Consider the following 57,671-nt stretch of genomic DNA (forward strand, 5'->3'; position numbering starts at 1 on the left):
GCGGGCGGCCGGTCTCCGGCCACGGCCGGGCGGTGGACAGCAGCGACACGGCGCCCGCCGACCAGTCGACCTCGGGCGTCGGCTCGTCGGCGTGCAGCGTCGCGGGCAGCACGCCGGCGCGCAGCGCGAGCACCGACTTGATGACGCCGCCGACGCCGGCCGCGGCCTGCGCGTGCCCGATGTTGGACTTGAGCGAGCCGATCCACAGCGGCTCGTCGCCGTCCCGGCTCCGCCCGTACGTCGCGAGCAGGGCCTGCGCCTCGATCGGGTCGCCGAGCGTGGTGCCGGTGCCGTGCGTCTCGACGGCGTCGACGTGCGCGGCCGAGAGCCGGGCGTCGGCCAGGGCCGCCTCGATGACCCGCTGCTGGGAGGGGCCGCTGGGGGCGGTGAGGCCGTTGCTGGCCCCGTCCTGGTTCACGGCGGAGCCCCGTACCACCGCGAGGACCTGGTGTCCGTTGCGCACGGCGTCCGACAGGCGCTCCACGAGCAGCAGGCCGACGCCCTCGCCGAGGCCCATGCCGTCGGCGCCGGCGCCGAACGCCTTGCACCGGCCGTCGGCGGCCAGGCCGCGCTGCCGGCTGAAGCCGACGAACTCGGCGGGCGTGGACATCACCGCGACGCCGCCGGCGACGGCCAGTTCGCACTCCTCGTCACGCAGCGCCCGCACCGCCAGGTGCAGCGCGACAAGGGACGAGGAGCAGGCGGTGTCCAGGGTGATGGCGGGGCCCTCGAAGCCGAAGCTGTAGGCGACGCGGCCGGAGACGACGCTGGCGGCGGCGCCGGTCAGCAGGTGGCCCTCGAAGCCGTCGGGGACCTGCTCGATGCCGGAGCGGTAGTCGAGCGGGTTGGCGCCGATGAAGGTGCCCACGCCCGCGCCGCGCAGCGACAGCGGGTCGATCCCGGCCCGCTCCAGCGTCTCCCAGGTCAGTTCGAGCACCAGCCGCTGCTGCGGGTCCATGGCCAACGCCTCGCGGGGCGAGATGCCGAAGAGGCCGGCGTCGAACCGGTCGGCATCCTCCAGGAACCCGCCCTCGGTGACGTAGCTGGTGCCCTCCCGGTCCGGGTCGGCGTCGTAGAGGGTGGCCAGGTCCCACCCACGGTTGGTGGGCAGGCCGGAGATGGCGTCGCCGCCGTCGGTGAGCAACTGCCACAGCTCCTCCGGGGAGCGCACCCCGCCGGGGAAGCGGCAGGCCATCGAGACGATGGCGATCGGCTCCTGGCTACGCGACTCGACGCTGCGCAGCCGGCTCTGGGTCTGCTGGAGTTCGGTGGTGACGCGCTTGAGGTAGTCGAGGAGCTTCTGTTCGGTGTCGCCGCCGGGCGCGGCCGATCGGGGCGCGCCGCCCGGCGCGGGCGCGGCCTGTGGGGCGTCGGCGGCGGGCTGGGCGTCGGCGGCCGGCTGGGGCGGGGTGGGTGTGGGTTCCTGGCTGGGCATGGTGGGTTTCTCCCGGGGAGGTCGATGTCGGGCCTGACGGTGGGGACGTTCCGGAATCCGGCGTTTCGGAATCAGGTCGTACCGAGCTCCCGGTCGATCAGGGCGAACATCTCGTCGGCGGTGGCCGACGCGACGTGCGTGGCCTCGTGGTCGGGGACGGCCGCCGGTGCCGGCCGCGCGGTGGCGCCGGGCGCGGCCTCGGTCCACTTCCACAGCAGGTCCTGGAGCCGCTTGGCGATCGTGTCGTGGGTGGCGCCGTCGGCGGCGAGACCGGCCAGGGTCTCCTCAAGCCGGTCCAGCTCACCGAGGACGGGGCGCGCGGCCCCGTCGCCGTCCGCGTCCTCCGGCAGCAGCTCGGCGCGCAGCCTGCGGGCCAGCGCGAGCGGCGTGGGGAAGTCGAAGACGAGCGTGGCGGGCAGCTTCAACCCGGTGGCCGCGCCGAGCCGGTTGCGCAGCTCGACGGCGGTGAGCGAGTCGAAGCCCAGCTCGCGGAAGGCACGGTGGGCGTCGATGGCCGCACCGCCGTCCGCGTGCCCGAGCACGGCGGCGGCCTGGGTGCGCACCAACTCCTGGAGCGCGTGGTCCTGTTCGCCGCGGCTCCTGCCGGCCAGGCCGGCGAGCAGCGGCGTCGCGTCGGCGTCGGCCGCGTCGTCGGCGCCGTCCGCCGACTCCGCTGCGGCCAGCACCCGGCGCGCCTCGGGCACCTCGTCGATGAGGCGGCTGGGCCTGGCCATGGTGAACAGCGGCACGAACCGGTCCCACTCCACGTCGGCGACGGCCACGAACGTCTCGTCGTGGTCGAGCACCTGTCGCAGCGCGGTGAACGCCAGGTCCTTGTCGAGCAGCGGCAGGCCGTGCCGGCTGGAGCGCTCGTTCTTCAGGGTGCGCAGCTCCGTGTTGCGCTCGTCCCAGTCGTTGGCCGCGTCCCAGATGCCCCAGGAGACGGCCGTGCCGGGCAGGCCGCGTGCCCTGCGGTCCTCGGCGAGCGCGTCGAGGTGGGCGTTGGCCGCCGCGTACGCGCCGTGCTCGCCGCTGCCCCAGAACCCGGCGATCGAGGAGAACAGCACGAACGCGTCCAGCGTGTCCGTGGCGAACAGGGCGTCCAGGTGGTCGGCGCCGAGCGTCTTGGCCCGGCACACCTCCGCGTACCGCTCGGCGGTCGTCTCGGCGATGGTGCCCAGCTCGATGTGGGCCGCGGTGTGCACGACGGCGCGTACGGGGCTGCCGTCGCGTGCCAGCCCGTCCACGAGGGCGGCCAGCGCGTCCCGGTCGGACACGTCGCAGGCGGCGATGGTCACCCGCGCGCCGCGCCCCCGCAGGTCGGCCTCCAACTCGGCGGCGCCCACCGCGTCCCGGCCCTTGCGGCTGGTCAGCACCAGGTGCTCGGCGCCACGGTCGGCCAGCCAGCGCGCCAGGTGGCCGCCGATGCCACCGGTGCCGCCGGTGACGAGCACGGTGCCGCGCGGCTGCCAGGCGCGCGGGGCGCTCCGGTCGGCCAGCGGCGCGCGCACCATGCGCCGCGCGAGCGGGCCGGCGGCGCGCAGCGCGAGCTGGTCCTCGCCGGCACCGTCGCCGGCCAGCACCGCGCACAGCAGCCGCAGGGTCTTCTCGTCCCGTACGGCGGTGTCCGTCGCTACGCCCTCGTCGGCCGCGGGCAGGTCGATGAGCCCGCCCCACAGCCGGGGCTGCTCCAGCGCGGCGACCCGACCGAGGCCCCACACCTGCGCCTGGAGCGCGCTCACGGAGCGGTCGGTCGCGGTCGCGGCGACCGCGCCCCGGGTCACGCACCACAGCCGCGCGCCGGCCCCGAGCCCACCGGCCCGGCCGGCCCCGTCCGCCGCGCCGCCGCCGGCACCGTCAACCGCTCCGTCGGTGGCGCCGTCGACCGCTCCGTTGGTGGCTCCGTTGGTGGCTCCGCGCCCCGTGGTCAGGTCGCCCAGCGCCTGGAGCAGGGCGAGCGTGCCGACGGCGCCCGCCGAGGTGCCCGCGTGCTCCGGGTGCGGGGCCTCGTCCAGCGCCCACAGGGAGACCACGCCGGCCAGTTCGGCGGCGTCCCCGGCGGCCTCGGCGATCCGCGCGGCGAGCTTCTCGCGCTGCGCGTCGGCGGCGTCCACCACCAGCCGCAGCGGCTCGGCCCCGCGCTCGCCCATGGCGCGCAGCACCCCGGCCGCCAGCGGATCGGCGGCGTACGGGGCGGGCAGCACCACCAGCCAGGTGCCCGTCAGCGCGGCCGGGAGCTTCGCCAGTTCGGTCTGCTGCCGCCAGGCGGCCCGGTAGCGCCAGGAGTCGATGACGGAGCGCTCACGGCGCTGCCGCCGCCAGGCGGCGAGGGCCGGCAGCACCGCGCCCAACTCCTCCTGGCCCCCGTCCGCGCCCAGCGTCGCCGTCAGCTCCGCCAGGTCCTCGCGCTCGACGGCGGCCCAGAACCGCTCCTCCACCGCGTCCTGCGGCGCACCGGTCGCCGCCCCGTCCGCGACCTGGCTCTCCAGCCAGTAGTGACGGCGCTGGAAGGCGTACGTCGGCAACTCCACCGACCGCGCCCCGGCCAGCAGCGGCGTCCAGTCCACCCGTACGCCCGCCACATGCGCCTCGGCCAGTGAGGCCACGTACCGATCCAGCCCACCGTCATCACGCCGCAACGACCCGACGGTGGTCACCGACGCGTCCGAACCGGCCGTCTCCTGGACGCTCATCGACAGCACCGGATGCGCCGCGCACTCCACGAACACCCCGAAGCCATCCGCGATCAACCGCTCAACCGCCGGCCCGAACCGCACCTCCTGCCGCAGGTTGCGCACCCAGTACGCGGCGTCGAGCCCCGCCGTGTCCACCGGCTCCGCCTCGACCGTGGAGTACAGCGGGATGTCGGCGGTACGCGGCGCCACGCCATCCAAGACGCGCAACAGCTCGTCCCGGATCGACTCCACCTGCGGCGTATGCGAGGCATAGTCCACGGGGATGCGCTTGGCCCGCACCTCATCGGCCTCGCAGCCGGCGATCAACTCGTCAAGGGCGGCGGGCTCACCGGCAACCACCGTGGACGCCGCACCGTTGACGGCGGCGACCGCGATGCGCGCACCGTACGGGGCGATCCGCTCCTCCGCCTCCGCACGCGGCAGGCCGAGCGAGACCATCCCGCCCTTGCCGGCGAGCCGTTCGCCGATCACCTTGGAACGGAGCGCCACCACGCGCGCCCCGTCATCCAGCGACAACGCCCCGGCGACCACCGCCGCGGCGATCTCACCCTGCGAGTGACCCACCACGGCCGCCGGCTCAACCCCGTACGAACGCCACAGCTCCGCGAGGGAAACCATCACCGCCCACGAAACGGGCTGCACCACATCGACCCGCTCCAGCGAACCATCCACCTCAGCCGCGAAGTCCCAGTCAACGAACGGGGCCAACGCCTCACCACACCGCGCCATCGACTCCGCGAACACCGGAGCCGACGCCATCAACTCCCGCGCCATACCCACCCACTGCGCACCCTGCCCCGGGAAGACGAAGGTGGTCTTGCCGTGGGCGGTGGCCTGGCCCTGTACGAGGTGGGGGGCGGGTTGTTGGTGGGCGAGGGCGGTCAGGGCGGCGGTGAGGGTGGCCCGGTCGGTGCCGATGACGGCGGCGCGGTGCGGGAAGTGGGCCCGCTCCGTGGCGAGCGAGTGGGCCACGTCGGCGGCGGCCAGGTCGGGGCGGGACGCCAGCGCCTCAAGCAGTCGCTCCGCCTGGCCGCGCAGGGCGGCGGGGCTCTTGGCGGACAGCAACCAGGGCAGCGGCGCCTCCTCGGACGGCAGCGCCGGCGTCAGCGCCGGGGCGGGCGCGGCGGGCGCGTCCGGGGCCTGCTCCAGTACGACGTGGGCGTTGGTGCCGCTCAGGCCGAAGGAGGAGACGGCGGCGCGGCGCGGGCGGTCGGTGGCCGGCCAGTCGGTGTGGTCGGTGAGCAGGGCGACGGCGCCGGTGGACCAGTCCACCTCGGGCGTCGCCTGTGCGACGTGCAGCGTCTTGGGCAGCAGCCCGTGCCGCAGCGCCTGCACCATCTTGATCACTCCGGCGGCTCCGGCGGCGGCCTGCGCGTGCCCGATGTTGGACTTCACCGAGCCGAGCCACAGCGGCTGGTCCGCCTCCCGGCCGCGCCCGTACGTCGCGAGCAGGGCCTGGGCCTCGATCGGGTCGCCGAGCGTGGTGCCGGTGCCGTGGGCCTCCACCGCGTCCACCTCGTGGGCGTCCAGGCCCGCGTTGGCCAACGCCTGGCGGATGACGCGCTGTTGCGAGGGGCCGTTGGGGGCGGTGAGGCCGTTGCTGGCGCCGTCCTGGTTGATGGCCGAGCCGCGCACCACCGCGAGTACCCGGTGGCCGTTGCGGCGGGCGTCCGAGAGCCGCTCGACGAGGAGCACGCCCACGCCCTCGGCGAGCCCGAAGCCGTCCGCGTCGGCGGCGAACGCCCGGCAGCGGCCGTCGGCCGACAGCCCGCGCTGCCGGCTGAACTCGGTGAACGCCGCGGGCGTCGACATGACCGTGACGCCGCCGGCCAGCGCGAGAGCGCACTCGCCGTTGCGCAGCGCCTGCGCGGCCAGGTGCAGCGCCACCAGGGACGACGAGCAGGCCGTGTCCAGGGTGACGGCGGGGCCTTCGAGGCCGAGGGTGTAGGCGATGCGGCCGGAGGCGACGCTGGCGGTGTTGCCGGTCATCCGGTAGCCCTCGGCGCCGTCGCCCGCTCCGTCGCCGTACGCGTAGTGGGTCAGGCCGGTGAACACCCCGGTGTGGGTGCCGCGCAGGGTGCCGGGGTCGATGCCCGCGCGCTCCAGTGCCTCCCAGGACGTCTCCAGGAGCAGCCGCTGCTGCGGGTCCATGGCCAGCGCCTCGCGGGGCGAGATGCCGAAGAACTCCGCGTCGAACTCGGCGGCCTCGTGCAGGAACCCGCCCTCGCGCACGTACGTCCTGCCGGGCGCGTCCGGGTTCGGGTCGTACAGGCCCTCCACGTCCCAGCCGCGCCCGCCGGGCAGCGGCGAGATGGCGTCGCCGCCGGCGGTGACCAGGTCCCACAGGTCGTCGGGCGAGCTGATGCCGCCGGGGAAGCGGCAGGCCATGCCGACGATGGCGATCGGATCGTCATCGGAGCCGGAGCCGGAGCCGGTGCGAGCGCCGGGGGCCGGGAGCGCGCCGGTGGCCTGCTCGCCGGCGAGTTCGGCGGCCAGGTGCGCGGCGAGCGCGGCCGGGTTCGGGTAGTCGAAGACCAGCGTGGCGGGCAGTTTGAGGCCGGTGCGGGTGATCAGCCGGTTGCGCAGTTCGACGGCGGTCAGCGAGTCGAAGCCGATCTGCCGGAAGGCGCGGCCCGGGTCGACGGCGGCGGGCGTGCCGTGGCCGAGTACGGCGGCGGCGTCGGCCCGGACCAGGTCGGTCAGCTCGCGCTCGGCGTCGGCCCGGGGCAGGGCGGCGATGCGCGCTGCGAGCCCGCCGGGCGCCCCGTCGGCCTCGGCCGCCGGGGCGGTGGCCGCCGACGCGAGGGCGGCGAGCGCGGCGCGGGCCTCCGGCACGCCCTCCAGGAGGCGGCTGGGCCGCTCCGTGGTGAAGACGACGGCGAACCGGTCCCAGCGCATGTCGATGACGACGGCGTTGGTCTCGCCACCGTCCAGGGTTCCCTGGAGCGCGGTGGTGGCCGCCTCCGGGTCCATGGCGAACACGCCGTGCCGGCGCGCCCGCTCCCCCACCTCGCCCTCGGCCATGCCGGAGCCGGCCCAGGTGCCCCAGGCGACGGCGGTCGCGGGCAGGCCCTGGGCGCGGCGCACCTCGGCGAGCGCGTCCAGGTGGGCGTTGCCCGGGGCGTAGTTGCCCAGGCCGGGGGTGCCGAGGACGGCGGTGAAGGACGAGAAGAGGACGAACGCCGACAGGTCGAGGTCGCGGGTCAGCTCGTGCAGGTTCTCCGCGCCGCGCGCCTTGACCCGCAGCACGCGCTCCACGCGCGCGTCGGTGAGCCCGTCGACCATGCCGTCGTCCAGGACCGCGGCGGTGTGTACGACGGAGGTCAGCGGGTGCTCGGCGGGCACGGTGGCCAGCAGCGCGGCCAACTCGTCCCGCTCGGCGATGTCGCAGGCCGCGAGGGTGACGCGGGCGCCGAGTTCGGTCAGCTCGCGCTCCAGCTCGGCCGCGCCGGGCGCGTCGGCGCCCCGGCGGCTGACGAGGAGCAGGTGCTCGGCCCCGTTGCGGGCGAGCCAGCGGGCGACGTGCGCGCCGAGCGCGCCGGTGCCGCCGGTCACGAGGGTGGTGCCGCGCGGGGCCCAGCCCCCGTCGGTGCGCTCCGGGGCGGACGCGGCGGCGCGCACGAGTCGGCGCGCCCGCACGCCGCCCGGGCGGACGGCGAGTTGGTCCTCGCCGTCGATGCCGGTCAGGCAGGCGGCCAGCGCGGTCTGGGCGCGCTCGTCCACGGCGGCGGGCAGGTCGACGAGGCCGCCCCAGGTACGGGACTGCTCCAGGGCGACCACCCGGCCGAGTCCCCAGACCTGGGCCTGGGCCGCGCCCCGTACGCGCTCCCGCTCGTCGGTGGCCATCGCGGACTCGGTGGCGCACCACAACGGCGCGTCGAACCCGCCGTCGCCGAGGGCCTGTACGAGGCGCAGGGTGGCGGCGTGGCCTCGGGTGAGGGCGGTGTGACCGGGCAGCGGGCGTTCGTCCACGGCGGTCAGCGCGAGCACCCCGACCAGGTCGGTGACGTCCGCGCAGGCGGCCCGGAGGGCGTCGGCGAGCGCGGCGCGGTCGGTGGTCGCCGGGTCGACGGTCAGCGCGACGACGCGCGCCCCGGCCCGCTCCAGGGCGTGCGCGGCGCCGGTGGCCCAGCCGCCGCGCGACCCCTCGGGCCAGGCGTACGCGGCGTCGGCCGCCCCCGGCGCGGGCTCGGCCTGCGCGTCGGCGGTGCCGGCGGCCGGGAGCACCAGCAGCCAGGTGCCGGACAGGACGGGCGTGTCCGGGGTGGCGAGGGGCTGCCAGGTGACGCGGTAGCGCCAGGAGTCGATGACGGAGCGCTCACGGTGCTGCCGCCGCCAGGTGGCGAGGGCCGGCAGTACCGAGCCGAGCCCGTCGGGCCCGCTCTCGACGCCCAGCGTCGCCGCCAACTCCTCCAGGTCCTCGCGCTCGACGGCCGCCCAGAACCGCTCCTCCACCTCGTCCCGGGGCAGCGCCGTCGCGTTCGCCGTGGCCTCGGCGTCGGTCGCGTCGAGCCAGTACCGTTCGCGCTGGAAGGCGTACGTCGGCAACTCTACGGCGCGGGCCCCGGCCAGCAGCGGCGTCCAGTCCACCCGTACGCCCGCCACATGCGCCTCGGCGAGCGAGGCCACGTACCGCTCCAGCCCACCGTCATCACGCCGCAACGACCCCACGGTGGTCACCGACGCGTCCGCACCGGCCGTCTCCTGGACGCTCATCGACAACACCGGATGCGCCGCACACTCCACGAACACCCCGAAGCCATCCGCGATCAACCGCTCAACCGCCGGCCCGAACCGCACCTCCTGCCGCAGGTTGCGCACCCAGTACGCGGCGTCCAACCCCGCCGTGTCCACGGGCTCGGCCTCCACCGTGGAGTAGAACGGCACCTCGGCCGAGCGCGGCGCCACCTCGGCCAGGACGCGCAACAGCTCGTCCCGGATCGACTCCACCTGCGGGGTATGCGAGGCATAGTCCACGGGGATGCGCTTGGCCCGCACCTCACCGGCCTCACAGCCGGCGATCAATTCATCGAGGGCGGCAGGCTCACCGGCAACCACCGTAGAAGCCGCACCGTTCACAGCCGCGACCGCGATGCGCGCGCCGTACGGAGCGATCCGCTCCTCCGCCTCGGAGCGGGACAGGCCGAGCGAGACCATCCCGCCCTTACCGGCAAGACGCTCGCCGATCACCTTGGAACGGAGCGCCACCACGCGCGCCCCGTCCTCCAGCGACAACGCCCCGGCGACCACCGCCGCGGCGATCTCACCCTGCGAGTGACCCACCACGGCCGCCGGCTCAACCCCGTACGAACGCCACAGCTCAGCCAGCGACACCATCACCGCCCACGAGACGGGCTGCACCACATCCACCCGCTCCAGCGAACCATCCACCTCGGCCGCGAAGTCCCAGTCAACGAACGGGGCCAACGCCTCACCACACCGCGCCATCGACTCCGCGAACACCGGAGCCGACGCCATCAACTCCCTTGCCATGCCGACCCACTGGGCGCCCTGCCCCGGGAAGACGAAGACCTGGTTGCGGGCGCCGCCGGTGGTCACGCCGGTGGTGACGTGGGGGGTGGGGCGGCCCTGGGCGAGGGCGGTGAGGCCGTCGAGGAGCGCGGCGCGGTCGTCCGCGACCACCACGGCGCGGTGTTCCAGGTCGGCGCGCGTGGTCGCCAGGGAGAAGGCGACATCGCGGGCGTCGGCCTCGGGGCGGTCGGCGAGGTAGGCGCGGAGCCGGCCCGCCTGCGCGCGGAGCGCGACCGGGTTCTTGCCGGAGACGGGCCACGGGACGGACCCGTTGGCGGGCGTGGTGGCCGGTGCCGGGGTGGTCGCTTCGGCGGCGTCCGGGGCGGTGGCGCCGGCCTCTTCCGGGGCGCCGGCCGACGGCGGCTCTTCGAGGATGACGTGGGCGTTGGTGCCGCTGACGCCGAACGAGGAGACGGCGGCCCGGCGCGGGGCGTCGGACCGGGGCCAGTCGCGGGCCTCGGTGAGGAGTTCGACGGCGCCCGACGTCCAGTCCACGTGCGGCGTCGGCGCGTCCACGTGCAGTGTCCTGGGCAGCAGCGCGTGCCGCATGGCCAGCACCATCTTGATGACGCCGCCGACGCCGGCCGCCGCCTGGGTGTGCCCGATGTTGGACTTGAGGGAGCCGAGTCGGACCGGGTCGGCGCCGGGCGCGCGCTGCCCGTACGTGGCGAGCAGGGCGTGCGCCTCGATGGGGTCGCCGAGCCGGGTGCCGGTGCCGTGCGCCTCCACCGCGTCCACGTCGCCGACGCCGAGTCGCGCGTCGGCCAGGGCCTGCCGGATGACGCGTTCCTGCGAGGGCCCGTTGGGGGCGGTGAGGCCGTTGCTGGCGCCGTCCTGGTTCACGGCGGAGCCCCGTACCACCGCCAGCACCTGGTGACCGTTCCTGCGCGCGTCGGAGAGCCGCTCCACGAGCAGCACGCCCACGCCCTCGGACCACCCGGTGCCGTCGGCCGCCGCGGCGAACGACTTGCACCGGCCGTCGGCCGCGAGGCCGCGCTGCCGGCTGAACTCGACGAACAACTCCGGCGTGGGCATCACCGTCACGCCGCCCGCGAGGGCGAACGAGCACTCGCCCTTGCGCAGCGCCTGCACGGCCAGGTGCAGGGCCACCAGCGACGAGGAACAGGCGGTGTCCACGGTGACGGCCGGGCCCTCAAGGCCGAGGGTGTACGAGACCCGGCCCGAGATGACGCTCGCGGCCTTGCCGGTCATCCCGTAACCCTCGATGATCTCCGGCGCGGTGCGGCCGAAGACGCCGTACCCGGGGTGGCCGGCGCCCATGAAGACGCCGCCGTCGCTGCCCGCCACCGACGACGGGTCGATCCCGGCCCGCTCCAGCACCTCCCAGGACGTCTCCAGGAGCAGCCGCTGCTGCGGGTCCATGGCCAGGGCCTCGCGCGGCGAGATGCCGAAGAACTCCGCGTCGAACTCGGCCGCGTCGTGCAGGAACCCGCCCTCGCGCACGTAGCTGGTGCCCGGCGTGGACAGCTCCGGGTCGTACAGGGCGTCGGTGTCCCAACCCCGGTCCTCGGGGAACGGCGTGATCGCCGTCGCACCCGCACCGCTCCCGGTGGCCCGGTCCTCGCTCCGTACGGCTCCGTCGTCGCTCCGTACGGCTCCGTCGCCCGGCTCGGCCACGTCGGTGATCAGGTGCCACATGTCCTCGGGCGAGCGCACGCCGCCCGGGTAGCGGCAGGCCATGCCGACGATCGCGATGGGCTCCTGGTCGCGCTGCTCCATCTCCGCGATGCGGCGACGGGCGGTGCGGAGGTCGGTGGTGGCTCGCTTCAGATAATCGCGGAGTTTGTCTTCGTTGTTCACCGGGTTGTCACACCTATCCGAGTATCCGAAACGGCTTCAGGGGGTTTCGAGTTCGTTGTCGAGCAGGTCGAAGAGTTCGTCGTCGCTGGCCTCCCGCACGCTGGCGCCGTCCGGCCCGTCGTCGGGCTCCGTGCCGCCCTGGCCGCCCCAGCGGGCGAGCAGCGTGTGCAGGCGGGCGGTGACCTCGCCGCGCAGCGTCTCCTCGGCGGCGAGGGCGGCGAGGATGGCCTCCGCCTTGTCCAGCTCGCCCAGCGCGTCCCGGGTGGACACCGTGGTGGCCTCGCCGAGCTGCCCGGCCAGGTGGCCGGCGAGCGCGAGCGGCGTGGGGTGGTCGAAGACCACCGCCGCTGGCAGCCGCAGGCCGGTGGCGGCGCCGATCCGGTTGCGCAGCTCGACGGCCGTCAGGGAGTCGCAGCCGACGTCGCGGAAGGCCCGTTCGGGCTCCACGGCCTGCGCCGAGGCGTGCCCGAGCACGGTCGCGGCGTGCGTGCGTACCAGGTCGAGCAGCAGCCGTTCGCGCTCGGCGCGCGGCGCGCCGGACAGCTTCCGCAGCAGGGCGTCCGCGCCGTTCGCCTGCTCGGCGGCGGCGCCGGCCGCGCTCCGGCGGGCCGGGGCGCGCACCAGGCCGCGCAGCAGCGACGGTACGTCACCGCCGCCGCCCGCGCGCGAGGCCAGGCCCGCCAGGTCGAGCCGGATCGGCACCAGCAGCGGCTCGTCAGCGGCGAGCGCCGCGTCGAACAGCCGCAGGCCCTCGGCCGGGGTGAGGGCCAGCGCCCCGGAGCGCCCGACGCGGGCCAGGTCGGCCTGGTCCAGGTGCTCGGTCATGGTGCTGGCCTGGTCCCACAGGCCCCAGGCCAGCGAGGCGGCGGGCAGCCCCAGGTCGTCCCCGCGGTGCCGGGCGAGCGCGTCCAGGTAGGCGTTGGCCGCCGCGTAGTTGGCCTGCCCGGGGGTGCCGAAGAGGCCGGAGGCGGAGGAGAAGAGGACGAACGCGGCCAGGTCGTGGCCCACGGTCAGCTCGTGCAGGTTGCGGGCCGCGTCCACCTTGGGCCGCAACACCCGCTCCACCTGCTCGTCCGTGAGCGAGGCGGCCAGCGCGTCATCCACCACGCCGGCCACGTGCACCACGGCGGTCAGCGGGCGGTCCGCCGGGATCGCGTCGATGACGGCGGCCAGCGCATCCCGGTCGGCCGCGTCACAGGCCACCAACTCCGGTTCCGCGCCCGCCTTCCGCAACTCGGCGAGCAGTTCGTCCGCCCCGTCGGCGCCCGGACCACGCCGGCTGGTCAGCAACAGGTGCCGTACGCCGTGCTCCGTCGCCAGATGCCGCGCGACCAGGCGGCCCAGGCCGCCGGTGGCGCCGGTGACCAGCACCGTGCCGGGCTCGTCCCAGCGGCGGGGCATGGTCAGCGCGACCTTGCCGACGTGCTTGGCCTGACTGACGAAGCGGAACGCCTCCGGCGCGCGGCGCACGTCCCACGAGCGCACCGGCAGCGGGGTCAGCTCGCCGCGCGCCAGCAGGCCCACGACCTCGGTGAGCATGGCGCCCAGGCGGTCCGGGCCGGCCTCGATGACGTCGAACGTCTGGTAGCGCACGCCGGGGTGCCGGGCGGCGACATCGGTGGGTTCCCGGATGTCGGTCTTGCCCATCTCCAGGAAGTGCCCACCGCGCGGCAGGAGAGCGAGCGAGGCGTCCACGTACTCCCCCGCCAGCGAGTTGAGCACCACGTCCACGCCACGACCCCCGGTCGCCGCCAGGAACCGCTCCCGGAACTCCAGCGAACGCGAGGAGGCGATGTGGTCATCGGCAACCCCGAGCCCACGCAGCACCTCCCATTTGGGCTCACTCGCCGTCGCGAACACCTCCGCACCCCGCAACTTCGCCAACTGCACTGCCGCCATGCCCACACCACCGGCCGCCGCGTGCACCAACACGGCATCACCCGGACCGATCCCGGCCAGGTCCACCAGCCCCATCCACGCCGTCAGGAACACCACCGGCACGGTGGCGCCCTGCTCGTACGACCAGCCGGCGGGCAGCGGGGCCAACAGGCGGTGGTCGGTGACGGCCTGCGGGCCGAAGGCGCGCGGCACGATGCCCAGCACCCGGTCGCCGGGCGCGACGTCGCGTACGCCGTCGCCCACGGCGAGGACGACGCCGGCCGCCTCGTCGCCGAGGAAGGGCGTGGCCTCGCCCGGGTACATGCCGAGCGCGATCAGCGCGTCCCGGAAGTTCATGCCGGCGGCGCGCACGGCGATCCGCACCTGTCCGGGCGCGAGCGGTTCGGCCACCTCGGGGCGCGGCAGCAGGGCCAGGTTCTCCAGGGTGCCGGCCGCCGTGAAGTCGAGGTGCCAGGGCCCGTCGGCGGGCGGGGTGAGCCGCCCGTCCGCGCCGGCCCGGGCCAGCCGGGGCACCCACACCTCGCCGCCGCGCACCCGCACGTGCGGCTCGGCGCCGCTCAGCGCGGCCTCGGGCAGGGCGGGTTCGCGCGGGTCCGTCCCGGCCGCGCCACGCGCCCCGTCCGCCTCGGCCCCGTGCCCCGTCGCCCCGTGCCCCGTCGCCCCGTGCTCCGCCGCTCCGTGCCCCGTCGCTCCGTGCTCCGTCGCCCCGTCGGGCAGCGGCTCCAGCTCGACCAGGAGGAAGCGGTCCGGGTGCTCGGACTGTACGGAGCGGACCAGGCCCGCCACGGCGGCGTGGGCGAGGTGGTCGGCGTGGACCACGAAGGCGAGCCGGACGGCGGCCAGCCGCTCGTCGGCCAGCCAGGCCCGCACCAGCTCCAGGGCCCCGGTCACCTGGGCCCGTACGTCCTCGGAGTCCGGCGCCCGCCAGAGCGCCACGTCGGGCAGGTCGTCGCCGAGCCCGGCCAGCGCGGCGAGCGCGCCGCGCGCCCCGTCGCCCGCGCCGTCCCGGCCGTCGCCCAGCGGGGCCACCCGGACCGCGCCGGGGGCGAGCGGGTCGGCGGGCGCCGGCACCCACTCCACCCGGAACAGGGCGTCCCGGGTGGTGTCGGGCGTGGCGGCGCGCAGTTGCTCGGGGGTGACGGGGCGGGTGGCCAGCGTCTGGACGGCGGCCAGCGGCGCGCCGGCGGCGTCCGCCAGCTCCACGCCGAGCGCGCCCTCGCCCACGGGCGTCAGCCGCACCCGCGCGGCGCCGGCCCCGGAGGCGTACAGCTCGACGCCCGACCAGGCGAACGGCAGCCGCAGCGTCGCGCCGGGCCCGTCCAGCGTGTCGACCAACGCCCCGTGCAGGGCGGAGTCGAGCAGCGCCGGGTGCAGCCCGAAGCGCTCGGGTTCGCCGTCGCCGCCGTCCGGCAGGGCGACCTCCGCGAACACCTCGTCGCCCCGCCGCCAGGCGGCCCGCAGCCCCTGGAACGGCGGCCCGTACGTCGAGCCGATGGTCGCCAACCGGTCGTAGAAGCCCGTCAGGTCCACCGGCTCCGCACCGGGCGGCGGCCACGCGGCGAGGTCGAACGCGGCGGCGCCCGTGGCGGGGGCGGCGGTCAGCGTGCCGCTGGCGTGACAGGTCCACGGGGCGTCGTCGCCCGCCCCGTCGGCGCGGGAGTAGATCCGTACGGAGTGCGCCCCGCCGTCCACCTGCTCGCCGACGGCGACCTGGAGTCGCACGCCGCCGTGTTCCGGCAGCACCAGCGGGGCCTGGAGCGTCAGCTCCTCGACGCGACCGCAGCCCACCTCGTCGCCGGCGCGGACGGCAAGCTCCACGAAGGCCGTGCCGGGCAGCAACACCGCGCCGCCCACCGCGTGGCCGGCCAGCCAGCCGTGCGTGTGCAGCGAGATCCGCCCCGTCAACAGCACCCCGCCGCCGTCGGCGAGTTCGACCGTGGCACCCAGCAGCGGGTGTTCGGCCGCACCCTGGCCCAGCGCCGTGGTGTCGCCCGGCGTGCCGGCCGACGGCAGCCAGTAGCGCTCGTGCTGGAAGGCGTAGGTGGGCAGCTCGACGGTGCGCGCCGGCCCGACGAGCGCGTCCCACCGCACCCGTACGCCGTTGACGTGGGCCCGGCCCAGGGCCTCCACGGCGCACTGCGCCTCGGGCCGCTCCCGGTGCAGGAGGGCCGCGCAGCGCACCGGCGCGCCGTCCTCGGCCTCGTCCAGGCAGTCCTGGGCCAGGGCCGTCAGCGTCCCGTCGGCCCCCACCTCAAGGAGGAAGTCCAGATCGTCGGCGACAAGTCGGCGTACGGCGTCGTGGAAGCGGACGGGCTCGCTGACGTGCCGCACCCAGTACTCGGGATCGCTCCAGTCGCCGTCGACCCGGCCACCGGTGGTCACCACGCCAAGCTCGGGCTTACCGAAGGCGAGTCCGGAGACCACGGTGCGGAACTCGTCCACCATCGGCGCCATCAGCGGGGAGTGGAAGGCGTGACTCACCCGCAACCGCTTGACCCGGCGGCCCAGCCCACGGAACCGCTCCTCCAGTTCCGCGACCGCCGCCTCCGCGCCCGAGACCACCACCGACGACGGCCCGTTGACCGCCGCCACGCTCACCTCATCGGCATGGTCGGCATGATCGGCCAGCGCCTCGGCCACCTCCGCCTCCGACGCCTGAACCGCCAACATCGCCCCGCCGGTCGGCAACGCCTGCATCAACCGGCCGCGTGCGGCCACCAGTTGGCACGCGTCGGCCAGCGACAGCACCCCGGCGACATGCGCCGCCGCGATCTCGCCCACCGAGTGGCCGGCGACGCACTCCGGGGCCACGCCCCACGACTCCACCAGTCGGAACAGCGCCACCTCGAAGGTGAACAGGGCCGGCTGGGCGTACTCGGTACGCTCCAACACCGCCGCGTCCTCGCCCCACACCACCTCGCCCAACGGACGCGGCAGCGCACCGTCCAACTCCGCCACCACCGCGTCCCACGCCTCGGCGAACACCGGGAACGCCGCGTACAACCCACGCCCCATCCCCAGGCGCTGGCTCCCCTGCCCACCGAACAGCAGCGCGGTGCGGCGGGCGCCGCCGGCGCGGACGGCGCCGCGCACGGCGCCGGGGGCCTCGGTGTCGGCGGCGAGCGCCGCCAGGGCGTCGAGCAGGCCCGTGCGGTCGCCGGCGACGGCGACGGCGCGGTGGTCGAAGCGGGTGCGGGTGTGCAGCAGCGAGGCGGCGATGTCGGCGTCCGCGAGGTCGGGGCGGGCCGCGGCGAAGTCGCGCAGCCGCTCCGCCTGCCCGCGCAGCGCCCGCGGGCTACGGGCCGAGATGACCCACGGGACGACGGGTGACGCCGCCCCACCGGCCGCGCCGGGCACGCGCTCCGTGCCCGGCTCCGTGCTCGGCTCCGCGCCCGGCTCCGTGCTGACCGGTGCCGTGCTGCCCGGCTGGGCGTCCGTCTCCGTGGGGGCCTCGATGATCACGTGGGTGTTGGTGCCGCTGACGCCGAACGAGGAGACGGCGGCCCGGCGCGGCGCGCCGGTGTGCGGCCACTCGCGCGCCTCGGTGAGCAGTTCCAGGCCGCCCTGGGCCCAGTCCACCTTCGGGGTCGGCTCGTCCACGTGCAGCGTCCTGGGCAGCAGCCCGTGCCGCATCGCCTGCACCATCTTGATGACGCCGCCGACGCCGGCCGCCGCCTGCGCGTGCCCGATGTTGGACTTGAGCGAACCCAGCCACAGCGGGCGCTCGGGGGCGCGGTCCCTGCCGTACGTGGCGAGCAGGGCCTGCGCCTCGATCGGGTCGCCGAGGGTGGTGCCCGTGCCGTGCGCCTCCACGGCGTCCACGTCCGCCGCCGCGAGCCCGGCGTCCGCCAGGGCCTGGCGGATGACGCGCTGTTGCGCCGGGCCGTTGGGGGCGGTCAGGCCGCTGGAGGCGCCGTCCTGGTTGACGGCGGTGCCACGGATGACGGCCAGCACGCGGCGGCCGTTGCGCCGCGCGTCGGAGAGCCGCTCCAGGAGCAGCATGCCCGAGCCCTCGGACCAGCCGGTGCCGTCGGCCGCCGCGGCGAAGGACTTGCACCGCCCGTCGTGCGACAGCCCGCGCTGGCGGCTGAACTCGACGTACACCTCGGGCGTCGCGAGCACCGTCACGCCGCCCGCGAGCGCCAGCGAGCACTCGCCACGGCGCAGCGACTGGGCCGCGAGGTGCACGGCCACCAGCGACGAGGAGCAGGCGGTGTCCAGCGTGACGGCCGGGCCTTCGAGGCCGAGGGTGTAGGCGACGCGGCCGGAGAGCACGCTGCCCGCGTTGCCGATGCCGACGAACCCCTCGACGTCCCGGGGCACTTCGCCGATGGCCGCCCCGTAGTCGTGGTACATGATCCCGGCGTAGACGCCGGTGGCGGTGCCGGCCAGCGTCGTGGGGTCGATGCCGCCGCGCTCGACGGCCTCCCACGCGGTCTCCAGGAGCACCCGCTGCTGCGGGTCCATGGCCAGGGCCTCGCGCGGCGAGATGCCGAAGAAGCCGGCGTCGAACTGGTCGGCCCCGTCCAGGAAGCCGCCCTGGTTGACGTAGCTCTTGCCGCTGGCGTCCGGGTCCTGGTCGAACAGCTTCTCCAGGTCCCAGCCACGGTCGGTGGGGAAGGCCGACACGGCGTCGGTGCCGCCGGCGACGAGGTCCCACAGGTCCTCCGGGCCGCGCACGCCGCCCGGGTAGCGGCAGGCCATGCCGACGATCGCGATGGGCTCGGTGGCGCGCGCGGCGGCCTCCGCCTTCTCGCGGCGCAGCCGCTCGACCTCCTTGAGCGAGCTGCGCAGGGCACCGACGAGTTCGTCCGTGGACGTCTTGTTACTCACAGTTCGTTCTCCTGGGCCTTGCGGAGGAGGGCCTCCACGTCCATGTCGTCGATGTCGCCCGCCGCGTCGTCGGACTCGGCGGCGGCGCCGGCACTGTCCGCGCCGGCGGCGGGCGCGGTGCCGTGCTCGGCGAGGCCGGCGAGCCGCAGCAGGTCGTCCATGACGCCGAGTTCGCTCAGCCGCTCCAGCGGGATGGTGGCCAGCGCCCGCCGCACCTGGTCCTCGGCGATCCCCTCGGGCAGGCCGCCGGTCGGGGTGGCGGCGCCGTCCGGGGCCAGCTCGGCGAGGGTGTACCGGGCCAGGGCGGTCGGCGTCGGGTAGTCGAAGACGAGCGTGGCCGGCAGCCGCAGGCCGAGTTCGGCGGTGAGCCGGTTGCGCAGTTCGACCGCCATCAGCGAGTCCAGGCCCTGCTCCAGGAAGCCGGTGTCGGCCTCGACGGCGCGCGGCGTGCCGTGCCCGAGGACGGTGGCCACGTGCTCGCGCACCAGGTCGAGCAGGAGTTGCTCGCGCTCGTCGGCCGGGGTCCGGGCGATCCGCCGCGACCACGGTTCGGCCGCGCCGGCCGCGCCGCCGCTCGCGCCGCCCGACTGGGCGTCGCGCCGGGCGGGCGCCCGCACCAGGCCGCGCAGCAGCGGCGGCACCGGCTCCGTCGCGGCCCGCGACCGCAGCCCGGCCAGGTCCAGCCGTACGGGCGCGAGCAGCGCCTCGTCGGTGGTCAGGGCCGTGTCCAGCAGGGCCAGGCTCTGGTCGGTGGGCATGGCCACGACGCCGGCCCGACTGCCCCGTGCCAGGTCGCCACGGCCCAGGCCGCCGGTCATGCCGCTGGCCTGCTCCCACAGGCCCCAGGCCAGCGAGACGGCGTGCTCGCCGGTGGCGCGGCGGTGGTGGGCGAGGGCGTCCAGGAAGGTGTTGGCCGCCGCGTAGTTGGCCTGTCCGGCGCCGCCGATGAGGCCGCTGACCGAGGAGAAGACCACGAACGCGGCCAGCCCGGAGCCCGCCGTGAGCCGGTGCAGGTGCTCGGCCGCGTCCGCCTTCGGACGCAGTACGCGGGCGAGTTGGTCGGCGGTGAGCGAGGTGAGGACGCCGTCCTCGATGACGCCCGCGGTGTGGATGACGGCGGTCAGCGGGTGCTGGGCCGGGATGCTGTCCAGCACCGTGGCCAGCGCCCCGCCGTCGGCGGTGTCGCAGGCGATCAGGGCGACGTCGGCGCCGGCCTCGCGCAGCTCCGCCGCCAGCTCCGTGGCCCCGTCGGCGGCCGGGCCGCGCCGGCTGACCAGGGCGAGGTGGCGTACGCCGTGCGCGGCCACCAGGTGCCGGGCGACCAGGGCGCCGAGGGTGCCGGTGCCGCCGGTGACGAGCACCGTGCCGTTCGGGTCGAGCCGCCTCGGCGCGGCCCCGTCGGGCCCCGTGGCCGCGTCCGCCGTGGCGGTGGCCTCCCGTGCCTGGGGCGCCGCCGGGTGCCGGGTCAGGCGCGGGGTGAGGACCTGGCCGGCGCGCAGGGCGAGTTGGGGCTCGCCGCAACCGACGGCCGCGGGCAGCGCGGCCCGGGAGGCCGCCGCGCCGTCCAGGTCCACCAGGGCGAACCGGCCGGGGTGCTCGGTCTGCGCCGCGCGCAGCAGGCCCCACAGCGGGGCCGCCGCCAGGTCGGCGGGGTGCTCGTCGCCGGCCGCGACGGCGCCCGAGGTGACCAGGACCAGGCGCGAGTCGGCCCAGGTGTCGTCGGCCAGCCACGCCTGCACGTCGGCCAGGACCCGGGCGGTCAACCGGTGCGCGGCGGCGGCCCGCGGCGCGCCGTCCGCGCCCCGTGCCCCGTTCGGCGCGGGCTCCGCCTCGGCCAGGGCCCGTTCGCCCGTCACGCCCAGCACGACCGTGTCCGGCACGGCGCCGCCGTCCGCGACGCTCGCCCGCAGGGCGGCCAGGTCAGCGTAGCCGCACGGGTCGACGCCGGCCTCGGTCAGGGCCCGGGTCAGGCCCAGGTCGTCGGCGCCGAGCACGGCCCACTGCTTGGCGGGCACGGCGCCGGGCACGGCGCTCGTACGGGCCCACTCGACCCGGTAGAGCGCGTCGCCCGCGCCGCCGCGCGCCGCGCTGAGCTGGGCCGCGGACACGGGCCGGGTGGCCAGCGCCGCCACCGAGGCGACCGGGCGGCCGGCGCCGTCGGCCAGTTCCACGGCGAGCGTGTCGCCCGCGCCCGGCGCGAGCCGTACCCGCACCGTGCTGGCGCCCGGCGCGTGCAGCCGCACGCCGCTCCAGGCGAACGGCAGTCGCACCTGGTCCGAGCCGCCGTCGAGCGGGCCGAGCAGGGCGCCGTGCAGCGCGGCGTCGAGGAGCGCGGGGTGCAGGCCGTAGCCGCCCGGGGCGCCCTCGACGTCCTCGGGGAGGGCGACCTCGGCGTAGACCTCGGTGCCGCGCCGCCAGGCGGCGCGCAGGCCCTGGAAGGCGGGCCCGTAGTCGTAGCCGGCGTCGGCGAGCCAGGCGTAGAACCCGGAGACGTCCACCACGTCGGCGCCGGGCGGCGGCCAGGCCGCCGGGGTGCCGTCCTGGTCGGCGAGGAAGCCCGTGGCCTCCGCCGTGGTCTGGCCGGCGTCGTCGGCCGGGGTGAGGGCGCCGGTCGCGTGGCAGGTCCAGGGCGCGTCGGCGGCGTCGGCGGGCCGCGAGTAGACGCGTACGGGCCGCGTGCCCGCCCCGTCCGGCTCCTCGACCACGACCTGCGTGCGCACCGTCGCGTCGGCGGGGAGCGGCAGGGGCTCGTGCAGGGTCAGTTCGTCGAGCTGGCCGCAGCCGACCTCGGCGCCGGCGCGCAGCGCCAGCTCCACGAAGGCCGTGCCGGGCAGCAGCACCGCGCCGCCCACCGCGTGGTCGGCCAGCCAGGGGTGGCTGGCCAGCGACAGGCTGCCCGTGCACACCAGGCCCCGCCCGTCGGCGAGCGGCACGGCCGCGCCGAGCAGCGGGTGGTCGGCCGCCGCGATGCCGGCCGCGGCGAGGTCCGCCCGGCCCCCGGCGGCCGAGCGCAGCCAGTAGTGCTCGCGCTGGAAGGCGTACGTGGGCAGGGGTACGGCGTCGCCCGCGGGCAGCAGCCGGGTCCACGGCACGGCCGCCCCGTACGCGTGCAGGTGGGCCAGGGCCGCGACGGCGGCGTGCGGTTCGGGGCGGTCCCTGCGCAGCGTGGGCACCAGGGCCACGTCGGACGCGTCGGCCAGGCACTCCTGCGCCAGGGCCGTGAGCGTGCCGTCCGCGCCGACCTCCAGCAGGCGCGCCACGCCGAGGTCCGCCAACTCCCGTACGGCGTCGGCGAAGCGCACGGGCTCGCGGACGTGCCGCACCCAGTACTCCGGGTCGCTCCAGTCGCCGTCACTTTGGCCGCCCGTCGTGACCACGCCGAGCGTGGGCGCGGCGTACGACAGCTCGGCCAGGGCGGCGCGGAAGTCCGCCACCATCGGCTCCATGAGCGGCGAGTGGAAGGCGTGGCTGACCCGCAGCCGCTTGACCCGCCGGCCGGCGGCCCGGAAGTGCTCCGCGACCGCGTCGACCGCCGACTCGGCGCCGGAGATGACCACCGACGTGGGTCCGTTGACGGCGGCGACGCTCGCCTGGTCGGCGTGGTCGGCCAGCGCCTCGGCGGCCTCGGCCTCGGTCGCCCGGACGGCCAGCATCGCGCCGCCGGCGGGCAGCGCCTGCATCAGGCGGCCCCGGGCCGCGACCAGTCGGCACGCGTCGGCGAGCGAGAGCACACCGGCCACGTGCGCCGCCGCGATCTCGCCGACCGAGTGGCCGATCACGTGGTCGGGCACCACGCCCCAGGACTCCAGCAGCCGGAACAGCGCCACCTCCAGGGCGAACAGCGCCGGCTGCGCGTACTCGGTGCGCTCCAGCTCCGCCGCGTCCTCGCCCCAGACCACGTCGGCGAGCGGGCGCGGCAGCGCCCCGTCCAGCTCGGCGGCGACCGCGTCCCAGGCTGCGGCGAAGGCGGGGAAGGCGGCGTGCAGCGCGCGCCCCATGCCGAGCCGCTGGCTGCCCTGGCCGCCGAAGGCGACGGCGGTGCGGCCCGTGGTGGCCTGGCCGGTGAGCGCGGCGGGGGACGCCGTGCCGGTGGCGAGGTCGGTCAGCGCGGCGGTCAGCTCCGCGCGGGTCGCGCCGAGCACCACCGCGCGGTGGTCGAAGGTGGCGCGACCGCGCACCAGGGACGCGGCGATGTCGGCGTCCACGAGGTCGGGGCGGGCCGCGGCGAAGTCGCGCAGCCGCTCCGCCTGGCCGCGCAGCGCCCGCGGGCTACGCGCCGAGAGCACCCACGGGACGAGCCCGCCCAGCTCCCGCCCGGCCGACTCCGGGGTGGCGGCCGGCTCCGTACCGGTCGGCGCCTCGGCTTCCCGCCGTACGGGGGCGGTCTCGGGTGCCGCCTCTTCGAGAATCAGGTGCGCGTTGGTGCCGCTGATGCCGAAGGCGGAGACGGCGGCCCGGCGCGGGGCGCCGGTGCGCGGCCACGGGCGGGCCTGGTCGAGCAGGCGTACGGCGCCCGCGTCCCAGTCCACCTCGGGGCTGGGCTCGTCCGCGTGCAGCGTCCTGGGCAGCACGCCCTCGCGCAGGGCGAGCACCGTCTTGATGACGCCGGCGATGCCGGCAGCGGCCTGGGTGTGCCCGATGTTGGACTTGAGCGAACTCAGCCACAGCGGCTCGTCGCCCGACCGCTGCTGTCCGTACGTGGCGAGCAGCGCCTGCGCCTCGATCGGGTCGCCCAGGGTGGTGCCCGTGCCGTGCGCCTCCACCGCGTCCACGTCGCGGGCCGCGAGCCCCGCGTTGGCCAGGGCCTGCCGGATGACGCGTTCCTGGGACGGGCCGTTGGGGGCGCTGAGGCCGTTGCTGGCGCCGTCCTGGTTGGTGGCGGAGCCACGGATGACGGCGAGCACGGGGTGGCCGTTGCGGCGGGCGTCGGAGAGCCGCTCGACGAGCACCATGCCGGCGCCCTCGGACATCCCGATGCCGGCCGCGTCGGCGGCGAACGCCCGGCAGCGGCCGTCGCGGGCCAGACCGCGCTGGCGGCTGAAGCCGATCAGCGGCTGCGGCGTGGACATCACGGTGACGCCGCCCGCCAGGGCCATGGTGCACTCGCCGTTCCGCACCGCCGCCGCTGCCAGGTGGAGGGCCACCAGCGACGAGGAGCAGGCGGTGTCCACGGTGACGGCCGGGCCCTCAAGACCGAAGGTGTAGGCGACGCGACCGGAGACGACGCTGTTGTGGCCGCCGGTCAGCAGGTGGCCCTCGTAGCCGTCGGGGACGCGGCCCACGCCGGCCCGGTAGTCGGACGGGTTGGCGCCGACGAACGTGCCGGTCATGGAGCCCTTGAGGGTGTGCGGGTCGATGCCCGCCCGCTCCATGGCCTCCCACGCGGTCTCCAGCATCAGCCGCTGCTGCGGGTCCATGGCGCGGGCCTCGCGCGGCGACACGCCGAAGAAGCCGGCGTCGAATTCGGCGGCCTCGTACAGGAACCCGCCCTCGCGGGCGTAGACGGTGCCCTCCCGCGCGGGGTCCGGGTCGTACAGGTTGGCCAGGTCCCAGCCACGGTCGGTGGGGAAGCCGGAGATGGCGTCCACCTCGTCCGTCACCAACCGCCACAGCGCCTCGGGCGAGTTGGCGCCGCCCGGGTAGCGGCAGGCCATCGAGACGATGACGACCGGGTCGTCGTCGGCGGCGGAGGCCGCGGCGGGCACGGCGGCCGGCGCGGTCACGGTGGCAGCGGTGGCCGGCGCGTCGGCGAACAGCCGGGTGGCCAGGTAGCCGGCCAGGTCGAGCGGCGACGGGTAGTCGAAGATCACCGTGGCGGGCAGCCGCAGCCCGGTGGCCGCGTTCAGCCGGTTGCGCAGGTCCACGGCGGTCAGCGAGTCGAAGCCGATGTCGCGGAAGGCGCGGCCGGGTTCGATGCGCGCCCCCGACGCGTGCCCGAGCACGGCCGCTGCCTGGGCGCGCACCACCTCGGCCAGCTCCGCGACCCGCTCGTCCTCGCCCAGCTCCGCCAGCTTGCGGTGCAGCGCCGAGGTGTCGGCGTCGCCCGTCTCCCGCGCGGCGGCCTCCAACTGGCGGCGCGCCTCCGGGATCTCGCCGAGCAGCCTGCTGGGCCGGTAGGAGGTGAAGATGGTGGTGAAGCGTTCCCAGTCGATGTCGGCGATGGCGACGAACGTCTCGTCGTGCTCCAGCGCCTGCCGCAGCGCGTCGCAGGCCGTGTCCGGCTCCAGCATCGGCAGGCCCTGGGCGCCGACCCGGTCGCTCAGCTCCTTGCGCTGCTCGGCGGCGCGCTCGTCCCAGTCGTGGAAGGCGTCCCAGATGCCCCAGGCCACCGAGGTGGCGGGCAGCCCCTGGGCGCGCCGCTGCTCGGCGAGCGCGTCCTGGTGGGCGTTGGCGGCGGCGTACGCGGCGTGGTCGCCGCTGCCCCAGAAGCCGGCGATGGAGGAGAAGAACACGAACGCGTCCAGGTCCTCGCCGGCGAGCAGCTCGTGCAGGTGCTCGGAGCCGCCGACCTTGGCCGCGTACACGTCGTGGAAGTGCGCGGGGCTGGCCGACTCGATGGGGCTGAGGTCGGCGACGACGGCGGCGTGCATGACGGAGCGGATCGGCCGGCCCTCGGCCTTGAGCCGCTCGATGAGGGCGGCGACCGCGTCCCGGTCGGCGATGTCGCAGCCGACGACGGTGCCGCGTGCGCCCAGCTCGGCCAGCTCGGCCTCCAGTTCGGCGGCGCCGGGCGCCTGCCGGCCACGGCGGCTGGTGAGCACCAGGTCCTTGGCCCCGTTACGGGCCAGCCAGCGGGCGAAGCACGCGCCGAGCGCGCCGGTGCCGCCGGTGATGAGCACGGTGCCGGCGTCGGGGCGCCAGGTGCGGGTGGGCCGGGCGGCGCCGAGCGGGGCGCGCACCATGCGGCGGGCGAGGGTACCGGCGGCGCGCAGCGCGAGCTGGTCCTCGCCGGCGGGGTCCGCCAGGATGCCGGCCAGCCTGCGCAGCGTCCGCTCGTCCACGGCCGGCACGGGTACGGGCCGCGCGGTCCCGGCCCGCGACGGGGCGGCCTGTCCGGGGGCGGCCGGCGGCGTGTCGGGGGGCGTGGGCAGGTCCACCAGGCCGCCCCAGCGGCGCGGGTACTCAAGGGCCGCGACCCGGCCCAGGCCCCAGATCTGGGACTGCGCCAGGCTGGCCGGGGCGTCGGCGGGCCCAGTGGACACGCCGCCCTGGGTCAGGCACCACACCGGGGCCGCCAGGTCCAGCGTGCCGAGCGCCTGGAGCAGCGCGAGCGTGCCGGCGACGCCGTTCGGCAGCGACGGGTAGGTGGCGTGCGGGCTCTCGTCGAAGGCCCACAGGGACAGCACGCCGCCCGGCTCCGGGTGCTCGGCCAGCAGCGCGCGCACCCGCTCCGTCAGCCGCTCGGGCTCGGCGTCGGCGCTGGTGACGGTCAACGGGGCGACGCGGGCGCCGCGTTCGGTCAGGAAGCGGGTCAGCGACTCGGTCAGCTCGGTGTCGGCGTACGCGGCCGGGACCACGAGCAGCCAGGTGCCGGACAGGACGGGCACGGCCGTGCCGGACACCGGCTGCCAGTCGACGCGGTACCGCCAGGAGTCGATGACGGAGCGCCCGCGGCGCTGCCGCCGCCACGAGGACAGGGCGGGCAGCACCGCGCCCAACTCGTCGCCGCCGCCGGCCACGCCGAGCGTCGCCGTCAGCTCCGCCAGGTCCTCGCGCTCGACGGCGGCCCAGAACGCGGCCTCCACCTCGTCGCCGGCCGCCCCGACCGTCCCGTCCACCTCGTCCGCGTCCGGCGCGGCGTCCCGGAGCCAGTAGCGCTCGCGCTGGAAGGCGTACGTCGGCAGGTCCACCACGCGGGCGCCCGGGAACGCCGGGGCCCAGTCGATCGTCGCGCCGGCCACCTGGGCCTCGGCGAGCGAGGCCAGGAACCGGTCCGGGCCGCCCTCGCCGCGCCGCAGCGAGCCGACGGCCACGACCTCGGCGCCGTCGACGCCGGCGCGTTCGGCGGTCTCGCCGACGGCCATGGTCAGCACCGGGTGCGCGCTGCACTCCACGAACAGGCGGTGCCCGTCCGCGATGAGCACGCCCGTGGTGCGCTCGAACTCGACGCTCCGGCTCAGGTTGCGCACCCAGTACGCGGCGTCGAGCCCGGCCGTGTCCAGCGGCGCCCCGTCCACGGTCGAGTAGAACGGCACCTCGGCCGAGCGCGGCGCCACGCCGTCCAGGACCCGCAGCAGCTCGTCCCGGATCGACTCGACCTGCGGCGTGTGCGAGGCGTAGTCCACGGGGACGCGCTTGACCCGTACGCCATCGGCCTCGCACGCCGCCACCAGCTCGTCCAACGCCGCCGGCTCGCCCGCCACCACCGTGGCTGACGGGCCGTTGACCACGGCGACGGTGACCCGCTCGCCGTACGTCGCGACGCGGGCCTCGGCCTCGGCGCGCGGCAGCCCGAGCGAGACCATCCCGCCCTTGCCCGCCAACTCCTGGCGGATCACCCGGGACCGCAGCGCCACCACGCGCGCCCCGTCCTCCAGGCTCAGCCCACCGGCGACGACGGCCGCCGCGATCTCACCCTGCGAATGACCGACCACCGCGGCTGGCTCCACGCCGTACGAACGCCACAGCTCGGCGAGCGAGACCATCACCGCCCACGAGACGGGCTGGACGACATCCACCCGCTCCAGCGAGCCATCCAGCTCGGCGGCGAAGTCCCAGTCGATGAACGGCGCAAGAGCCTCGCCGCAGCGCGCCATCGACTCCGCGAACACCGGGGACGAGGCCATCAACTCCCGTGCCATGCCGACCCACTGGGCACCCTGGCCCGGGAAGACGAAGACGGGGCGCGGGGCGTCCTCGGCGGCCTGGCCACGGACGACGGTGGCCGTGCCGGGTTCGGCGGCGGCCCCGTCGAGGGCGTCGCGCTCCAGGGCGGCGAGGCCCCGGACGAGCGCGGCCCGGTCGTGGCCGATGACGGCGGCGCGGTGTTCGAGACCCCAGCGGGTGGTGGCCAGGGACCAGCCGACGTCGGCCGGGCTGAGCGCCGGGTCGGCCTCGACGAACTGGCGCAGGCGCGCGGCCTGGGCGCGCAGCGCCTCGGGCGTCCTGGCCGACACCAGCCACGGCACCGGCCGCTCGCCCGTGGCCTCGGACGGGGCCACGGCGGGCCGGTGCGCGGCGGACGGGGCGGGCGGGGCGGCCTGTTCGAGCACCACGTGCGCGTTGGTGCCGCTCACGCCGAAGGAGGAGACGGCGGCCCGGCGCGGGCGGTTCGGGGCGGGCCAGGGGCGCGCCTCGGTGAGGAGTTCGACGGCGCCGGCCGACCAGTCGATGTGCGGCGACGGCTCGTCCACGTGCAGCGTCTTGGGGAGCGTGCCGTCACGCATCGCCATCACCATCTTGATGACGCCACCGACGCCGGCCGCCGCCTGGGAGTGCCCGATGTTGGACTTGAACGAGCCCAGCCACAGCGGCTCGTCCCCGGCCCGCTGCTGCCCGTACGTGGCGAGCAGCGCGTGGGCCTCGATCGGGTCGCCCAGGGTCGTGCCGGTGCCGTGCGCCTCGACGGCATCCACGTCGGCCGCGGAGACCCCGGCGTTGGCCAACGCCTGCCGGATGACGCGCTCCTGCGAGGGCCCGTTGGGCGCGGTGAGGCCGTTGCTGGCGCCGTCCTGGTTCACGGCCGAGCCTCGTACCACCGCCAGCACCTGGTGACCGTTCTTCCGCGCGTCGGAAAGCCGCTCCACGAGCAGCACACCCACGCCCTCGGACCAACCGGTGCCGTCGGCCGCCGCGGCGAACGACTTGCACCGACCGTCGGCCGCCAGCCCCTGCTGCCGGCTGAACTCGGTGAACACGCTCGGCGTGGACAGCACCGTGACGCCGCCGGCGAGCGCGAGTTCGCACTCGCCCCGGCGCAGCGACTCGACCGCCAGGTGCAGCGCGACCAGCGACGACGAGCAGGCGGTGTCCACGGTGACGGCCGGGCCCTCAAGGCCGTAGGTGTAGGCGAGCCGGCCGGTGACGACACTGCCCGCGGTGCCGGTGGTCAGGTAGCCCTCGACGCCCTCCGGGTAGCGCGCGACGCGGCTGGCGTAGTCGTGGTACATCACGCCGGCGAAGACGCCCGTACGGCTGCCGCGCAGCGTGGCCGGGTCGATGCCGGCGCGCTCGAAGACCTCCCAGGAGGTCTCCAGGAGCAACCGCTGCTGCGGGTCCATGGCAAGGGCCTCGCGGGGCGAGATGCCGAAGAACGCCGCGTCGAACTCGGCCGCGTCGTAGAGGAACCCGCCCTCGCCGACGTACGTGGTGCCCGCGCGCTGGCCCTCCGGGTCGACCAGGCTCGCCACGTCCCAGCCACGGTCGGCGGGGAAGCCGGCGATGGCGTCGGTGCCCTCGGTGACCAGGCGCCACAGATCCTCGGGCGAGCGGATGTCGCCGGGGTAGCGGCAGGCCATGGCGACGATGGCGATCGGCTCGTCGGATGCGGCGGCCGACGCCGTCTCGGCGGCGTGCTCGGCCGCCCGGGCGCGGCCCGCGTCGGCGTCGAGCTTGCCACGCAGGAAGCGGGCCAGCTCGGCGGGGGTCGGGTAGTCGAAGACGACGGTGGCGGGCAGCTTGACGCCGCTGGCGGCGCCGAGCCGGTTGCGGAGTTCGACGGCGGCCAGCGAGTCGAAGCCGTGCTCGCGGAAGGAGCGGGAGACGCTGATCGCGCCGGCCGACGCGTGGCCGAGAACGGCGCCCGCGTGCTCGCGCACCAGGTCCGTCAGTAGCCGCTGCGCGTCGCCGTCGGAGAGCCCGGCCAACCGGCCGGCCAGCGCCGAACCACCGGCCGCACCGGCGACCGCGCCGCTCGCGGCGTTGCGCGCGGCCCGCCGCTGCGGCACCCGCACCAGGCCGCGCAGCAGCGCCGGCACGTCGTGACCGGCCGCCAGGAGTTCGCGCGGGGCCAGGCGGGCGGGGACCAGGAGCGCGCTGCCGGCCCCGGTGTCCTCGGCGTCGGCGACGGCGGGCTCGGCGGAGAGCGCGAGGGCGGCGTCGAAGAGGGCGAGCCCGTCGGCGGAGGAGAGCTGGCCGACGCCGGTGCGGGCCAGGCGGCGCACGTCGCCGCCGTCCAGGTGCCCCGTCATGCCGCTGGCCTCGGCCCAGAAGCCCCAGGCGAGCGACGTGGCGGCGAGGCCGGCCGCGCGGCGGCGGGCGGCGAGCGCGTCCAGGTAGGCGTTGGCGGCGGCGTAGTTGGCCTGCCCCGCGGTGCCGAGGACGCCGGCGACGGAGGAGAACAGCACGAACGCGGCCAGGTCGAGCCCCGCCGTCAGCTCGTGCAGGTGCAGCGCGGCGTCCGCCTTGGGGCGCAGCACGTTCTCCAGTCGCTCCTCGCTCAGGGTCGCGACGATGCCGTCGTCCAGCACGCCGGCGGTGTGCAGCACGGCGGTCAGCGGGTGCGCGTCGGCGATACCGGCCAGCAGCGCGGCCAGCGCGTCCCGGTCGGCCACGTCGCAGGCCACCACGGTGGCCGTGGCGCCCAGCTCGGCCAGCTCGGCCACGAGTTCGGCCGCGCCGGCGGCGTCCGGGCCACGGCGGCTGGTCAGCAGCAGGTGGCGGACGCCGTGCGCGGCGACCAGGTGGCGGGCGAACAGCGCGCCGAGCGTGCCGGTGCCACCGGTGATCAGCACGGTGCCCTCGGGGTCCAGCGGCCGGGCCGCCGGGGCGGGCGCGGGGCTGACCCGGGCCAGCCGGGGCACGGCGAACGCGTCGCCCCGTACGGCGAGTTGGGGCTCGCCGGTGGCGAGCGCGGCGGCCAGCGCGGCGTGCAAGGGGCCCGTGGCGGCGGCCTCCGCCAGCCCGGTCGCGGTCGCGCCCCCGGCGAACCAGTCCTCGTCCGCCTCGATCAGCACGAACCGCCCGGGGTGCTCCGTCTGCGCGGAGCGCGCCAGGCCCCACACCGCCGCGTGGGCGGCGTTGCCGGCGCGGGTGACCAGGGCCAGCCGGGAGTCGGCGAACCGCTCGTCGGCGAGCCAGGCCCGGATCAGGCCGAGGGCCTCGTCGAGCGCGGCGCGCAGCTCGTCGCCGGAACGCAGCACGGCCACCACGGCGGACGGCGCCTGGCCCGGCGCGCCGTCCGGCGCGGGTCCTGCGGCGACGGCCGCCAGGTCGGGGGCGTCCGCGCCCAGCACCACGAGCCCGTCCGAGGCCCGTGTCTCCCCCGCGCCGGTGGCCACGGCCTCGCCGGCCGGCAGCGGCGTCCAGGCCACCCGGTACAGAGCGTCGTGCCCGGCCGCCGGCGGGCCTCCCAGCGCCTCGGGGGCGACGGGGCGCAGCGTCAGCGACTCGACGGTGGCCACCGGGGCGCCCGCGGCGTCGGCGAGGTGCAGGGCCACCGTGTTCGGGCCGGTGGCCGTCATCCGTACCCGCGCCGTCGCGGCGCCGGTGGCGTGCAGCGTCACCCCGCTCCAGGCGAACGGCAGCCGCACCGGCTGGTCCGGGGCGCCGATGGCGTCGAGCAGTGCGGTGTGCACGGCGGCGTCGAGGAGCGCCGGGTGGAGCCCGAACTGGTCGGCCCCGTCGGCGGACTCCAGCTCCACCTCGGCGTACAGGTCAGTGCCCTGCCGCCAGGCGGCGCGCAGCCCCTGGAAGGCCGGGCCGTAGGCGTAGCCGAGACCGGCGAGCCCGGCGTACGTCGCGTCCAAGGGCACCGGTTCGGCGCCCGGCGGCGGCCAGGCCGCGAGTTCCCGGCCCGCGCCGGGGGCCAGCGGCGCCAGCACGCCGGTGGCGTGCCGGGTCCACGCCCCGTCGGCACCGTCGGTTCCGTCGGCCCCGTTGGCACCGTCGGCCTGGCCGGGGGCGCGCCCGGCGCCGTGCGGCGTGGTCGCGGGCTCCGGCCGCGCGTACAGGTGCAGCGGGCGGTGGCCGTCGCCGTCCGCGTCGCCGACCACCACTTGGACCTGCACGCCGCCGCGCGCGGGCAGCGGCAGCGGGGCCTCCAGAGTCAGTTCCTCGATCCGGCCGCAGCCCACCTCGTCGCCCGCCCGTACGGCGAGTTCGACGAAGGCCGTGCCCGGCAGCAGCACCGTGCCGGCGACGGCGTGGTCGGCCAGCCACGGGTGGCTGGAGAGCGCGATCCGGCCGGTGAGCAGCGCGCCGCCGCCGTCGGCCAGGCTGACCGCCGCGCCGAGCAGCGGGTGCCCGGCCGCGGCGAGCCCGATGGCCGCCGCGTCGCCGCGACCCGCCGAGCGCCGCAGCCAGTAGCGGCGGCGCTGGAAGGCGTAGGTGGGCAGCTCCACGGTGCGCGCGTCGCCCAGCAGCGCGGACCAGTCGATGCCCGCGCCCGCCGCGTACGCCTCGGCGGCCGACAGCAGGAACCGGTCGGGCCCGCCCTCGTCACGGCGCAGCGACCCGACGGCCACCGCGTCGGCGCCGGCGTCCTCGGCGGTCTCGCCGAGCGCCATCGCGAGCACCGGATGCGCGCTGCACTCGATGAACAGGCCGTGCCCGTCCGCCAGCAGGCGCCGGGTGACCTGCTCGAACTCGACGGTCTGGCGCAGGTTGCGCACCCAGTACGCGGCGTCGAGCCCGGCCGTCTCCACGGGTTCGGCGGCCACGGTCGAGTAGAACGGCACCGTCACGGAGCGCGGCGCGAGCCCCGCCAGGGCGGCCAGCAACTCGTCGCGTACGGAGTCCACCTGCGGCGAGTGCGAGGCGTAGTCCACCGGGATGCGCTTGGCCCGTACGTCGTCGGCCTCGCAGCCTGCCACCAACTCGTCCAGCGCCGCCGGCTCGCCGGCCACCACCGTCGACGAGGCCCCGTTGACCGCCGCCACGGCGACCCGGCCCGCGTACGGGGCGATGCGCTCCTCCGCCTGGGCACGGGGCAGGCCGAGCGAGACCATGCCGCCCTGCCCGGCGAGGCGTTCGCCGATCACCTTCGAACGGAGCGCGACCACGCGCGCCCCGTCCTCGTGCGACAGCGCGCCGGCCACCACGGCGGCGGCGATCTCGCCCTGCGAGTGGCCGACCACGGCCGACGGCCGCACGCCGTACGCGCGCCACAGCTCCGCGAGGGAGACCATCACCGCCCACGACACCGGCTGCACCACGTCGACGCGGTCGAGCCCGGGGGCGCCGGCCTCGCCACGGACGACCGCGCGCAGCGACCAGTCGGTGTGCGGGGCGAGCGCCCGCGCGCAGCGCTCCATCGACTCCGCGAAGGCCGGCGAGGTCTCCCACAGTTCGCGGGCCATGCCGGCCCACTGGGCGCCCTGCCCCGGGAAGACGAAGACCGTCCGCACGCCCTTGCGGGCGGCGCCGGTGGCGACGACGGGCGACGCCTGGCCGTGGCCGGCCGCGGCCAGGCCGTCAAGGAGGGCCTGCCGGTCGGCCGCGACGACCACGGCCCGCTGGTCCAGCTCGGCCCGGGTACGGACCAGCGAGGCGGCCACGTCCCGGGGCGTCAACTCGGGGCGCTCGGTGAGGAAGGCGTGCAGCCGCAGCGCCTGCGCGCGCAGCGCGTCCGGGTTGCCGCCGGAGACCACCCAGGGCACCGCGCCGGCGGTGGTGCCGATGCCGCTGGCCCCGTGCTCCGTGGCCCCGTCGCGGTCCGTGGCTCCCTGCGGCGTGGGTTCGGCGTCCGCCGGCTCGGGCTCAGAGTCCGGCTCGGGTGCCTGCTCCAGGATCACGTGCGCGTTGGTGCCACTGATCCCGAACGAGGACACACCAGCCCGCCACGGCTCCGCCTTCTCCGGCCACGGCCGCGCCTGGGTCAACAACGACACCGCACCCGCCGACCAGTCGATATGCGGCGACGCCTCCTCCACGTGCAACGTCCGCGGCAACACACCCGCCCGCAACGACATCACCGTCTTGATCACACCAGCCACACCCGCCGCCGCCTGCGCATGCCCGATGTTGGACTTCAGCGAGCCGAGCCAGAGCGGTTCCGCATCCGGCTGCCGCTGGCCGTAGGTGGCCATCAGGGCGTGCGTCTCGATGGGGTCGCCGAGCCGGGTGCCGGTGCCGTGCGCCTCGACGGCGTCCACGTCGCGGGCCTCAAGCCGGGCGTCGGCCAGCGCCTGCCGGATGACGCGCTCCTGCGCGAGGTCGTTGGGGGCGGTGAGGCCGTTGCTGGCGCCGTCCTGGTTGACGGCCGAACCGCGCACCACCGCGAGCACCCGGTGCCCGTTCTTCCGCGCGTCGGAAAGGCGCTCCACGACGAGGAGGGCCACGCCCTCGCCGACGCCGAACCCGTCCGCGTCGGCGGAGAACGCCTTGCTGCGGCCGTCGGCCGCCAGGCCGCGCTGCCGGCTGAGGTCGACGACCCAGTTGGGGCTGGCCATCACGGTGACGCCGCCGGCCAGGGCCATGGAGCACTCGCCACGGCGCAGCGATCGCACAGCCAGGTGCAGGGCGACCAGGGACGAGGAGCAGGCGGTGTCCACGGTGACGGCCGGGCCCTCAAGGCCGAGCGTGTACGCGACCCGCCCGGACATGACGCTGGTGGTGGTGCCGACCATGAGGTAGCCCTCCAGGTCGGCCGCCTCCGGGTCGCCCACGCGCGGCGCGTAGTCCTGCGGGATCGCGCCGACGAAGACGCCGGTGTCCGCGCCGCGCAGGGACGCCGGGTTGATCCCGGCCCGCTCGAACGCCTCCCAGGAGGTCTCCAGGAGCAGCCGCTGCTGCGGGTCCATGGCCAGCGCCTCGCGCGGCGAGATGCCGAAGAACTCCGCGTCGAACTCGCCCGCGCCGCTGAGGAACCCGCCCGCGCGCACGTAGCTGGTGCCCGGGCCGCCCATGTCCGGTTCGTAGAGCGCCTCCAGGTCCCAGTCCCGGTCGGCGGGCAGCGGCTGGATCGCGTCCCCGCCGTCGGCGACCAGCTTCCACAGGTCCTCGGGCGACGCGATGCCGCCGGGGAAGCGACAGGCCATGCCGACGATGGCGATCGGCTCGTGGTCGCGGCCCTCGATGCCCTGCAGGCGCTGCTTGGTCTGGCGCAGGTCGGCGGTGACGAGCTTGAGGTAGTCGCGGAGCTTGTCTTCGTTGGAGGTCATGGAGGTTGGGCTCCCGGCGCGAAGAATGAGGGTGGCGGCAAGGGCGGAGGATCGGGGGATACGGGCTGTTCAGCCGATTCCGAGTTCCTTGTTGATGAGCGCGAACATCTCGTCGTCGGACGCGGACGCGAGTCCGTCACCCGTGGCGGGAGCCGCGGCGGGCCCCCCGTCGCCCGGGCCGGTCGCGTCGATCTTCCACAGCAGGGTGCGGAGTCGGTCCGAGACCCGGGCGCGGTCGGCGTCGCCGATCGCGCCGGCGGCGAGGTGGCGCTCCAGGCTCTCCACGTCCGCCCACAGGGCGGGGAGTTCGGAGGCGGCGGGCGGCGCCTGGTGGGGGAAGAGGTCGGTGTTCAGTTGGCGGGCCAGCTCCTGCGGCGTGGGGTGCCGGTACAGGACCGTGCTGGGCAGGCGCAGCCCGGTGGCCTCGCCGAGGACGTCCCGGAACTCCACCGCGGACAGCGAGGTCAGCCCGGCGTCGCGGAACGACTTGTCCGGCTCGATGTCGCCGGCCGTGCCGTGGCCGAGCACGGCCGCCGCGTGCTCGCGTACGAGGTCGAGCAGCGCGGCCTCGCGCTCGGGGGCGGGCGCGGCGGCCAACCGGGCGAGCAGCGGGTGCGGCTGCCCCGGCTGCCGGTCGTCGCCCGCCGCCCCGTGCCCCGTGCCCGGCGCGGCGTTGTCGGCGGCCCCGTGCTCCGTGTCCGGCGCGGCGCCGTCGGCCCCGTGCGGGGCCTCGTGCGCGGCGGCGGACCGGTCCGCGTCGGCCGGGTGGCCGGTGGCGGGTGTGGCCCAGTGGGAGGTGCGTTGGAAGGCGTAGGTGGGCAGGTCCACGGGGCGGGCGCCGGGGAAGGCCGGGCTCCAGTCCACGGGGACGCCGGCGGCGAACGCGGCGGCCACCGAGCGCAGGAAGCGGTCGGGCCCGCCCTCGTCGCGGCGCAGCGACCCGACGACCGCGACCCGGCCCGCGCCGCCCGCTCCGGCGCCCCCCGCCGCCTTGGCCGTCTCCTCGGCGACCGCCTCGGCCGTCTCCTCGATGCCCATGATCAGCACGGGGTGGCTGCTCACCTCGATGAAGACGGTGTGCCCGTCGGCGAGCAACCGCCGGGTGATCCGCTCGAAGTCGACGACCTCGCGCTCGTTGCGCAGCCAGTACGCGGCGTCCAGCGGCTCCGTGTCCGGCCGTACCCGGCCCTCGACGGTGGAGTAGAACGGCACCCGGGGGGCGCGCGGGGCGAGGTCCGCGAGGCCGGCGAGGAGTTCGTCGCCGATGGCGGCGACGCCGGGCCCGTGCGAGGCGTAGTCCATCGGCAGCCGCTTGGTGCGGACGCCGTCCTTCGCGCAGCCGGCGGCGAGCGCCTCAAGGGCGGCCACCTCGCCGCCCAGCACGGTGGACAGCGGCCCGTTGACGACGGTCACCGCCGCCCGGTCCGCGTACGGGGCGACCCGCGCCCGCGCCTGCGCGCGGGGCAGTTCGACGGCGAGCATGCCGCCGTGGCCCGACAGGTGCGCGCCGATCAGCCGGGACCGCAGGGCCACCACGCGCGCCCCGTCCTCCAGCGTGAGGGCGCCCGCGACGACGGCCGCCGCGATCTCCCCCTGCGAGTGGCCGACCACGGCGGCGGGCTCCACGCCGTACGAGCGCCACAGCTCCGCCAGCGACACGGTCACCGCCCACAGCAGCGGCTGGACCACGTCGACGCGGTCCAGCGGGCCGTTCACGGCCGCCGCGAAGTCCCAGTCGACGTGCGGCGCCAACGCCGCGCCGCAGCGGGCCATCCGCTCCGCGAACACCGGCGAGGTGGCCAGCAACTCCCGTGCCATGCCCACCCACTGCGCGCCCTGCCCGGGGAAGACGAGCACGGGCCGCTCGGTGCCGCGCGCCACGCCCCGTACCAGGCCGGCGTCGCGCTCGCCGGCGGCGAGCGCCGTGAGGCCGGCCACGAGGGCGTGGCGGTCCGCGCCGACGAGGACGGCGCGGTGCTCGAAGGCGGTGCGGGTGGTGGCCAGCGCGTGCCCGATGTCCCGGTGGTCGTCCGCCGGGTGGGCCGCGACGTGCGCGCGCAACCGCTCGGCCTGCGCGCGCAGCGCCGCGCCGCCACGGGCGGTCAGCACCCAGGGCACGGGGCCGCCGGCGCGGGCGCCGGGGTCCGTGTCGTACGCCTCACCCGCCGCGTCGGCCAGGGCCCGCGCGGCGTCGTGCGCGGGGCCGCGTTCGGCACCGTCCTCGGCGCCGTCCCCGGCACCGTGTTCGGGCTCGGCGCCGGGCGGTTGGGCGAGGACCACGTGGCAGTTGGTGCCGCCCATGCCGAACGCGCTGACACCGGCCAGCAACGGCCGCTCGGGGTGCGGCCAGGGGCCGCGCTCGGTCTGTACGCGCAGGCCGAGGCGGGCCAGCGGGATGTCGGGGTGCTCCTGGGTGAAGTGCGGGCTGGGGGGCAGTTCGCGGTGGCGGAGGCTGAGCACCGTCTTGATCAGCCCGACGAGGCCGGCCGCCGCCTCCAGGTGGCCGACGTTGCTCTTGGCCGAGCCGACCCGCAGCGGGTCGCCCGCCGGGCGGCCGGCGCCGTAGACCGCGCCGAGCGCGGACGCCTCGACCGGGTCGCCGACGGCCGTGCCGGTGCCGTGCAGTTCGACGTACTGCACCCGCGCCGGGTCGGTGCCGGCCCGCTCGTGGGCCAGCCGCAGCACCTCCTCCTGGGCGGCGCGGCGCGGCGCGGTCAGGCTGTCGCCGCCGCCGTCGTTGTTGACCGCGCTGCCGAGCAGCAGGCCGTGCACCACGTCGCCGTCGGCGCGCGCCGCGGCCAGCGGCTTGAGCACCACGACGGCGCCGCCCTCGCCCCGTACGTAGCCGTCGGCGCCGGCGTCGAAGGGGCGGCAGTGGCCGTCGGCCGACAGCGCGCCCATGGCCCGCGCGCCCGCGGTGGTCCCGGGCGCCACGATCAGGTTCACGCCGCCGACCAGCGCGACGGTGGACTCGCCGCGCCGCAGGCTCTCACACGCCAGGTGGACGGCCACCAGCGACGAGGCCTGGCCGGCGTCGACGCTGAGGCTGGGGCCGGTCAGCCCCATGGCGTACGAGACGCGGCCGGCGAGCACGCCGCGCTGGGCGCCGGCGAAGGCGTACGGGTCCGCCGTGCCGTGGCGCAGGGTGAGGTGGGCGTACTCGTCCCACATGGCGGCGGTGAACACGCCGGTGCGGCCGGCGCGCAGGCCATCGGGGTGGGTGCGGGAGTGCTCGGTGGCCTCCCAGCACAGTTCGAGCATGAGGCGCTGGTGCGGGTCCATGGCGGCGGCCTCGCGGGGCGAGATGCCGAAGAACTCCGCGTCGAAGGTGTCGACGCGCTCCAGGTAGCCGGCCCGCTCCGGGTGGCCGGCCGCGTCGTCGCCCTGGTGCGCCCAGCGCCCCGCCGGCGCCGGGCCGACCGCGTCGCGCCCCGCGCCCAGGAGGTCCCAGAACGCGCCGGGCCCGGCGGCGCCGGGCAGCCGGCAGGCCATGCCCACCACGGCGATGGGCGCGACGTTCTCGTACGTCCTCATGCGAATCCCCCGATGACGAAGTACCCGGTCGCGCGCCGGCCGCGGGACGGTGGCCCTGACGTGGCCGCCGTCACCGCCGCCACTGCCGCGTGCGACTCCCTTCCGGCCGGGCCCACGGCTATGGGCGCCAGTTGCGCGGAAGGTTGGTGTTTTTGCCTTTCATTGGCCGAGCCATGCGCAAAATTGATCAGTCCGTACGACGATCCATGCATGGCCTTGACCGACCCATGGGCATGATTCTGGGGTGAGGTGTGGGCGCGAAACCCTGGGGCGCGCCCCCAGCATCCACCCCAGCATCACGGCCTCGGCGTGGACTTCTGGGGTCAGGCCCCGTCGACGGGCGCCACGTCGGTCGCCCCCCAGTAGGCGCGCATCTCCTCGATGAGCCCGCTGGCGTCGAACCGGAACACCGAGGTCACGTTGACCGCGAGCCGGCCGCCGGAGGGGTCCTGCGGGTTGCGGATGGTGGCCCGCAGGCCGACCGCGACGTGCTGGTCGTCCTGCGATCCGGTGAGCGTGCCCGGGGTGTCCTGGGTGCCGAACTCCTCGACCACGCGCTGGAAGTAGGCCCGGATGGCCTCCTCGCCCACCACGGGGCCGGTGCCGACCGGGTCCTCGACCCTGGCCTGCGGGGTGAACATCTTGCAGATGCCGTCGACGTCGCCGGCGTTGACCCGCTCGAAGTAGTCGAGCACCAGTCGCTTGCGCTCGGTCTCGTCAGCCATGAAGTTCCTCCTGGTGTGGTGCGGTGGTGTGCCGCGGTGGGTGTGGTGGGTGCGACGCGCGCGCGGTCCCCGCCGCACGGCGGACCCGCGTATCGGAGCCGGAACCGGCCCCGGGCCCTGGGGACCGCTGGGACCCGCGAGCCGACGCGGCGACCGGTGCGGGCGCGCGCCGCGCCCCGGCCGCCCGTGGCCGCGCCGGGAGCGGGGCGTGCGTCACCGCGCCGCGGACGGCGGCGCGCGCGGCGGCCCGTTCTGGTGACGGCGCCCCGTGCCCCGTGTTCCGGCTCGGCGCCCCGTGCCCCGTGCACGGCGCCGCGGTGGGCCGGCCCGGCCTCGCGCCCCGGGGGTGCCCCGGGGCGCTCGCCGTGCCGGCCGCGCGCCCTTCCGGGGCCCGGGGCCTGACACGGGGTGCGGTGCGAAGGGGGGCACCGCCCGTGCGCCGCTCGCTGGCGGCGTGGACCGGGCGCCGGGGCGCGTGGGCGCGCATGCGGCACGGCCCCCGACTCGGGCGGGGGCCATGCAGCGATTCTGCGGGCCAACCACCCCGGAGAACCTCGGGTAAGGCCCCAGCAGCAACCCCAGCCTTTGCGACCCTCACACCCTGGCCAGGGCGTCCCGCAACTCCCCCCGGGAGGCGATGCCGAGCTTGCGGTACGCCTGCCCCAGGTGCCACTCGACCGTCTTGACCGTGACGAAGAGCATGTGCGCGATCTCCTGGTTGCGCTTGCCCTCGGCCGCGAGGACGGAGACCGAACGCTCCCTGGGGGTCAGCCCCGACACCCCGGTGCGGGTGGGCACCCGGGCCCGTACGCCCATGGCCGCCAGCTCCATCCGCACCCGCTTGCCGAGCGCCGCCGCCCCGGTGGCGTCCGCGATCTCCGCCGCCTTCCGCAGCAGCGCCCTGGCCTGGTCGGTCTGCCCGTGTTCGCGCAGCGCGGCACCGCACTCGACCAGGGCCAGGCAGCGCTCCAACTCCGCGGGGCTGTCCCGCAACAGCGCCACCGCCTCCTCCAACTGCCGCAGCCCGGCCCGGCCGCCCGTGGCCAGGCCGCTGGCGACGAGGGCGCCGGCGATGGTGCGCGGGGTGCCGAAGCGGCGCGCGGCGGCCAGGCAGTCGGCGGCGAGGCGCCGCGCCTCCTCGGTGCGGCCGATGCGGGCCAGCGCGGCGGCGGCCTCGGCCGCCGGGCTCAGCGCCGGGCAGTCGGTGCCCCAGTCGCGCAGCGCGTCGGCGGCCCGCAGCAGGTCGCCGACGCCCGCCTCGGTCTCGCCCTGCGCGATCCGCAGCCGGCCACGGGCCATGACCAGCGGGAGGTAGGGCGGTTGGCGGGAGATGTCAGCGCCGAGGCCGCACCGGTCGATGACGCGCATGGCGATCCGGGTCTGCCCCTGGGCCACCAGCGCGTCGATGAGCGCGCCGGCCGCGAACGGCATGCCCATCGGCGGCACCCCGGCCTCGTCCGTGGACCCGAGCGCCAGCGAGCCGTCCGTCTCCGCCTCGGCCAGCATGCCGCGCTGGAACCGCACCCAGGCGTGCAGGGCCCGCAGGTCCACGGTGGCCAGGTGCATGCCCCGCTCCTCGGACTCGCGCAGCGCGTCCTCCAACAGCCGGTCGGCCTCCAGGAGCCGGTCGCAGCAGGCGAAGGCCAGCGCGATCAGCCAGCCCGCCTGCGCGCCGCCATCCGGCGGGTCGATCAACGGGCCCTGCAACAGCGCCCGTTCGCCGCTGGCCACCACCGCGTCGGCGGTGCCGCCGCTGATCAACGCCTGGAACGTCTGCTGGGCGCCGACCAGCGCGGCGGTCGCCCCGGCCTCGCCGACCACGGTGCGGTCCAGGCGGCTCAGCTCGCGCATGGCCAGGGGGCGGGTACGCGGGGTGAGTTGGGCGACCTTGACGATCTCCGAATGGAGCCGCAGCTCCACGTCCCGGTCCAGGCCCCGCACCTCGTTGTGCACCTGCTGGAGCAGGGCTAAGGCGTCCTCGTAACGCGCCGCGGCGATCAGCGCGGCGCTCATGTCGACAACGATGCCGGCCCGACTCACCGGGTCGTCCGTCAGCTCCAGCGCCTCCCCGAGGTGGCCCAGCGCCTCCGGGTCACGCAGCCGCAGTTCGGCGCCGCCGAGCTGGGCGAGGAGCGCGGGCAGCGCGCCGGTGGGCGCCGGCTCGTTGAGCGCGCGGCGCAGCAGCGGCGCGGCGGCGGCCGGGTCGCCCGCCGCCAGGGCCTCGCGCCCGGCCGCGGCGATGACGCCGGCGGTCCAGGCGTCGCCGGACGGCGGCAGCGGCAGCAGCAGCGGGACGACCTGGGAGCTGGGGGCGCCGGCCGCGTGCAGGGCCTTGGCCGCGCGGGCGTGCGCCCGGTGCCGGTAGGGCAGCGGCAGGTGTTCGTAGATGGCGGTGCGCACGATGGGTTGGGCGAAGCGCAGCGGTGCCTGGTCGTGCACGACGCCGAGGTCCATCAGCGTGCTGATGGCGTCGGCGGCCTCGGCCGCGTCGAGTTCGGCGACCTGGGCGACGTGGGCCGCGTGCGGCGCGGCGGGCTCGCCGGGCGAGTCGAGCACGGCCAGCGCGCGGGCGAGCCGGGTGGCGTGCTCGGCCAGCGGCTCGGGCAGTTGCTGGAGCCGGCGCAGTACGACGCGGGCGATGTTGCGCGGCCCGGTACGGGCGATGGACCGCGGGTCGCCGAGCGCGCCGGCCCCGGCGGCGGCGAGGAGTTCGCGCAGGAAGAACGGGTTGCCGCCGGTGGCCGTGTAACAGGCGCGGACGAACGCGTCGTCGGGCCCCGGCACCGCCAACGTGCCGGACACGAAGGCCCGTACGCCCTCCTCGCTGAGCGCGCTCACCGGCATCAGGTGCGCCGAGGTGGAGGACAGCAGCGCCTGGTTGATGTCGGCGCGCTGGCCGCCGTCCACCGACTCGGTGGCCGCGCACACCACGATGGCCTGCCCCTCCAGGCGGCCCTCCATGTAGTGCAGGAACTGGAGCGAGGAGACGTCGGCCCAGTGCAGGTCGTCCAGGAGCAGCAACAACGGCGCGCGGTGGGCGAGGTGGACGCACATCCAGTACAACCCGTGCAGCACGGCCTGCCGCTGCTCGGGCCCGGCGCCGGTGGCGACGCCGCCGCTGCCGTACTCGAAGAGGGGAGCCGCCAGCCGCGCGGGCCCCGAGAGCACCGCGTCCCGCTCCTCCTGACTGGCGGCGGCCAGCCAGGGCTCGAAGAGCTGCCGCACGATGCCGTACGGGAACCCGGCCTCGAAGTCGCTCCCGCGCGCGAACAGCAGCACGAAACCCGCGTCCAGGGCCCGCTTCTTGGCCTCGTTGAGCAGGGCCGTTTTGCCGAGGCCCAGGGCGCCCTCAAATATCAGGAGCTGCCCGTCCCCGGCGTGACAGTTCTTGATCGCCGTATCGATTGCCTCGGATTCGCCATGCCGCTCAACAAAAGGACCGCGCTCAAGCCGCATTACGGTGCTCCCTCCACCCTTTCACAAAGAGATGGCCGCTCCGCAGATATGAATATCCCGCTTCAACTGCTTTTCGAAAAATAGATAGGGGAAGTCAGGAGTCACTTGCCAGCCGCGCGCAGGATGCAACACCGGCGCGCTGGCACGAAATTCGCCGAATGCGAATCGAACTGCGGCCACGAAAAATAGGCGTAGCGTTGGAGCAAAACCGTCAAATCCCCCGTTGTCCCGCGCATTACCATACGCCCGGCAGGGTCGTGGCGGCGCTGCGCATTACTGATCCGACACGGCCATCGTAACCCACGCCGCACAGCGGGCGAAGTATTAAGCCCGTCTGACCGAGACTTCCGAAGGGTCGTTCTTTGTCGCCTTCGCGAGGGAATAAGCGCCACCCTCATCACCCCCGTCGGACGTGGAGTTACACCGCGTAACACGGAAAGCCGTGCGGGGCCCGGCGGGCCGTCCGCTTTCCGTACGCAGCGTCGCCTCCGCCGGCCGACGGAGGGGCGGGTACGCGTCCGGCCCTAAGCCGCACGGAGTAGGCCGGGTCCCCCGCCGGCCCGACGCCGACGCGAGCTGGTCGAACTAGCGTCAATGACGCCAGCGCCGGGATTTCACGGCCCCTACCCGAGGAGTTGTCCATGCCCACCACCCACGGCACGAGTGAACTGGATCTCACCGCCTATCTAGCGCGGATTCAGTGGTCGGGTGAACGCGTGGCGAACGCCCGGACGTTGCGCTCATTGCACCGCGCGCACGTGCTCCACATCCCCTTCGAGAACACCGAGGCGGTGAGCGGTTCGGCGCCCTCGCTGGCCCTGCCCGACCTGGAGCGCAAACTCGTCCGCTCGGCCCGCGGCGGCTACTGCTACGAACACAACACACTGCTCGCGGCGGCGCTGCGCGCCTTCGGGTTCGAGGTGACCTACCTCGCCACCCGGGTACGGGCGAGCGTGCGCGGGGAAACCCCGACAAGGCCACGTACGCATATGGCGCTCATGGTCCGCGTACCGGATACGGAAACGCCTTATCTCGCCGATGTCGGATTCGGCACCACGGGGTTGCTGGAGGCCGTTCCGCTGGTGGCCGACACCGCCGTGGAGCGCGGCGCGTGGCGGGTGCGTCTGGTGCACGAGCCGCACGCGGGGCGACAGGACCTGTGGGTGCTGCAACTGGCGCCGAGCGGGGGCGACTGGAACGATCTCTACGAGTTCACCGAGGAACCCTTCGAAGGCCCCGACTTCGAGGTCGCCAACTGGTTCGTGGCCACCTACCCGCGCTCCCCGTTCCGGCGCCGCTTCTTCGCGCAACGCCCCGGCGTCGATTCCCATCTGGCGCTCTTCGACCGGCAACTGGTGCGCACGCACGGCGACGGCACCGTGCGCGAGCGCGCGTTGCGCGACAACGCGGAGGTACTGCGCACCCTGGCCACCGACTTCGGCATCGAACTGCCGGCGGGCACAGAACTGCCCGGCTGAGCCGTTCCGCCCGGCTCGGCGACCGACCACCAGAGCGGACGACGCACGGAAATGGGCACACACCCTCGGTGACGGCAGCGGTACGGGCCCAAACGTCTCCCTTCCGTCCGACGCGTCTTCGCCTGTCCGCCGCGCGCCGGCCACCCCACGCGCCCACGCTCTCCCCGGATCCGCACCCCCGCCTGGGAGAGACACATGAGTGCTGCACCCCCTTCGTCCAACGGCCTGGATCGGCGCCTGTTCCTGCAAGCGGCCGGCGTCGGCGTCGGCGCGCTGCTCGCCGGTGCCGGGCTGGCCGGCCAGGCCGAGGCGGCGGGGGGCGCTCCACGGCTGCGCGACGACCCGTTCCGGCTCGGCGTGGCCAGCGGCGAGCCGGCCTCCGACGGCATCGTGCTGTGGACCCGGCTGGCGCCGCGGCCGTTGGCCGACGACGGGCACGGCGGCATGGCCCGCGCGGGCTACGACGTGCGCTGGCAGGTCGCCGAGGACGAGCGGTTCCGCCGCGTCGTACGCGCCGGCACCGCGCTCGCCCTGCCCGAGCTGGGCCACTCCGTGCACCCCCAGGTGCGCGGCCTGCGCCCGGGGCGGCAGTACTTCTACCGGTTCCAGGCCCAGGGCCACACCAGCCCCGTCGGCCGGTTCCGCACCGCGCCGGGCGACCGCTCGCGCGCCGCGTTCAGCTTCGCCACCGCCTCCTGCCAGGCGTGGTACCACGGCCACTTCTCCGCCTACCGCGACCTGGTGGCCCGCGACCCCGACGTCGTCTTCTTCCTCGGCGACTACGTCTACGAGTACGGCATCACCGCCGCCAACATGTGGCGCGCCGCCCCGGCGCCCGGCCCCCGGCACGAGCTGGAGACCAACACCCTCGCCGACTACCGGGTGCGCTACTCCCTGTTCAAGACCGACCCGGACCTCCAGGCGGCGCACGCGGCGGCGCCCTGGATACTCACCCCGGACGACCACGAGGTCCAGAACGACTACGCCGACGAGAAGTCCGCCTACGGCATCAGCGAGGAGGACTTCCTGCTGCGCCGGGCGGTGGCCTACCGCGCGTACTACGAGAACTGCCCGCTGCCGCCGCTCGCGCTGGCGCAGGGCCCGGACGCGCGCCTGCACCGCCGGCTGCGCTACGGCGGCCTCGCCACGCTGCACGTGCTCGACGGCCGCCAGTACCGCGACCCCAAGCCGGCGAACACCGAGGAGCAGTACGCGCCCGGCCGCTCCATGCTCGGCGCCGCGCAGGAACAGTGGCTCTACCGCGGCCTGCGCACCGCCGACACCCGCTGGAACCTGCTGCTCCAGCAGGTCGGCATGGTCAAGGTGACCGAGAACCGCGTCGACCAGTGGGACGGCTACCCGGCCGCCCGGCAGCGGCTGCTCGACGTGCTCGGCGAGCGGGGCGTCGCGCCCTCCGTCGTCTTCACCGGCGACTGCCACCGCTCCATCGCCGGCGACCTGCTCGCCGACTTCGCCGACCCCGACTCCGCCGTCGTGAGCAGTGAGTTCCTCGGCACCTCGATCGCCTCCGACGGCGACGGCGCACCGAGCGACAACTACGCCAAGGACTGGATGCAGCACCCCTGGATGTCGTTCTACGACGGCCGCCGCGGCTACGTCCTGGGCCACGCCGACGCGGGCGCGGTCACCGCCGAGTACCGCGCCGTCCCCTACGTCCGCGCCGACAACCAGGCGGCCGGCTTCTCCCTCGACCGCTTCCGCGTCGAGCACGGCCGCCCCGGCATGCAGAAGGTGAGCTGACCATGACCGACACGACCGACCCGGCCACGACCGCCGCCAGCGCCACCCGCGCGGGGCGCGGGCGCTGGGACCACACCCCGGGCGCCGTCTCCGGCCTCACCGCCACCGGCGGGCTCGCCACCGTCGAACTGACCTGGCACTCCTACCGCCCGCGGCGCGGGCAACTCGTGGACCACTACGAGGTGTACGTCTCCGAGCGCGCCGACCGGGGCGGCGACCTCGCCCACTCGGCGACGCTGCTCGGCCGCACCCTCTACCCGCACCTGACCCACCGGGTGGGCCCCGAGCCACGGAGGCGGCACTACACCGTCGTCGCCGTCGTCTCCTCCGGCGCGCGCACCCGCCCGGCGCGCCCCGTGTCGGCCGTGAGCGCGCGCTCCGTGGCGGCCGGCCGAGCGGTGGCGCGGGTCGGTGACTTCGACCACAAGGGCCTGGAGTTCGCGCTGTCGCCGGACCAGAGCGCGCGCTACCGGACCGCCTTCCCGACCGGCGTCGACTACCGGTACGGCACCTCCACGCCGGGCCGCGACTGGAGCTACCTCCACCCGGGGCCGAGCGACGCGTGGGGCGGTCGCAAGGAGCACACCTTCGCGCTCCGCTTCGACCTGGCCGCCGCCCCGAAGGACGACCTGGCCTGCGCGCTGTGGCTGATCGACGCGCACGCCACCGCCGCCGGCGCCGCCGAGGTCACCCTCAACGGCCGCCCGGTGCGCACCCTCCAGTTCCAGGGCGGCGCCACCCGTGGCTCGCTGGAGGGCGACGCCACCCGCGTGGGCAGCGCGCTCAAGCCCTCGTACTACGAGTTCCCGCTGGCCGCCGACCTGTTCACGGCCGGCGAGAACGTGCTGCGGCTGCGCAAGACCAGCGGCTCCTGGATCGCGTACGACGCGCTCGGGGTCTTCGCCGCCGAGTGAGCGCCGGCCGGACCCCGGCCCCTCCCGCGCACCGGCTCACCGGCCCGGGCTCGCCACACCCGGGCCGGTGCCGCGCTCTCGTCAGCCCCGAAGCCCAGGGGCGCCGGGCCGGGCGACGGGGCGCCGGGCCGGTGCCGGGCCGCCGTGCCCGGCGCTACGTCCGCCGGGGCATCACCCGCCGGCCGAACACCCACAGGTTCGCCAAAGCCAGCGCGGCGAGCGCGCCGCCGAGCCACAACACGCTGGACAGGGCCACCCCGTCGGCCGCCCGCCCGCCGAGCAGCGCGCCCAGCGAGATCGCCAGGTTGAACACCGACACGAACAACGCCGACCCCACCTCGCGCGCCTGCGGAGCGGCCCGCAGCATCCACGCCTGCGCGCTCACGGAGACGCCCCCGTACGCCAGCCCCCACACCACGAGCAGCACCGCGGCGCCGGGCGTGGACGCGCCGACGAGCGCGATCAGCACGACGGCGGTGGCCAGCAGCGCCGAGAGGGTCATCAGCGCGCCACGCGGGTCGCGCTGGGCGCGCGCGCCGGCCAGGAAGTTCCCGGCGATGCCGGCCACCCCGTACACCAGCAGCAGCGTGCTGATCAGTCCCGAGCCGACGCCGGACACCTCCTCCAGGACCGGGCGCACGTAGGTGTACGCGGCGAAGTGCCCGGTGACAAGCAGCGCCGTGGCGACGAGGCCGATCCGCGGGGTCGGGTCGCGCAGCAGCGCGGGCAGCTCGCGTGGCCGGACCGACCGTGTCGCCGGCAGCGGCGGCAGCAGTACGGCCATCGCCACCAGCACCGCCAACGCCAGCGCGCCCATCATCCAGAACGCGGCCCGCCAGGTGGCCAGGTCGCCGATAAGCGTGCCGGCCGGCACGCCGAGCACCGAGGCCACCGCGATCCCGCTGAAGATCACCGAGGTGGCGGTGGCGACGGCCCTCGCCGGCACCAGCCGCACCGCGAGCCCCGCGGCGATGGCCCACACGCCACCGATGCTCAGGCCCACCAGCACCCGCGCGGTGAGCAGTACGGGAAAGCTGGTCGCGAGGGCGGAGACCAGGTTCGCCCCGGCGAGCAGCGCCATCAGGGCGATCAGCACCCGCTTGCGGTCCAGCCTCCCGACGAACACGGCGAGCAGCGGCGCGGCGACGGCGGCCACCAGCCCCGGCAGCGTCATCGCCAGCCCCGCCGTGCCGTCGCTGACGTCCAGCGACGAGCCGATCGAGGTCAGCAGGCCGACCGGCAGCAACTCGGTGGTCACCACGGCGAAGATGCCGACCGCCACCGACAGCACGGCCAGCCACTCCCGCGCCCCGGGGCGCGGGGTGGTCGAGGCGGTGGCGGCGCTTGTGGCGGGCGTCGCGGGCGTGGTTCCGGGGACGGTCGGGGGCGGGGCGGCACCCGACGCGTGGGCGGGCTTGCGGTTCTCGGACATGGCTCAAGCCTTGGTCCGGGCCCCGACCGGGAACAACGCCGAACCCCTCATCCTTGAATGAGCCAGGCTCATCGATGGGCCCGCGGGCGCCGGCTCGCGGTGCGGGCCGACGCCGGGCGCGCCGCGCACGGACGGAAGGACGGGCGGCACGGGCCCGCGCGAGGAGGGCTTGGCATGAGCGGCGTGGAGATCCGGGAGCTGGAGTGCTTCCTGGTGCTGAGCGAGGAGCTGCACTTCGGCCGGGCCGCCGAGCGGCTGTACGTGTCGCAGAGCCGGGTCAGTCAGTTGCTCGGCGCCCTGGAACGTCGGATCGGGGGGCGCCTGTTGGAGCGCACCAGCCGCCGGGTGTCCCTCACCCCGCTCGGTGAGGGCTTCCTGTCCGAGCTGCGGCCCAGCTACGAGGCGCTGCGCGCCACGGTGGAGCGGGCCCGCGCCAGCGCCCGGGGCGGCCTTGAAGGCACGCTGCGGGTGGGCTTCCTCGGCTCGGCCGACGAGCGCGTGATGGGAGCGCTCAGCGCCTTCCGCGAGCGCCACCCGCACTGTGAGGTGGCGCCGGTGGAGATACCGCTGGCCGACCCGTTCGGCGCCGTGCGGCGCGGCGACGTGGACGCCGCGATCGTCTGCCTGCCGGTGGCGGAGCCCGACCTCGTGATCGGGTCCGTCTTCTCGCGACAGCCGCAGTTGCTCGCCGTACCGCTGGGCCACCCGCTGGCCGGGCGTGCCACGCTCGACGCGGAGGAGCTGGCCGACTGCCGCCTGATCGGCCTGCGCGGCCCCGCCCCCCGCTACTGGCGGGAGTTCATGGCCCCGACCACCACCCCGAGCGGGCGGCCCGTAGCGCCGGGCCCTCAGGTACGCACCCTCCAGGAGGGGCTGACCGCCGTGGCGGCCGGCCTCGGCACCATGCTGCTCTGCGCCCCCACCGCCACCCACCAGAACCGCCGCGACATCGCCTTCGTCCCGGTCACCGGCCTGCCGCCGTCGGCACTCGCGCTGATCTGGCCGCACTCGCGGGAGAGCGCCCGACACCGCGCCCTGAGCCAGCTCATGACGGACCAACTCGTCACCCCGGTCGGCGCGTAGCGTCGCGGAGGGAGCGTCTGGGCACGTTCCACCCCGGGGCGCCCCTCGGCCTCGCCCGCCCCGAGGCCGGCCCGCGAGGGGCTGGCCGGATGACGTCCACTCGCCCCGTACGGTCCCGGCCACCGGCGCGCGGCGTGAAACCGCCGTACCGTCGCGGGGCGGCGCGTGCCGCGGCACGGCGGCGGCCGGTGGCGGTCGGCGGCCGGTCAATTCACGCGATGACGGGTCCAGTTGAGATACGCGCTGTACCCGCATGGCGACGTGGCGCGATTATGGCAAGGCGCGGCCGACCGCCTCCACGGTCCGAATTGCCGGAATTCCGGAGACCCGCCGAATTGGTTCGCCGATCAACCGCCCATTCCGCGGTATGGAACAACTTGCACCGGAGGTATTTGGGGTGCACACTGTTCCAAAGATTCGGAGCAACCTGCACCAGACTTCTCACCATGAGGAGGCAGCTCTTGAGCGCCATAGCGGGAACTCGCGACCAGTGCCGGCCCGATCTGACGCTAACGTACGCGGTACACAATGCCTTCCGGCGCGACGCGGCCCTGCTGATGTCTGCCTCCTACAGCGAAGACGTGCGCGACGGCGCGTCCATTCGCGCGGGCTGGGAGACATTCAAGCGGCATATGGCGATGCAGCGCTCCGCCAAGGACTCGGTGTTGTGGCCCGCGCTGCGCGCGCGACTGGCCGGCCGCCCCCGGGAGCTGGAACTCCTGGAGTCCATGGAGGCCGAGAACGCCGAGATGGACCCGTTGATCAGGAAGATCGACGCGGCCCTCTCGCACGACCGCCGCTTTAGGCTGCGCGAGTACGCCGAGGACTTCTCCACCTCGCTCCTGCGCCACCTCGACCACGAGGAGGCGGAGGCGATTCCGCTCCTGCAAAGCGTGCTCAGCCAGCAGGAATGGCGCGCCTACTGCGACGAGCAGCGCCGCCAGGTCGGCTATAAGGGCGCCCCGTCCTTCTTCCCCTGGCTGCTCGACGGCGCGCCGGACAGCACCCGGAGCCAGATCCTGGAGCTGCTCTCGCCGCCGCTGCGCTTCCTGTGCCGCACCGTGTGGCAGCCGCGTTACGAGCGCGTCCCGCACTGGGAGCTGACCAGCGCCGCGTAAGGCGAACCGCGAGACGGGAACGCGCGAATCGGCCACGCCGTTCCGCGGGTCACGCGCCGCACAACTCCCGTCACGCATAAGGGGGTTAGCGCCCCGCTCCGTTCACCTCTTGAATACAAGCAGAACCCCCGACGCCCCCTCCGGCGCCGGGGGTTCTCGCGTCCCACGGCATTGCGGATCGCCCCGCACACCACCACCATCGACCGGGTACGCTGATCAACTCCGCATCTGGCCTAGACCAGCGGGCCAAGGTGGTCGGCGGTTGGGCGAATTAGGCAGTGGGATGACCATCCGCCGCAGAGCTGGAAGGACCATAGGTGCTCGGCTCAAAGCGGGTTACTATCTGGATCGTTCGAAGACCGAAGGCGCCCCATCATGCGGAACTATCGACTCACTAGTGAACTGTTGAACGACCGACTTGAGGTGACATAGACTGCCTGCTGGCTCCAGATTTGCTCGACTTTCAGCCACGGGGGGATGAACAGGCGACGCAGCAAGGCCATACGAAAACAGGCACGACGGAACAGCGACGGACGCCCGTCCCCCAGCGGAGCGGCCCACACGGGGACCAGCGGCAAGGCGAATCCCGGTGCTGTCATGGCGTCTTGCCTGCGTGGCCTCTCCACGCGTCCCTCTCATCGAGCCTCTCGTCACACTCTTCTGGAAGGTGAACGAGAACGTCATGGAATTTGCCATATTGGGCCCGCTTCGCATGAACGAACAGGGGCGTTCTTATACCCCAACCGCACCGAAGCAACGGCAGCTTCTGGCCCTGCTGCTCCTCAACGCCAATCAGGTCGTTTCCACCAGCACCTGCATAGATGAACTGTGGGAAACGTCGCCACCCAACACGGCGCTGTCCACCCTGCAGTCCTATATCCTCCAACTGCGGCGCACACTGCGCAGAGTCCCGCGCATCGGCAGTTTACAAGCCGCGCGTCGCGTTCTGGAGACCCGCGATGGTGGCTATTTGCTCGCGGTCCGCAACGATGAACTCGACGTCAATATCTTCACGTCGCTGGTGCGCGAAGGCCGCGCCCAACTGCACCGCGACGACCACACCGCGTCCGCTCTCCTGACCCGTGCGCTGACCATGTGGCAGGGGTCCGCGCTCTCCGACGTCCAGGCGGGTCCGGTGCTCCGAGCCCACCTGGTGGGCCTGGAGGAGGACCGGATCAGCGTCCACGAGCAGCGCATCGACGCGGACCTGCGCCTGGGCCGGCACCACGAACTCCTGGGCGAACTCAGCGCGTTGGTCACCAAGTACCCCACGCACGAGAACCTGCACGCGCAGCTCATGCTGGCTCTCTACCGCTCGGGGCGGCGCGCGCAGTCCCTCGAGGTCGTGAAGCGTTTGCGCCAGGTGCTGCACGACGAACTCGGCCTGGAACCGTCGCCGCGGATGCGCAATCTGCACCAGGCGGTACTGGCCTGCGACCCGGTCATCGACAGCCCCGCGGGCACCGACTCCGTCCTGGCGCTCGACCTCGCGCGTTACTCGTCGTCGCCCACCCTGCCCAGCCAGCCCTCGCCCGCCCTTCACGCCTCCCACCCCGCATCGGTGCACGCGCACGCGCACGGTAAGTAACTCCGTGGCGTAATCGTTTCCGCACACGCGGCGGATGGTCCGAACTCTCCCTCGGCCCGTCCGGGTCGTACGGGTGTCACGCGCGTTCCCACCGAGCGCGCGTACGCTCCAGCTCACGCGCACCGCTGCCCGGTGTCCCTCTCATCGGGCAGCACGCCGGACAGGCCAACCGCCGTTGTGAGCCGGCCTGTTGCGCGGTCGTGCCGACGGCGCGGCGTGTGCTGGTTCAGTGGGTGACGGTCCAGGTGTCGTTGCCGGCGAGGAGGGTGGCGAGGTCGCCCTTGCCCTGGGCTTCGATGGCTTGGTCGAGTTGGTCGCTCATCAACGTGTCGTAGACCGGGCGCTCCACACTGCGCAACACGCCGATGGGTGTGTGGTGGAGGGTGTCGGCGTCCGCGAGTCGGGTCAGTGCGAACGCGGTGGTCGGGGACGCGGCCCGCGCGTCATGAACCAACACGCCGTCCGTGCCTTCCTCCCGCACGTCCACCACCCGCAGATCCCCACTGGCCTGGTCACGAACCACGCCCTTGGAGCCCAGTCCGTCCTCGGCGGGCGCGCCGAAGCGGATGGGTTGGCCGTGTTCCAGTCGGATCACGGCTTCCAGCGCGCGGTCCTTGTCTTTGAGGACCTCGAAGGCGCCGTCGTTGAAGATGTTGCAGTTCTGGTAGATCTCCACCAACGCCGTGCCCGGATGCGCGGCCGCCGCCCGCAACACGCTCGTCAGGTGCTGGCGGTCGGAGTCCACCGTCCGTGCCACGAACGAGGCTTCGGCGCCCAGGGCGAGGGAGAGTGGGTTGAAGGGGGCGTCCAGGGAACCCATCGGTGTCGACTTCGTGATCTTCCCGACCTCCGAGGTCGGGGAGTACTGGCCCTTGGTCAGTCCGTAGATCCGGTTGTTGAACAACAGGATCTTCAGGTTCACGTTGCGTCGCAACGCGTGGATGAGATGGTTCCCACCGATCGAGAGGGCGTCGCCATCACCGGTGACCACCCATACCGACAGATCCCGTCGCGAGGTCGCCAACCCCGTCGCGATCGCCGGCGCCCGCCCGTGAATGGAGTGCATGCCGTAGGTGTTCATGTAGTACGGGAAACGGCTGGAACACCCGATCCCGGACACGAACACGATGTTCTCCCGCGCCAGGCCCAACTCCGGCATGAAACCCTGCACGGCCGCCAACACCGCGTAGTCCCCACACCCCGGACACCACCGCACTTCCTGATCGGACTTGAAGTCCTTCATCGACTGCTTACCCTCAGCCCGCGGCACCAACGACAACAACCCCCGCCCCCCACCCTCAGAAGAACCAGCGGGAGAAACAGCGGGCATGCCAGCAGCACCGGACGTGCCAGCACTGGACGCGGCAGCGGCGGGCGTGGACGTTTCGGGCGTGGTGGTGGGTGTTTGGGGGGTGGTGGGGTTAGGCATTGATGGCCTCCTTCAACGCGTTGGCCAACTCCTCGGCCTTGAACGGCATTCCGTTGACCTGGGTGTGGGACCGGGCATCGATCGCGTACTTCGCGCGGATCAACGTCGCGAGCTGTCCCAGATTCATCTCCGGGATCACCACCCGCTCATACGAGGCAAGCACCTCACCCAGATTCGCCGGGAAGGGATTGAGATGCCGCAGATGGGCCTGGGCCAACGCCACACCCTCACCCCGCAACCGCCGGACCGCCGCCGCGATCGGCCCATACGTCGAACCCCACCCCAACACCAACACCCGCGCCCCACCCGGGTCATCCACCCGCACATCCTCGACCACGACACCATCGATCTTGGCCTGACGGGTGCGGACCATCAACTCATGATTAGCCGGATCGTAGGAAATGTTCCCACTGCCATCCTGCTTCTCAATCCCACCGATCCGATGCTCCAACCCCGCCGTCCCCGGCACCGCCCACGGCCGCGCGAACGTCACCGCATCCCGCTTATACGGCCAAAACACCCGCGACCCATCCGCCAACTCATGATTGGGCCCCGAGGCGAACCGCACCCGCAAATCCGGCAACCCCTCCACATCCGGCACCCGCCACGGCTCCGAACCATTGGCCAAATACCCATCCGAGAGCAAGAACACCGGCGTGCGATACACCAACGCGATCCGCGCCGCCTCCAACGCCGCATCGAAACAGTCCGCCGGCGTCGACGGCGCCACGATCGGCACCGGAGCCTCACCGTTACGGCCATACATGGCCTGCAACAAGTCCGCCTGCTCCGTCTTCGTCGGCAACCCCGTCGAAGGCCCACCCCGCTGAATATCCACCACCACCAACGGGAGTTCCAGCGAGACCGCGAGCCCGATCGTCTCCGACTTGAGCGCCACCCCAGGCCCCGAGGTCGTCGTCACCGCCAACGACCCACCAAAGGCCGCCCCCAACGCCGCCCCGATCCCCGCGATCTCATCCTCAGCCTGGAACGAGCGCACCCCGAAGTTCTTGTGCCGCGACAACTCATGCAAAATATCCGACGCCGGAGTGATCGGATACGAACCCAAAAACAGGGGCAACTCCGCCTGTACGGAGGCCGCGACCAGGCCGTAGGCCAACGCCAGGTTCCCGGAGATGTTGCGATACACCCCAGCCTGGAACGCGGACGAGGCCGGAGCCACCTCATAGGAGACCGCGAAATCCTCCGTGGTCTCACCGAAGTTCCACCCCGCGCGGAACGCGGTCACGTTCGCCTGCGCCAACTGTGGCTTCTTCGCGAACTTCTTCCGCAAATACGCCTCAGTACCCTCCGTCGGACGGTGATACATCCACGACAACAGGCCAAGCGCGAACATGTTCTTACTCCGCTCAGCCTCCTTACGACTGAGCCCGAACTCCTTGAGTGCCTCGACCGTCAACGTCGTCAACGGCACCCCATGCACCTGGAACGCTTCCAGCGACCCGTCCTCCAACGGACTGGTCGCATACCCCACCTTCGCCATCGGACGCTTCGTGAACTCATCCGTGTTCACGATCAACACCGCACCCGCCGGCAGATCCCCCACGTTCGCCTTCAACGCCGCCGGATTCATCGCGACCAACACATCCGGCGCATCCCCCGGCGTCAGAATGTCATGATCCGCGAAATGCAACTGGAACGACGACACACCCGGCAACGTCCCAGCCGGCGCACGAATCTCCGCCGGGAAATTCGGCAACGTCGACAAGTCATTCCCAAACGACGCCGTCTCCGAAGTAAACCGATCACCCGTCAACTGCATACCATCACCCGAATCACCCGCAAAACGGATAATGACTCGGTGCAGGGTCTCGGTCGCCTTCTCGGGCGGCGATCCGGCGGTGGACGGTGCCGCGCCCACGGTGGGCTCCGTGGCGGGGGCGGGCGCGGGGTGACCTGGGGCGGCCGGGCTCATAGCGACTCGATGTCCTTCGAGAGCGGCAGACGGTGTCGGCAGTCGAATATGTAGCGGGCCGATGCGGCGATGGCCTCGTAGTCGAACTCGTCGTGATCGGTGACGATCAGGACGGCGTGCGCCCGGGAGACCTCCTCCGGGTCCGGCTTCACCTGCGTGAGCCCCGGTATGCCGGGCTCCTCGGTGACGTGTGGGTCGGCGAAGCGCACCGTGGCGCCGGCCTCGATCAGCAGCTTGGCGATGGGCAGCGCGGGCGACTCGCGGATGTCGCCGGTGCCCGGCTTGTACGCCAGGCCGAGCATCAGGATGCGCGCGCCGGTCACCGTCTGGTGCCGCCGGTCCAGGCCGCGGGTCAGCTTGCGGACGACGTACTCCGGCATGGCGTTGTTCAGCTCGTCGGCCAGCTCCACCAGGCGGAACCGCTTGCTGGACGCGCGCTCGACCTTCCACGACAGGTACAGCGGGTCCACCGGCAGGCAGTGGCCGCCGACCCCGGGGCCCGGGGTGAAGCGCATGAAGCCGAACGGCTTGGTCGCGGCGACCTCCAGGGCGTCCCACACGTCGACGCCGATGCCCTCGGCGTGCGTGGCCAACTCGTTGACCAGCGCGATGTTGACGTGCCGGAACGTGTTCTCCATGACCTTCGCCAGCTCGGCGACCCGCGGGGCCTTCGCCAGCACCACCTCGCGCACGATGTCCGCGTAGAAGGCCCGCACCCGCTCCAGCGAGGCCGCGTCGATGCCCGAGACGACCTTGGGCGTGGTCTCGAAGGTCCACTCCGGGTTGCCGGGGTCGATCCGCTCGGGGCTGTACCCGAGGTGGAAGTCCGCGCCCGGCTCCAGTCCCGAGCCGTCGCGCAGGATCGGCGCGAGCACCTCCTCGGTGGTGCCCGGGTAGCTGGTCGACTCCAGGATGACGGTGGCGCCCGGCCGCAGCCGGGCGGCCAGCGCCTTGCCCGCCGCCTCGATGTAGGACAGGTCCGGCACGCCCTCGTGCAGCGGGGTGGGAACGGTGATGACCGCGATGTCGAAGGCGTCCAGGTCCTCGGTGTCGATGCTCGCCCGGTAGGTGCCCCGGTCGATGACGGCGCCCAGGCGCCGCGAGGTGACGTCCCCGACGAACGAGTCGCCCACGGCCAGCTTCTTCACGCGGGACTCGTCGGTGTCGTAGCCGACGACCTGGTATCCGTGCTCGGCCGCGGCCACGGCCAACGGCAGGCCGACGTACCCCTGCCCCACTACGACCAGTTTCGTGGTCAAAGGACGCTCCCTAGTCGAAGAATTCACAGACCGAGTCGGCGATGTATTCCACCTGACTGTCGGAGAGGTGGGGCCAGATGGGGATGGCCAGGTTCTGGTCGCTGGCGCGCTGCGCGCCGGGCCACTGGGCGCCCTCGGGCGCGAACCGCGCGAACGCGGGCTGGAGGGGCAGCGGCACCGGGTAGTAGACGTGCGTGCCGATATCCTTCTCGCTCAGCCAGGCGCGCAGGTCCGCGCGCCGCTCCACGAGCAGCGAGTAGACGTAGTAGCAGCGGCCGTTGCGCCCCGCCGGCGGCGCGAGCACGCCCCGGCCGGCCAGCGGCTCGAAGCGCTCCGTGTAGTAGTCGGCGATGCGGGCCCGGCGCTCCAGGCGGTCCTCGAAACCGGCGTGCCGGTGGAGCTGGAAGGCCGCGATGATCTCGTCGAACCGGCTGTTCTGGCCGATCCTGTGGTGCAGGAAGCGGGTGATGCCGTCCTGCCCGTGGTTGCGCAGCATCCGTACGGTGCGGCCCAGCTCCGGGTCGTCGGTGAGCACCGCGCCGCCCTCGCCGGCCGTGCCGAACGCCTTGACCTGGAAGAAGGAGAAGACGCCGAGGTCGCCCCAGCGGCCGGACGGCACGCCGTCGAGCACGGCGCCCTGGGCCACCGCCGCGTCCTCGATGACCTTCAGGCCCCGGTCGTGGGCGATCTTGTTGATGCGGGGCATGTCGGCCATGATCGAGAAGACGTGGGCGGGCATCACCGCGCGCGTCCGGCTCGTGATGAGCGCCTCGACGGAGTCCGGGTCGATCACCATCGTGTGCGGGTCGACGTCCGCGAAGACGGGCGTGGCGCCGAAGTTGGCGACCGAGCTGGCCACCGGCTGGCAGCAGAACGCGGGCACGATGACCTCGTCGCCGGGCCCGATGTCCAGGGCCTGCACGGCGAGGTTGAGGCCGCCGGTGCCGCTGGAGCAGGCGATGACGTGCTCCGCCTCGGTCGTGCGGCGCAGCTCCTCCTCCAGCTCGGCGGTGCGCCGGCCGAGGATGAACTTCTGCTCGGCGTCCGTGCCCACCTCGAAGAGCAGGTCCTTGAACGCCTGCCGGTCCGTCTCGAAGAGGTCCGGGGGGAAGAAGGGAATGGTGGCCATGTCATCGCCTTCCGGCGTAGAAGTCCGAGATGGCGGCGCAGACCGTCTCCAACTGCGCCTCGGTCAGGTCCGGGTACAGCGGCAGCGCCAACGTCCGCTCGCAGGCCGCCTCGGCGTTGGGCAGGCTGCCGGGGCGCAGCCCGATGTCCGTGCCGGCGAAGCAGGGCTGGGTGTGCAGCGGGCGCGGGTAGTACGTCTCGGTGCCGATGCCGCGGGCCGTGAGGTGGGCCACCAGCTCGTCCCGGGCCTCGACCTCCACCTGGTAGACGTAGAAGACCGGCTCACTCTCCACGGAGCGCGGCAGGACGCGCGGCACGGCGAGCACGCCGTCGGCGTCGCGCAGCCGCTCGGAGTAGGCCGCCGCCAGTTCGGCGCGGCGGGCGATGTCGCGTTCCAGGCGGGTCATCTTGGCGAGCAGGATGGCCGCCTGCACGTCGTCCATCTTGCTGTTGGTGCCGGAGACGCCGGAGAGGTTGGAGATGCCGGCGATGTGGTCGATGGTCTTGCCCATCCGACCGTGGTGGCGCAGCACGGCCGCCTGCTCGGCCAGCTCCTCGTCGTTGGTGAGGATCA

19 protein-coding genes and 1 pseudogene (2 of these 20 only partly in view) are annotated in these 57,671 nt (G+C 74.8%); 6 read left to right on the forward strand and 14 right to left on the reverse strand.

Annotation, left to right across the window (positions count from 1 at the left end; translation table 11 throughout):
- The 8 genes and pseudogenes from H7H31_RS09530 to H7H31_RS09565 form a co-directional block, all read right to left on the reverse strand.
- Positions 1–1,435, reverse strand: the 5' end (the start) of a protein-coding gene (locus H7H31_RS09530) for a type I polyketide synthase (RefSeq protein WP_187117863.1). Its footprint begins 3,740 nt before the window's first position; 1,435 of the gene's 5,175 nt are visible here — the first part of the coding sequence; its start codon is at positions 1,433–1,435; the stop codon falls past the left edge of the window.
- Positions 1,436–1,506: 71 nt separating this feature from the next.
- Positions 1,507–11,484, reverse strand: coding sequence for a type I polyketide synthase (locus H7H31_RS09535; protein ID WP_187117864.1), 9,978 nt, complete (start codon positions 11,482–11,484; stop codon positions 1,507–1,509).
- Positions 11,485–11,520: 36 nt separating this feature from the next.
- Positions 11,521–18,120 (reverse strand): annotated as a pseudogene (locus H7H31_RS09540) (type I polyketide synthase); the annotation flags it as partial.
- A gap of 92 nt (positions 18,121–18,212) precedes the next feature.
- Positions 18,213–34,316: a type I polyketide synthase gene (locus tag H7H31_RS09545; RefSeq protein ID WP_408648001.1), complete on the reverse strand. Its 16,104-nt coding sequence runs from the start codon at positions 34,314–34,316 to the stop codon at positions 18,213–18,215.
- A 9-nt stretch (positions 34,317–34,325) separates the two neighbouring features.
- Entirely contained in the window at positions 34,326–37,790 is a 3,465-nt protein-coding gene (locus H7H31_RS09550) for a type I polyketide synthase (RefSeq protein ID WP_187117867.1), read from the reverse strand.
- A 323-nt stretch (positions 37,791–38,113) separates the two neighbouring features.
- A complete protein-coding gene (locus tag H7H31_RS09555) occupies positions 38,114–38,515 on the reverse strand; it encodes a nuclear transport factor 2 family protein (RefSeq protein ID WP_187117868.1) in 402 nt (133 codons plus the stop codon).
- A gap of 594 nt (positions 38,516–39,109) precedes the next feature.
- A complete protein-coding gene (locus H7H31_RS09560) occupies positions 39,110–41,971 on the reverse strand; it encodes a helix-turn-helix transcriptional regulator (protein WP_187117869.1) in 2,862 nt (953 codons plus the stop codon).
- A 21-nt stretch (positions 41,972–41,992) separates the two neighbouring features.
- On the reverse strand, positions 41,993–42,151 hold the full coding sequence (locus H7H31_RS09565; RefSeq protein ID WP_176164096.1) for a hypothetical protein: 159 nt from the start codon (positions 42,149–42,151) through the stop codon (positions 41,993–41,995).
- A gap of 461 nt (positions 42,152–42,612) precedes the next feature.
- Here H7H31_RS09565 and H7H31_RS09570 point away from each other — a divergent pair, with 461 nt between their 5' ends.
- The 3 genes from H7H31_RS09570 (at position 42,613) to H7H31_RS09580 (ending at position 46,124) form a co-directional block, all read left to right on the forward strand.
- Entirely contained in the window at positions 42,613–43,449 is an 837-nt protein-coding gene (locus tag H7H31_RS09570) for an arylamine N-acetyltransferase family protein (protein WP_187117870.1), read from the forward strand.
- A 195-nt stretch (positions 43,450–43,644) separates the two neighbouring features.
- Positions 43,645–45,210 (forward strand): alkaline phosphatase D family protein, encoded by a 1,566-nt coding sequence (locus tag H7H31_RS09575; RefSeq protein WP_187117871.1) that lies wholly within the window; start codon positions 43,645–43,647, stop codon positions 45,208–45,210.
- Positions 45,211–45,212: 2 nt separating this feature from the next.
- Positions 45,213–46,124, forward strand: coding sequence for a polysaccharide lyase family protein (locus tag H7H31_RS09580; protein ID WP_187117872.1), 912 nt, complete (start codon positions 45,213–45,215; stop codon positions 46,122–46,124).
- Between the two features lie 154 nt (positions 46,125–46,278).
- Here H7H31_RS09580 and H7H31_RS09585 read toward each other — a convergent pair whose 3' ends face one another.
- Positions 46,279–47,556 (reverse strand): MFS transporter, encoded by a 1,278-nt coding sequence (locus H7H31_RS09585; protein ID WP_187117873.1) that lies wholly within the window; start codon positions 47,554–47,556, stop codon positions 46,279–46,281.
- 174 nt (positions 47,557–47,730) lie between these two features.
- Here H7H31_RS09585 and H7H31_RS09590 point away from each other — a divergent pair, with 174 nt between their 5' ends.
- The 3 genes from H7H31_RS09590 to H7H31_RS09600 all read left to right on the forward strand — a co-directional run bounded on the left by H7H31_RS09590 (position 47,731) and on the right by H7H31_RS09600 (position 51,345).
- A complete protein-coding gene (locus H7H31_RS09590; RefSeq protein ID WP_187117874.1) occupies positions 47,731–48,639 on the forward strand; it encodes a LysR family transcriptional regulator in 909 nt (302 codons plus the stop codon).
- A 446-nt stretch (positions 48,640–49,085) separates the two neighbouring features.
- On the forward strand, positions 49,086–49,757 hold the full coding sequence (locus H7H31_RS09595) for a hemerythrin domain-containing protein (protein ID WP_187088284.1): 672 nt from the start codon (positions 49,086–49,088) through the stop codon (positions 49,755–49,757).
- A 667-nt stretch (positions 49,758–50,424) separates the two neighbouring features.
- Positions 50,425–51,345, forward strand: a complete 921-nt coding sequence (locus H7H31_RS09600; protein WP_308284045.1) for an AfsR/SARP family transcriptional regulator — start codon at positions 50,425–50,427, stop codon at positions 51,343–51,345.
- Positions 51,346–51,571: 226 nt separating this feature from the next.
- Here the strand turns inward: H7H31_RS09600 and H7H31_RS09605 are convergent, their stop codons facing one another.
- The 5 genes from H7H31_RS09605 to H7H31_RS09625 all read right to left on the reverse strand — a co-directional run.
- Positions 51,572–52,675, reverse strand: a complete 1,104-nt coding sequence (locus tag H7H31_RS09605; protein ID WP_187118232.1) for a 2-oxoacid:ferredoxin oxidoreductase subunit beta — start codon at positions 52,673–52,675, stop codon at positions 51,572–51,574.
- A gap of 91 nt (positions 52,676–52,766) precedes the next feature.
- A complete protein-coding gene (locus H7H31_RS09610; protein ID WP_187117875.1) occupies positions 52,767–54,710 on the reverse strand; it encodes a 2-oxoacid:acceptor oxidoreductase subunit alpha in 1,944 nt (647 codons plus the stop codon).
- Positions 54,707–55,969, reverse strand: a complete 1,263-nt coding sequence (locus H7H31_RS09615; protein WP_222623990.1) for a nucleotide sugar dehydrogenase — start codon at positions 55,967–55,969, stop codon at positions 54,707–54,709. The genes H7H31_RS09610 and H7H31_RS09615 overlap by 4 nt, the downstream gene beginning before the upstream one ends.
- Before the next feature lie 10 nt (positions 55,970–55,979).
- Positions 55,980–57,098, reverse strand: coding sequence for a DegT/DnrJ/EryC1/StrS family aminotransferase (locus tag H7H31_RS09620; RefSeq protein ID WP_187117876.1), 1,119 nt, complete (start codon positions 57,096–57,098; stop codon positions 55,980–55,982).
- 1 nt (position 57,099) lies between these two features.
- A protein-coding gene (locus H7H31_RS09625) for a DegT/DnrJ/EryC1/StrS family aminotransferase (protein ID WP_187117877.1) crosses the window boundary here: on the reverse strand, positions 57,100–57,671 show its 3' end. 619 nt of this gene lie beyond the right edge of the window; 572 of the gene's 1,191 nt are visible here — the last part of the coding sequence; its start codon lies off the right edge, out of view; the stop codon is at positions 57,100–57,102.

It is taken from the genome of Streptomyces buecherae (assembly GCF_014295035.1).
Taxonomy (GTDB): domain Bacteria; phylum Actinomycetota; class Actinomycetes; order Streptomycetales; family Streptomycetaceae; genus Streptomyces; species Streptomyces youssoufiensis.

Excerpts from the sequence above, each read along its gene's own strand:
- H7H31_RS09550 (WP_187117867.1), bottom strand. The coding sequence starts at position 37,790 with ATGAGGACGTACGAGAACGTCGCGCCCATCGCCGTGGTGGGCATGGCC.
- H7H31_RS09555 (WP_187117868.1), bottom strand. The coding sequence starts at position 38,515 with ATGGCTGACGAGACCGAGCGCAAGCGACTGGTGCTCGACTACTTCGAG.
- H7H31_RS09560 (WP_187117869.1), bottom strand. The coding sequence starts at position 41,971 with ATGCGGCTTGAGCGCGGTCCTTTTGTTGAGCGGCATGGCGAATCCGAG.
- H7H31_RS09570 (WP_187117870.1), top strand. The coding sequence starts at position 42,613 with ATGCCCACCACCCACGGCACGAGTGAACTGGATCTCACCGCCTATCTA.
- H7H31_RS09575 (WP_187117871.1), top strand. The coding sequence starts at position 43,645 with ATGAGTGCTGCACCCCCTTCGTCCAACGGCCTGGATCGGCGCCTGTTC.
- H7H31_RS09580 (WP_187117872.1), top strand. The coding sequence starts at position 45,213 with ATGACCGACACGACCGACCCGGCCACGACCGCCGCCAGCGCCACCCGC.
- H7H31_RS09585 (WP_187117873.1), bottom strand. The coding sequence starts at position 47,556 with ATGTCCGAGAACCGCAAGCCCGCCCACGCGTCGGGTGCCGCCCCGCCC.
- H7H31_RS09590 (WP_187117874.1), top strand. The coding sequence starts at position 47,731 with ATGAGCGGCGTGGAGATCCGGGAGCTGGAGTGCTTCCTGGTGCTGAGC.
- H7H31_RS09595 (WP_187088284.1), top strand. The coding sequence starts at position 49,086 with ATGAGGAGGCAGCTCTTGAGCGCCATAGCGGGAACTCGCGACCAGTGC.
- H7H31_RS09605 (WP_187118232.1), bottom strand. The coding sequence starts at position 52,675 with ATGCCCGCTGTTTCTCCCGCTGGTTCTTCTGAGGGTGGGGGGCGGGGG.
- H7H31_RS09610 (WP_187117875.1), bottom strand. The coding sequence starts at position 54,710 with ATGAGCCCGGCCGCCCCAGGTCACCCCGCGCCCGCCCCCGCCACGGAG.
- H7H31_RS09620 (WP_187117876.1), bottom strand. The coding sequence starts at position 57,098 with ATGGCCACCATTCCCTTCTTCCCCCCGGACCTCTTCGAGACGGACCGG.